The sequence below is a fragment of the Methylophaga frappieri genome, from assembly GCF_000260965.1.
GTDB classification, from domain to species: domain Bacteria; phylum Pseudomonadota; class Gammaproteobacteria; order Nitrosococcales; family Methylophagaceae; genus Methylophaga; species Methylophaga frappieri.
Genome location: NC_017858.1, coordinates 1 through 47,825 on the forward strand (window position 1 = coordinate 1; position 47,825 = coordinate 47,825).

At 54.6% G+C, this 47,825-nt stretch carries 53 protein-coding genes and 2 pseudogenes; 27 read left to right on the top strand and 28 right to left on the bottom strand.

The genetic code is table 11. From position 1 onward, the window contains the following. Nucleotides 1-57: 57 nt before the first annotated feature. The 7 genes from Q7C_RS12960 to Q7C_RS12990 form a co-directional block, all read right to left on the bottom strand. Nucleotides 58-312, bottom strand: a complete 255-nt coding sequence (locus Q7C_RS12960) for a helix-turn-helix domain-containing protein (RefSeq protein ID WP_008929992.1) — start codon at nucleotides 310-312, stop codon at nucleotides 58-60. Then, on the bottom strand, nucleotides 305-1,378 hold the full coding sequence (locus Q7C_RS12965; RefSeq protein WP_014708244.1) for a hypothetical protein: 1,074 nt from the start codon (nucleotides 1,376-1,378) through the stop codon (nucleotides 305-307). Before Q7C_RS12965 ends, Q7C_RS12960 begins: the two co-directional genes overlap by 8 nt. 40 nt (nucleotides 1,379-1,418) lie before the next feature. Beyond that, nucleotides 1,419-1,853 (bottom strand): antirestriction protein, encoded by a 435-nt coding sequence (locus tag Q7C_RS12970; RefSeq protein WP_008929947.1) that lies wholly within the window; start codon nucleotides 1,851-1,853, stop codon nucleotides 1,419-1,421. Nucleotides 1,854-1,974: 121 nt separating this feature from the next. Then, the gene (locus Q7C_RS12975; RefSeq protein WP_014708245.1) at nucleotides 1,975-2,271 is read right to left on the bottom strand and encodes a hypothetical protein; all 297 of its coding nucleotides are present in this window, start codon (nucleotides 2,269-2,271) and stop codon (nucleotides 1,975-1,977) included. Nucleotides 2,272-2,357: 86 nt separating this feature from the next. Next, nucleotides 2,358-2,663, bottom strand: coding sequence for a hypothetical protein (locus Q7C_RS13730; RefSeq protein WP_041367294.1), 306 nt, complete (start codon nucleotides 2,661-2,663; stop codon nucleotides 2,358-2,360). Nucleotides 2,664-4,020: 1,357 nt separating this feature from the next. Beyond that, nucleotides 4,021-5,151 (bottom strand): plasmid replication initiator TrfA, encoded by a 1,131-nt coding sequence (gene trfA, locus Q7C_RS12985; protein ID WP_008929949.1) that lies wholly within the window; start codon nucleotides 5,149-5,151, stop codon nucleotides 4,021-4,023. A 45-nt stretch (nucleotides 5,152-5,196) separates the two neighbouring features. Beyond that, the gene (locus Q7C_RS12990) at nucleotides 5,197-5,544 is read right to left on the bottom strand and encodes a single-stranded DNA-binding protein (protein ID WP_008929950.1); all 348 of its coding nucleotides are present in this window, start codon (nucleotides 5,542-5,544) and stop codon (nucleotides 5,197-5,199) included. Nucleotides 5,545-5,642: 98 nt separating this feature from the next. Here Q7C_RS12990 and Q7C_RS12995 point away from each other — a divergent pair, with 98 nt between their 5' ends. From Q7C_RS12995 to Q7C_RS13055, 13 genes are all read left to right on the top strand, one after another. After that, nucleotides 5,643-6,026: a transcriptional regulator gene (locus Q7C_RS12995; protein ID WP_008929951.1), complete on the top strand. Its 384-nt coding sequence runs from the start codon at nucleotides 5,643-5,645 to the stop codon at nucleotides 6,024-6,026. Between the two features lie 251 nt (nucleotides 6,027-6,277). After that, complete coding sequence (gene trbB / locus Q7C_RS13000) at nucleotides 6,278-7,237, top strand: P-type conjugative transfer ATPase TrbB (RefSeq protein ID WP_008929952.1); 960 nt, start codon at nucleotides 6,278-6,280, stop codon at nucleotides 7,235-7,237. A 26-nt stretch (nucleotides 7,238-7,263) separates the two neighbouring features. Then, the gene (gene trbC, locus Q7C_RS13005; RefSeq protein ID WP_014708247.1) at nucleotides 7,264-7,689 is read left to right on the top strand and encodes an IncP-type conjugal transfer pilin TrbC; all 426 of its coding nucleotides are present in this window, start codon (nucleotides 7,264-7,266) and stop codon (nucleotides 7,687-7,689) included. Nucleotides 7,690-7,691: 2 nt separating this feature from the next. Then, nucleotides 7,692-8,003: a conjugal transfer protein TrbD gene (locus Q7C_RS13010; protein ID WP_008929954.1), complete on the top strand. Its 312-nt coding sequence runs from the start codon at nucleotides 7,692-7,694 to the stop codon at nucleotides 8,001-8,003. Then, complete coding sequence (locus tag Q7C_RS13015) at nucleotides 8,003-10,540, top strand: VirB4 family type IV secretion/conjugal transfer ATPase (RefSeq protein ID WP_008929955.1); 2,538 nt, start codon at nucleotides 8,003-8,005, stop codon at nucleotides 10,538-10,540. The genes Q7C_RS13010 and Q7C_RS13015 overlap by 1 nt, the downstream gene beginning before the upstream one ends. Beyond that, entirely contained in the window at nucleotides 10,540-11,322 is a 783-nt protein-coding gene (locus Q7C_RS13020) for a conjugal transfer protein TrbF (RefSeq protein ID WP_014708250.1), read from the top strand. Before Q7C_RS13015 ends, Q7C_RS13020 begins: the two co-directional genes overlap by 1 nt. Nucleotides 11,323-11,339: 17 nt before the next feature. Continuing rightward, nucleotides 11,340-12,245 (top strand): P-type conjugative transfer protein TrbG, encoded by a 906-nt coding sequence (gene trbG, locus Q7C_RS13025; RefSeq protein WP_014708251.1) that lies wholly within the window; start codon nucleotides 11,340-11,342, stop codon nucleotides 12,243-12,245. 2 nt (nucleotides 12,246-12,247) lie between these two features. Continuing rightward, a complete protein-coding gene (locus Q7C_RS13030; RefSeq protein ID WP_008929958.1) occupies nucleotides 12,248-12,721 on the top strand; it encodes a conjugal transfer protein TrbH in 474 nt (157 codons plus the stop codon). A 3-nt stretch (nucleotides 12,722-12,724) separates the two neighbouring features. Then, nucleotides 12,725-14,152: a TrbI/VirB10 family protein gene (locus tag Q7C_RS13035; protein WP_008929959.1), complete on the top strand. Its 1,428-nt coding sequence runs from the start codon at nucleotides 12,725-12,727 to the stop codon at nucleotides 14,150-14,152. Between the two features lie 27 nt (nucleotides 14,153-14,179). Next, the gene (gene trbJ / locus Q7C_RS13040) at nucleotides 14,180-14,941 is read left to right on the top strand and encodes a P-type conjugative transfer protein TrbJ (RefSeq protein WP_014708253.1); all 762 of its coding nucleotides are present in this window, start codon (nucleotides 14,180-14,182) and stop codon (nucleotides 14,939-14,941) included. A gap of 9 nt (nucleotides 14,942-14,950) precedes the next feature. After that, a complete protein-coding gene (gene trbK, locus Q7C_RS13045; RefSeq protein ID WP_008929961.1) occupies nucleotides 14,951-15,178 on the top strand; it encodes an entry exclusion lipoprotein TrbK in 228 nt (75 codons plus the stop codon). An 11-nt stretch (nucleotides 15,179-15,189) separates the two neighbouring features. Next, nucleotides 15,190-15,945: a sulfate transporter CysZ gene (cysZ, locus tag Q7C_RS13050; protein ID WP_014708255.1), complete on the top strand. Its 756-nt coding sequence runs from the start codon at nucleotides 15,190-15,192 to the stop codon at nucleotides 15,943-15,945. 315 nt (nucleotides 15,946-16,260) lie between these two features. Continuing rightward, complete coding sequence (locus Q7C_RS13055) at nucleotides 16,261-18,309, top strand: TonB-dependent receptor family protein (RefSeq protein ID WP_014708256.1); 2,049 nt, start codon at nucleotides 16,261-16,263, stop codon at nucleotides 18,307-18,309. Nucleotides 18,310-18,370: 61 nt separating this feature from the next. On the opposite strand, the gene Q7C_RS13060 is transcribed toward Q7C_RS13055, so the two are convergent. Beyond that, nucleotides 18,371-18,574, bottom strand: coding sequence for a (2Fe-2S)-binding protein (locus tag Q7C_RS13060; RefSeq protein WP_014708257.1), 204 nt, complete (start codon nucleotides 18,572-18,574; stop codon nucleotides 18,371-18,373). 269 nt (nucleotides 18,575-18,843) lie between these two features. Between Q7C_RS13060 and Q7C_RS13065 the strand changes: the two are divergent. The 10 genes and pseudogenes from Q7C_RS13065 to Q7C_RS13110 all read left to right on the top strand — a co-directional run. Continuing rightward, nucleotides 18,844-20,172, top strand: a pseudogene (locus Q7C_RS13065) (type IV secretion system protein); the annotation flags it as partial. Between the two features lie 19 nt (nucleotides 20,173-20,191). Continuing rightward, entirely contained in the window at nucleotides 20,192-20,671 is a 480-nt protein-coding gene (locus Q7C_RS13070) for a hypothetical protein (RefSeq protein WP_041367297.1), read from the top strand. A gap of 10 nt (nucleotides 20,672-20,681) precedes the next feature. Continuing rightward, nucleotides 20,682-21,314: a lysozyme family protein gene (locus Q7C_RS13075; protein WP_008929963.1), complete on the top strand. Its 633-nt coding sequence runs from the start codon at nucleotides 20,682-20,684 to the stop codon at nucleotides 21,312-21,314. Then, complete coding sequence (locus tag Q7C_RS13080) at nucleotides 21,311-22,039, top strand: TraX family protein (RefSeq protein ID WP_014708261.1); 729 nt, start codon at nucleotides 21,311-21,313, stop codon at nucleotides 22,037-22,039. The genes Q7C_RS13075 and Q7C_RS13080 overlap by 4 nt, the downstream gene beginning before the upstream one ends. Before the next feature lie 13 nt (nucleotides 22,040-22,052). Beyond that, complete coding sequence (locus Q7C_RS13085; RefSeq protein WP_008929965.1) at nucleotides 22,053-22,478, top strand: OmpA family protein; 426 nt, start codon at nucleotides 22,053-22,055, stop codon at nucleotides 22,476-22,478. A gap of 18 nt (nucleotides 22,479-22,496) precedes the next feature. Beyond that, nucleotides 22,497-22,766, top strand: coding sequence for a hypothetical protein (locus tag Q7C_RS13090; RefSeq protein ID WP_014708264.1), 270 nt, complete (start codon nucleotides 22,497-22,499; stop codon nucleotides 22,764-22,766). Between the two features lie 79 nt (nucleotides 22,767-22,845). Next, the gene (locus Q7C_RS13735) at nucleotides 22,846-23,388 is read left to right on the top strand and encodes a hypothetical protein (RefSeq protein ID WP_187287388.1); all 543 of its coding nucleotides are present in this window, start codon (nucleotides 22,846-22,848) and stop codon (nucleotides 23,386-23,388) included. Then, the gene (locus Q7C_RS13100) at nucleotides 23,385-24,353 is read left to right on the top strand and encodes a hypothetical protein (protein ID WP_014708267.1); all 969 of its coding nucleotides are present in this window, start codon (nucleotides 23,385-23,387) and stop codon (nucleotides 24,351-24,353) included. The genes Q7C_RS13735 and Q7C_RS13100 overlap by 4 nt, the downstream gene beginning before the upstream one ends. Before the next feature lie 9 nt (nucleotides 24,354-24,362). Further along, the gene (locus Q7C_RS13105) at nucleotides 24,363-24,689 is read left to right on the top strand and encodes a hypothetical protein (RefSeq protein ID WP_014708268.1); all 327 of its coding nucleotides are present in this window, start codon (nucleotides 24,363-24,365) and stop codon (nucleotides 24,687-24,689) included. Between the two features lie 58 nt (nucleotides 24,690-24,747). After that, complete coding sequence (locus tag Q7C_RS13110) at nucleotides 24,748-26,049, top strand: IS1380-like element ISMaq4 family transposase (protein ID WP_014708269.1); 1,302 nt, start codon at nucleotides 24,748-24,750, stop codon at nucleotides 26,047-26,049. A gap of 279 nt (nucleotides 26,050-26,328) precedes the next feature. On the opposite strand, the gene Q7C_RS13115 is transcribed toward Q7C_RS13110, so the two are convergent. From Q7C_RS13115 to Q7C_RS13125, 3 genes are read right to left on the bottom strand one after another with little or no spacing between them, the layout of a single operon-like run. After that, nucleotides 26,329-26,952, bottom strand: a complete 624-nt coding sequence (locus Q7C_RS13115) for a recombinase family protein (RefSeq protein ID WP_041367301.1) — start codon at nucleotides 26,950-26,952, stop codon at nucleotides 26,329-26,331. Further along, nucleotides 26,949-27,224, bottom strand: coding sequence for a hypothetical protein (locus tag Q7C_RS13120; protein ID WP_004743239.1), 276 nt, complete (start codon nucleotides 27,222-27,224; stop codon nucleotides 26,949-26,951). Before Q7C_RS13120 ends, Q7C_RS13115 begins: the two co-directional genes overlap by 4 nt. Next, a complete protein-coding gene (locus tag Q7C_RS13125) occupies nucleotides 27,221-27,469 on the bottom strand; it encodes a hypothetical protein (protein WP_014708272.1) in 249 nt (82 codons plus the stop codon). The genes Q7C_RS13120 and Q7C_RS13125 overlap by 4 nt, the downstream gene beginning before the upstream one ends. A gap of 137 nt (nucleotides 27,470-27,606) precedes the next feature. Here Q7C_RS13125 and Q7C_RS13130 point away from each other — a divergent pair, with 137 nt between their 5' ends. Further along, nucleotides 27,607-28,470, top strand: coding sequence for a 3'-5' exonuclease (locus Q7C_RS13130; protein WP_014708273.1), 864 nt, complete (start codon nucleotides 27,607-27,609; stop codon nucleotides 28,468-28,470). 43 nt (nucleotides 28,471-28,513) lie between these two features. Here Q7C_RS13130 and Q7C_RS13135 read toward each other — a convergent pair whose 3' ends face one another. The 7 genes and pseudogenes from Q7C_RS13135 to traJ all read right to left on the bottom strand — a co-directional run bounded on the left by Q7C_RS13135 (nucleotide 28,514) and on the right by traJ (nucleotide 39,135). Beyond that, a complete protein-coding gene (locus Q7C_RS13135) occupies nucleotides 28,514-31,675 on the bottom strand; it encodes a zincin-like metallopeptidase domain-containing protein (RefSeq protein ID WP_014708274.1) in 3,162 nt (1,053 codons plus the stop codon). Between the two features lie 36 nt (nucleotides 31,676-31,711). After that, nucleotides 31,712-31,921, bottom strand: a pseudogene (locus Q7C_RS13140) (hypothetical protein); the annotation flags it as partial. Nucleotides 31,922-31,926: 5 nt separating this feature from the next. Then, complete coding sequence (locus tag Q7C_RS13145; protein ID WP_014708275.1) at nucleotides 31,927-33,987, bottom strand: DNA topoisomerase III; 2,061 nt, start codon at nucleotides 33,985-33,987, stop codon at nucleotides 31,927-31,929. A 19-nt stretch (nucleotides 33,988-34,006) separates the two neighbouring features. After that, nucleotides 34,007-34,543 (bottom strand): conjugative transfer signal peptidase TraF, encoded by a 537-nt coding sequence (gene traF / locus Q7C_RS13150; RefSeq protein WP_014708276.1) that lies wholly within the window; start codon nucleotides 34,541-34,543, stop codon nucleotides 34,007-34,009. Then, complete coding sequence (locus tag Q7C_RS13155) at nucleotides 34,540-36,447, bottom strand: type IV secretory system conjugative DNA transfer family protein (protein WP_014708277.1); 1,908 nt, start codon at nucleotides 36,445-36,447, stop codon at nucleotides 34,540-34,542. Before Q7C_RS13155 ends, traF begins: the two co-directional genes overlap by 4 nt. Then, entirely contained in the window at nucleotides 36,444-38,732 is a 2,289-nt protein-coding gene (gene traI, locus Q7C_RS13160; RefSeq protein WP_041367303.1) for a TraI/MobA(P) family conjugative relaxase, read from the bottom strand. Before traI ends, Q7C_RS13155 begins: the two co-directional genes overlap by 4 nt. Before the next feature lie 31 nt (nucleotides 38,733-38,763). After that, a complete protein-coding gene (gene traJ / locus Q7C_RS13165) occupies nucleotides 38,764-39,135 on the bottom strand; it encodes a conjugal transfer transcriptional regulator TraJ (protein WP_014708279.1) in 372 nt (123 codons plus the stop codon). 378 nt (nucleotides 39,136-39,513) lie between these two features. Between traJ and Q7C_RS13170 the strand changes: the two genes are divergently transcribed. The 3 genes from Q7C_RS13170 to Q7C_RS13180 are packed head-to-tail and all read left to right on the top strand — an operon-like array spanning nucleotide 39,514 to nucleotide 41,113. After that, nucleotides 39,514-39,951, top strand: coding sequence for a TraK family protein (locus tag Q7C_RS13170; protein ID WP_014708280.1), 438 nt, complete (start codon nucleotides 39,514-39,516; stop codon nucleotides 39,949-39,951). Continuing rightward, the gene (locus tag Q7C_RS13175; RefSeq protein ID WP_008929981.1) at nucleotides 39,951-40,676 is read left to right on the top strand and encodes a nucleotide-binding protein; all 726 of its coding nucleotides are present in this window, start codon (nucleotides 39,951-39,953) and stop codon (nucleotides 40,674-40,676) included. Before Q7C_RS13170 ends, Q7C_RS13175 begins: the two co-directional genes overlap by 1 nt. After that, complete coding sequence (locus Q7C_RS13180; RefSeq protein WP_014708281.1) at nucleotides 40,676-41,113, top strand: conjugal transfer protein TraM; 438 nt, start codon at nucleotides 40,676-40,678, stop codon at nucleotides 41,111-41,113. The genes Q7C_RS13175 and Q7C_RS13180 overlap by 1 nt, the downstream gene beginning before the upstream one ends. 53 nt (nucleotides 41,114-41,166) lie before the next feature. Here the strand turns inward: Q7C_RS13180 and Q7C_RS13185 are convergent, their stop codons facing one another. From Q7C_RS13185 to Q7C_RS13225, 10 genes are all read right to left on the bottom strand, one after another. After that, nucleotides 41,167-42,420, bottom strand: coding sequence for a phosphoribosyltransferase (locus Q7C_RS13185; protein ID WP_238532376.1), 1,254 nt, complete (start codon nucleotides 42,418-42,420; stop codon nucleotides 41,167-41,169). 96 nt (nucleotides 42,421-42,516) lie between these two features. Continuing rightward, a complete protein-coding gene (kfrB, locus tag Q7C_RS13190) occupies nucleotides 42,517-42,861 on the bottom strand; it encodes an IncP plasmid survival protein KfrB (RefSeq protein ID WP_041367305.1) in 345 nt (114 codons plus the stop codon). 160 nt (nucleotides 42,862-43,021) lie between these two features. After that, a complete protein-coding gene (locus tag Q7C_RS13195) occupies nucleotides 43,022-43,999 on the bottom strand; it encodes a DNA-binding protein (protein ID WP_014708284.1) in 978 nt (325 codons plus the stop codon). A gap of 143 nt (nucleotides 44,000-44,142) precedes the next feature. Beyond that, nucleotides 44,143-44,286 carry a hypothetical protein gene (locus tag Q7C_RS13740; RefSeq protein ID WP_008929986.1) on the bottom strand — a complete coding sequence of 48 codons (144 nt, stop codon included), beginning with the start codon at nucleotides 44,284-44,286 and terminating at the stop codon, nucleotides 44,143-44,145. An 80-nt stretch (nucleotides 44,287-44,366) separates the two neighbouring features. After that, on the bottom strand, nucleotides 44,367-45,389 hold the full coding sequence (locus Q7C_RS13200; protein ID WP_014708285.1) for a ParB/RepB/Spo0J family partition protein: 1,023 nt from the start codon (nucleotides 45,387-45,389) through the stop codon (nucleotides 44,367-44,369). Then, nucleotides 45,386-46,144 carry a ParA family protein gene (locus Q7C_RS13205; protein WP_014708286.1) on the bottom strand — a complete coding sequence of 253 codons (759 nt, stop codon included), beginning with the start codon at nucleotides 46,142-46,144 and terminating at the stop codon, nucleotides 45,386-45,388. Before Q7C_RS13205 ends, Q7C_RS13200 begins: the two co-directional genes overlap by 4 nt. Next, the gene (locus Q7C_RS13210) at nucleotides 46,144-46,440 is read right to left on the bottom strand and encodes a transcriptional regulator KorA (RefSeq protein WP_008929989.1); all 297 of its coding nucleotides are present in this window, start codon (nucleotides 46,438-46,440) and stop codon (nucleotides 46,144-46,146) included. Before Q7C_RS13210 ends, Q7C_RS13205 begins: the two co-directional genes overlap by 1 nt. A gap of 118 nt (nucleotides 46,441-46,558) precedes the next feature. After that, nucleotides 46,559-46,909 (bottom strand): KleE stable inheritance protein, encoded by a 351-nt coding sequence (gene kleE / locus Q7C_RS13215; RefSeq protein WP_008929990.1) that lies wholly within the window; start codon nucleotides 46,907-46,909, stop codon nucleotides 46,559-46,561. Nucleotides 46,910-47,042: 133 nt separating this feature from the next. Then, complete coding sequence (gene kleA, locus Q7C_RS13220; RefSeq protein ID WP_008929991.1) at nucleotides 47,043-47,279, bottom strand: stable inheritance protein KleA; 237 nt, start codon at nucleotides 47,277-47,279, stop codon at nucleotides 47,043-47,045. 150 nt (nucleotides 47,280-47,429) lie between these two features. Then, nucleotides 47,430-47,684 carry a helix-turn-helix domain-containing protein gene (locus tag Q7C_RS13225; protein ID WP_008929992.1) on the bottom strand — a complete coding sequence of 85 codons (255 nt, stop codon included), beginning with the start codon at nucleotides 47,682-47,684 and terminating at the stop codon, nucleotides 47,430-47,432. Nucleotides 47,685-47,825: the final 141 nt, after the last annotated feature.

Below are 47,825 nucleotides of genomic sequence, written 5' to 3' on the forward strand. Positions count from 1 at the left end.
TTTATCGAAACATTTTAGCGGCTAAAATCACAATTCCAAGCATTTCCTTCCTGGCGTTCAACCTTCTTCCCAAATCTTGCCAAGCCCGGCCATGTCGCAAAGCAACGCCCACGCGGCATAGGGAATATGTGTTTCTTCCCCGATCCAGCGGCGCACCGTTCTATCGCCCTTTTGCCCAAGCCCGACCTTTTTAGCAGCTCCGCCACCTGTAAGCCCGGCAAGCCGCAGCACTTCGCGGATTTCATCGCCTGTCGGGCGCTCCCACTTTTCAGCAGGGCGCAGGCATTCCAGCCTGATATTCGGATCACTCATTGTTTGTCTCTCCTGTGTCTATGACGGGGCGCAACTGATCAAAGCTGTAGATCGAATGCACCGATTTAGGGTTGTACTGGACCACGCGCCGCCCGTTACGATTGATACGGTACTTTATAGGCTCGTCGTCGTGTGCCCACACCTGGGAAGAGTTGGGGGACAGTTTCGTGATAATCACAAACTTGCCTATGTCCTTCTCAAATACAGGGTGATGGACGCTAATAATTTCGCACCGTTGGCCCGGCTCGAAACGCCTTGTTACCTCCCTGGCGTTCAGGTTTGCGGCCTTGGCCGCCGTTGGTTCGGGGGTTGTGGCCTCCTGTTCCACCTCCGGCAGCTCCTTTGCCGGTTTCTCTGCCTCAATCCTTGCTTGCGCTTCCTTGGCCCACTTGCGGGCAACAAACGCCTTCTGTGCGGGCAGCACAACGTCTACAAGGGCATAACCAGGGGGTATGTCCAGGGTCGCCGGCGAACGTCGCGCAGGCGGCTCCAGAGAAGCCATAGCGGCGGGCAAAGGGGAACGGGCAAGCCGGTCCCTGTAGCTCGTTTCAATTTCAGGCCGCTTATCCTTGAGGTAATCGGCCAGTATGTCTTTTGCCGCCTCTTCCACCGTCGAACCAAACCGCAGCCCGTCGAAATGGGACCGATAGCCTGTCTCTGATATAAACCAGGCGTCCAGGTCTACCGCGTGAAACGAAAAGAGCGCGGTTCCCTGGCTGCCAAGGCTGCCAAACTCGACCAGGACGCGCATACCATCGACAACAACAACGAACGCCCCTTTCTGGCCCCACTTAGGAACCATCCCGGCATCGGCCTGACAATGGCTTTCAACCACGTTACCAGGTGAATCAGAATCCGCGCTGCAACCAAAGAAGGTGCCGCCGTTCATCTTCCAAATAACCGCCTCATATCGAGCCATAGCACCGACAGCCCTTTCCTCGTCCTCTTCCAATACAGCACTGTGCAGGGCATCCACGACCTCGGCAGCCAGCTCCAGCAACGCGCCTTGCTCGTCGGGCATCGAGGCGGCCAGCTTGGCCGCTTGATCGTCTCTCTTATCCATCATCGTCACACGATGACCCCGGCTTGCGCCGGGGCCTCTCCTATCAGTCGATAGCGCCAAGGATCGCAGCGGCTTCCGCGTGATCAAGCGCGTACTCTCTCAGGAAGTGATAACGGTCAATCAGGGCGTCACCCTCGGCGGTTCCCTGGGCTTCGGCGGCCAGGTGCCCAAATGCGAACAACGTGGCTACGATCCCCGCCGCGTCAGCCGACATAGAGCCAGAAAACCAGTTACCGGCAACCTCCAGGTGCATGTCGGCGTCAATGGCCGGGGCCATGTAGTAACCGCCGTTCGACAGCGTGTAAAAGTGCCAGAAAGCGCCTTTGTAGTCCTGGCAAAGTTTGCCCATGTAACCCAGCACCAGGGCTTCGCCGCGCGTCATTCGGGCCTTACCAAACGCAGCAGGGTAAAACGTCATGCGGCGACCTTGCGGAACCAGGGAAGCGGTAACAGGGGTGTAATCGGTTGTATCAGTCATCGGAAAATCTCCGGTTATTGACCTGGGCAGTGTGCCCGGCCTTCGATGTATATAATAGGGCAATTTGCCCTAATCAGTCAATAGCCAAGCACAAAAAAACCCGGATAAACCGGGCTTTTTCTCAGTGGACACAAAGGGTTAGTGTCGGTTTCTTCGGCTCGGGGCGCTCCTGCTCCTGAATCCGTTTCGCAGCTTGCTCTAGGCGCTTGCGGGCTGCCTCCAGGCTCTTCCCGTGTTCTTCCAGGTCAGCAGGCTTAGCCCGTTTGCACTCCAGGGCCTCAACAAGCCCAATGACGCGCTCCACGCGCTCAACCCAATAGCGAAGCTCCTGGGCACCAACACAGGCGTGATAGTCCACGTTTGCCATGCGGTACAGGTGATCAACTGAATTGCGAAATTCTTTAACTGATACGTTCATCGGACAATCTCCGGTTATCGACCTGGGCAGTATGCCCGGCCTTCGGTTTACAAGGGTAGGGCAGGCTTGCGCCCGCCCCTCAAAGATCAATGAAAGTCAGGCTCTGCGCCGCACTCGCCACAACCGGCCTCGTAGGGATCGGCTCCGGCTTCGCCGCATTCGTTGCAAATCCAAGTTGACTCTTCTGGCTCGGTAGCAACGCGGCTGAATCGACCGCTCTTGGAGTCCTCCAACCATTCGCCCTCGCTCTCAAGCTGGAACGTGAAGGTGTGACCGGCATGGCAGGTGCCTTGCCACGGTGTTTCCGGGGTGTCGGTGTCTTGGGGGACAGCAGCGCCGCAGACAGGGCACAGGGGGCGGGTGAGATCAGGGGTGTAAGTGTAAATCGTCATCGGAAGCTCTCCGGTTGTTGACCTTGGCGACTTGCCCGGCCTTCTGTCTATAATAATAGGGCAAATTGCCCTCTATCCCTCACTTTCAAAGGGTTTCATTGAAACTTGAGGGGCTGAAAACTGGTGTGGCCTGGTAATAAAGTCGGTAACAAGGTAATAAAGTTGGTAACTTCCGGCTTCGCCGCAAACCTGAATTCATTAAGTCACAAGGTTTATCAACAACTTAACCGACCACCACCGCACCTTAGTTCGTTCTGAGAACGTGACTTTCCGCCTGAAAGTTACCAACTCTATTTTTTATTCAGGTTTTTTCAGTGCGGAAGAATGCGGACTATAGCGGCGTTTTGTTACCAACTTTTTTATGATCTGACAACTGGCTCCGATCTGGCCGCCTCCTTTCCTTGGCGTTCAAACAAACGAACTTCTAAGGTTGCACAATGGCTTAGGGTCGCTTTACACGCTCCAGGATGCGCGGTGTTTGACAATCGGGGAGTCCAGAGGGGCGGTAGCCCCTTTGGGCATAGCGCAGCGTAAGCGCACGTTCTAATGGGGTGAGGACGCGCAGCGGCCGAGGGGCTTGCCCCTGGGGGGGATGGGAGGACGCGCAGCGTCCGGGAGGGATCGAGAAGGGGGGTCTCCCCCCTTCGGGGGCCGGTTTTCGCTTTTCGGCTTTGCGTGCCAAGTGAGCATTTTTCGCCCAATTGGTTATAAGAATTTTGGTATATTTTTTGGTATATAAAGGGTTAAAAGAAGGTTAGGGGGCCTAAAAAATCCTCTCAAGACCTTGTTTTAAATGTATTTTTTGGTTATCCCCCGCCCCTCAAGTGTCAGCAAACCCGCCCCTCATGTGTCTATATTCTGCCCCTCAAGTGTCAGCAAACCCGCCCCTCATATGTCAGTAGGTGCGCCCCTCATATGTCAGCAGTGCATCGGGGTTACTCACAGGGTTATACCTATGAAATGTGGATAACTGTTCGCCAAGGGCTGGCTTTCGCCAGGTTTGGACACCAGGGAAGGGGGGATTTTCACGTTGGCCCCCCAAGTGTCAGCAGTGCGCCTAGGTCGCTGGCCCCTCATATGTCAATCACCGCCCCTCAAGTGTCAACCAACAAAATTTATCCCCACGGCCTACCCACAAGCTCCAGGGTCGAATCACCCTCCCTGTGGCGTTCAACCAGGTACAGCCTGGAAGGCTTCGCCATTAGTAATACGCACGGACCTGTCTCACCGCTGAAAACACTATATGTGGTGTCCGATCGCAGCTGATAAGGCACTAGATATAGTATTCTCTTCGCCCTGGCCCCTCATAGATCAATAAAAAAGGGGCCGCAGCCCCTTTGTCCTCGATGCGTGGCCATCAGCTCCGCCTGCACCCCAGGGAGTCAGCGGAAACCCAAGCATCGGCAACCAGACCGCTCTCTTTCAGCTCTTCACACGCTGCCCCGACCTGCTCCCGCCACTTCTTAGCTCTGGTCGATTCCGAGCCGCACATAAGCCGGAAGGTTTCCAGCTTCAACGGGAACGGCTCCTTGTGTGAAGCAAAGTAGTCGAACATGCGGCGGGCGGTAGGGGACAGCTTGCGGTACTTGTCCCAAATGAAGCGCGAATAGTAGTCACCGGCAAACAGCACAACCATTTCTTCATCAATCATGACCTGGCATCGAGAATTGCGCTTGCCTCGATCCAGGACGCGAAACCGGCTGATTAGTGATAGTGACTCAAGACGACCAATCCGCTTGGATTCAAACTGCATGGCCGATGCCTGCAATCGTGACAAACACTCTTCGGCTTTCTTGTAGTAACGGCCATTAATCGACCACCCCAAGTCCTTGCACAGCTCATAGAACGTGAAGCTGATAGGATCGCCAATAGGCGAACGCTTGGAATACTCCATAACCTGTTGCCATACTAGCTCGTCATCTTCTGCCCGAAGCTCTACGCCCGTATAGGTGATGTTCACATCGTTTCCGATGCTATAAATAGGCTCGCTCTGCAAAGCTGCGCGGGGCACTCGTTTGTTTCGCACAGTGAAAAGAGCCGACCGGGCGTAATCGTTCGGCAATGCCCGCATATGGTCGCCCCAGGGCGCAATATCAAACAATGATAGCTGGGCGTCCCTGATCTCCTGCTTGGTGTGTTTTAGCAGTGCCGCCTGGCGGGCTTCATCCACTTTTGAGGCCAGCGCATCCGTCGCGCCTTTCTTTCGCCCTGGCTTCTTGTCGCTCATGGCTTCCCCCTTGACAGCCGGGGCCGCGTCGTTGGCCTCCGTGGTGTTCTGGTTAGCGTTGGTTGTATCAGGAAGGGCAGGGGCTTCGGGTTCAGGAATGCCCGGCAGGGTGATCGCCTCGCCAATGGGGCGAAGCCCTGCCTTTGCTGACTTGGTTTGATGGTATGCTGTTCTGGACGCAATTTCTTTTGCTTTGTCTGGATCGACACCACCGACAATCAGCTTTTTTATATATTCTTGTTGGTTAAAGTCGTCTGCCATTTACTGCCCTCCTGATAACACCCCGGCTAGGCCGGGGCCGACGCCTTAGCCCTGTGGTTGTCCTTCCGGGGCTTTTGTATCTAGGTAATCAATCTTTTCCGCAATGAAGTCGGTGCCGAACTCGGTTTTGCCATCTTTCTCGAAGCGGGTATTTTCGATGCGCCCCTGGACAAACACCTTGGAACCTTTCCCCAGGTAGCGGGCAGCACTGTCAGCGGTCGCACCAAACGACTTGATGCGGAAAAAGTCCGTCCTTTCTTGCTTGTCAGCACCTTTCCCCCATGTGCGGTTAACAGCAACATCAAATATTGCGCGACTACTGCCGCCTTGGCTGTTATGTAGCTCTGTATCGCGGGTCAGATTTCCGATAAACTGGAACATGTTGTGGCTCATGGTAGAGTCTCCTTTCGTTATGACAAGGGGAGTATAGCTATACTTTTATGCCAAGTCAAAAACTTTAGCGGCTAAAATCGGCCTACAAGAGAGGCAAGGTGTATAACTTCATCTTTTTCACTAACGTGCTGCGCATCCTTGATGAACGGCACATGACCAAGAACGAACTGGCAGAACGCTCCGGCGTTTCCATTTCGTTTTTGTCGGACTTAACAACGGGTAAGGCTAACCCCTCACTGAAAGTGATGGAAGCCATAGCGGCAGCCCTCGAAACGCCGCTTCCCCTTCTCCTGGAGTCAACCGACTTGGATCGGACGGCGCTGGACGCCCTGGCAGGTGGAAAGATGCCGAATAGCTTGCCAGCAGGCTATGAGCGCGTTTGTGCTGTGCTTCCTGAGCATCGGGCCTTCCAGGTAAAGAAGTGGGGCGAAGAAACAAGAAAAAAATTGCGGGACATGGACGCCACACAAAAGGACTATTGACTTTTTTTGTAAGAAATCCCTCCCTGATGCCGTTGGATTTTAGCGGCTAAAAAAGGCTGCCGGGCCTTTTAAAACCGGAATCACCGAAAAGGACCGTTGCGCTAGAGGCGTGATATAGGCTCGCGGGTGTCACCCGTGAGCCTCGTGGACGAAATCATCTAAACTTTTTTGTTCGTTATGTTGCGCGGTCTTTGTTTTCGGTATATCGTATGTACTAGAAACGGATTAACCGAAAATATCGGGGCAACTGAATGCAACAGAAAGACGCAACCGGCTCCATTAAGGACCGGGCCAAAAGAAAGTTAGAGCGGGATATTGGGCCTGAGCTTCTACAGGCTCTGAACGACTCTAAGACGGTTGAGCTTATGCTCAACGCAGACGGTAAAGTTTGGATTGAGCGTCTAGGTGAGGCGATGCAGTGCATCGGGACGCTTAGACCGGCTCAAGCCCAAGCGATTATCGAGACGATTGCCGGTTATCACGGCAAGGAAGTCACCCGAAGCAAGCCCATCCTTGAGGGGGAGTTTCCCCTTGATGGTTCACGTTTCGCAGGCCAGCTACCTCCTGTAGTTCCGGCCCCTACCTTCGCCATTCGTAAGAAAGCCGTTGCGATCTTCACCCTGGATCAGTACGTGGAAAACGGCATTATGACCGCCGCCCAAAAACACGTCCTGGTTGAAGCCGTGGCAGCACACCGAAACATTCTCGTCATCGGCGGCACCGGCTCAGGCAAGACCACACTGGTTAACGCCATTATCAACGAAATGGTGATTACCGATCCCACCGAGCGGGTTTTCATCATTGAGGACACAGGCGAAATCCAGTGCGCCGCTGAAAACCACGTCCAGTACCACACAAGCCTTGACGTCTCCATGACGGCACTGCTGAAAACAACTTTGCGCATGAGGCCCGACCGCATCCTGGTCGGTGAAGTGCGCGGAGCGGAAGCCTTGGACCTTCTCGACGCCTGGAACACCGGGCATGAGGGCGGCGCTGCAACACTGCACGCCAACAACGCTAACGCTGGCCTGGCTCGCTTGCGGTCGCTGATTACTCGTAATCCAGCGGCTCCAGCCGAGATTGAACCGCTAATTGGCGAGGTGGTTCACATCGTTGTTCATATCGCCAGAACCCCGGAAGGCCGCCGCATCCAGGAAATCCTAGAGGTTTCCGGTTACAGCGATGGTCAGTACATCACCAAATCCCTTTAAACGCAGGAAAACTAGGAGTAACACCAATGCAACTCACTCTTCCATCCATCCACCTCAACCGTTCGGCCATGTTCTACCTTGGCCTGTTCGCGGCTCTGTTCCTGGTCATGGCTGTTCAACCGGCTATGGCTTCGGAAGGGACGGGCGGCTCACTCCCTTACGAAAGCTGGTTGACCAACCTTCGTAACTCAGTGACCGGCCCCGTGGCGTTCGCCCTGTCCATCATCGGCATTGTCGTCGCAGGCGGCATCCTGATCTTTGGCGGTGAACTTAACGGCTTCTTCCGCACGCTGATTTTCATCGTGTTGGTAATGGCTCTGCTGGTCGGTGCGCAAAACATGATGTCCACCTTCTTCGGTCGTGGTGCGGAAATCGCTGCACTGACTGACGGTGCAGTTAACCAGGTTAGCGGCGCGGCCATGCGCCTCGTTAACGGTATCCAGGCGGTGTAATTATGGCTCTGCGCACGATCCCCATTCGTAGAGCTGGCAACCGAGAAAACTTGTTCATGGGCGGGGATCGTGAGCTTGTGATGTTCTCGGGACTGCTGGCAGGGGCACTGATTTTCAGTGCTCAAGAGGTCAGGGCAACGGTATTTGGTATTGGCCTGTGGTTCGGTGCGCTTTTTGTGTGCCGACTCATGGCTAAGTCAGACCCGAAGCTGCGCCATGTCTATCTGCGGCACCGCCGCTACAAGGCATATTATCCGGCTCGCAGCACGCCCTACAGAGAAAACACAACAAGCCAAGGGAAGCAATACAAATGATGATTCAAGCTATTTCATTTGCCATTGCTGTCTGCGGTGCGGCGCTGTTGCTTATCCTTTTTGCCCGTATCCGTGCGGTCGATGCTGAATTGAAGTTGAAAAAGCATCGCTCCAAGGACGCGGGGCTGGCTGACTTGCTTAATTATGCCGCTGTTGTTGATGACGGTGTGATTGTCTGCAAGAACGGCGCTTTTATGGCGTCGTGGCTGTACAAAGGGGACGACAACGCCAGCAGTACCGACGAACAGCGGGAAATGGTGTCGTTTCGTATAAACCAGGCGCTTGCGGGCCTGGGTAATGGCTGGATGGTTCACGTTGATGCGGTGCGCCGTCCAGCTCCCAACTATTCAGAACGCAATGTTTCGGCTTTTCCCGATCCGGTTTCTGCCGCGATTGACGAGGAACGCCGTCAGCTCTTCGAGGGCTTGGGCGCGATGTATGAGGGGTACTTTGTTCTAACCCTGACATGGTTCCCGCCTCTGCTGGCTCAGCGCAAATTCGTTGAACTCATGTTTGACGATGACGCCGAAGTGGTTGGCAAAAAAGCCCGCACCAAAGGCTTGATCAACCAATTCAAGCGCGAGATTAGCGGCATTGAAAACCGTCTGACTACTGCCGTTAAGCTAACCCGCCTTCGCGGTCAGAAGATCGTGAACGAGGACGGCAGCAGGGTTACGCATGACGATTTTCTTAGCTGGCTGCAATTCTGCGTTACTGGTGTAAGCCATCCGGTTCAACTGCCCAACAACCCGATGTACATGGACGCTTATATTGGCGGTCAAGAAATGTGGGGCGGGGTAGTGCCGAAGGTTGGCCGCAAGTTTATTCAGGTCGTTTCTATCGAGGGTTTCCCCTTGGAGTCTCACCCTGGAATCTTGAGTGCCTTGGCAGAATTGCCGGTTGAGTATCGTTGGTCATCGCGCTTCATCTTCATGGATCAACACGAATCCGTTAAGCACCTGGACAAGTTCCGCAAGAAGTGGAAACAGAAAGTCCGGGGGTTCTTTGACCAGGTATTTAATACCAATAGCGGCAATGTGGATCAGGACGCCCTGACAATGGTTCAGGATGCAGAATCCGCAATTGCCGAAGTAAACAGCGGCTTGGTCGCCGTTGGGTATTACACCAGTGTCGTCGTCCTTATGGATGAAAGCCGGGACCGCCTGGAACAGTCTGCACGTCAGGTAGAGAAGTCAATAAACCGCCTGGGCTTCGCTGCACGAACTGAAACCATCAATACCCTGGACGCTTACCTGGGCAGCCTGCCGGGCCACGGTGTAGAAAACGTGCGCCGCCCGCTGATTAACACGATGAACCTGGCCGATCTGCTGCCGACAAGCACCATCTGGACCGGAACCGCCGAGGCTCCTTGTCCGATGTATCCGCCCCTGTCTCCGGCGCTCATGCACTGTGTCACCAGTGGGTCAACGCCGTTCCGTTTGAACCTGCACGTTCGTGACCTGGGGCATACCTTCATGTTCGGCCCAACGGGTGCCGGTAAATCGACACACTTGGCCCTGATTGCGGCTCAGCTCCGCCGTTACGCTGGCATGTCGATCTTTGCCTTCGACAAAGGCATGTCGATGTATCCGCTAACCAAGGCAGTCGGCGGCCTCCATTTCTCTGTCGGCGCTGACGATGACCGCCTGTCCTTCTGCCCTTTGCAGTACCTGGAAACCAAGAGTGATCGCGCTTGGGCAATGGAATGGATAGACACCATCCTGGCGTTGAACGGGGTTAACAGCACGCCCGCCCAGCGAAATGAAATCGCACATGCGATTGTGAGTATGCACGAAAGCGGGGCGCGTACCCTGTCTGAGTTCTCTCTGACGATCCAGGATGAAAGCATCCGTGAGGCTATCCGCCAATACACGGTTGACGGCTCTATGGGGCACCTCCTGGACGCTGACGAGGACGGTTTGTCTCTGACCGACTTCACCACGTTTGAAATCGAAGAGTTGATGAACCTGGGCGAGAAATTTGCCCTGCCGGTCCTGCTGTACCTGTTCCGCCGCATTGAGCGAAGCCTTAAAGGCCAGCCTGCCGTCATCATCCTGGATGAAGCCTGGTTGATGCTCGGGCATCCCGCATTCCGCGAAAAAATCCGGGAATGGCTCAAGGTGCTGCGTAAGGCGAACTGTCTGGTTCTCATGGCAACACAAAGTCTGTCCGATGCAGCTAACTCCGGCATCCTGGACGTTATTGTGGAGTCCACTGCGACCAAGATTTTCCTGCCGAACGTTTACGCCCGCGACGAGGACACATCTGCCCTGTACCGCAGAATGGGCCTTAATGCCCGTCAAATTGAAATCCTGGCAACGGCTGTTCCAAAACGACAGTACTACTACGTCTCTGAAAACGGTCGCCGCCTCTATGACCTCGCCCTGGGGCCTTTGGCTCTGTCGTTTGTCGGTGCATCCGACAAGGAATCCGTGGCAGCTATCAAGCAACTGGAAGCCAAGTTTGGCGAACAGTGGGTGCATGAATGGCTCGCAGGTCGTGGCCTGAAACTTGATAACTACCTGGAGGCAGCCTAATGAGCTTTTCCGAGAAACTTAAAGGGCTGATGTTCAAGAAGCCCGCTCCTGGTTATGACCAGGAAGAAACTGCCGAGATCGAGGCGCAGGACAAGAAATCGAAACGCCAAGGGGACGATGAAAACCCCTATCTGACTGCTCGCCGCACCTGGAATGAGCACGTTGGTTCGGTGGTGTCATCACGCCAGACCTGGCAAGTAGTGGGCATCCTGTCATTGATGATTGCGCTTGCCGGTGTCGGTGGCGTTATCCATATCGGCAGCCAGTCCAAATTCATCCCTTACGTGGTGGAAGTGGACAAGCTGGGTGCAGCTCAAGCGGCGGGGCCGGTTACTGGTTCTGATTCTGCCGACCCGCGTGTTTTGGGTGCCACTGTGTCGGAGTTCATCGAGAATGCCCGCATGGTGTCGCCTGACGTTGCTCTGCAACGCAAGGCGGTATTTAGCGTTTACGCGCACCTGGCCCCTAACGATCCCGCGACCACAAAGATGAACGAATGGCTGAACGGCAACGCCGATGCCAGCCCGTTCAAACGTGCCACCAAAGAAATGGTGAGCATCGACATTACGTCTGTTCTGCCGCAAACGCCGACCACATGGCAAGTGGACTGGACAGAAACCACGCGGGACCGCCAAGGGGTATTGAAGGGCCAACCGGCTCAAATGCGCGCCCTCATTACCGTTTATACCGCAGACACTTCAACGCAGACCACGGAAGAGCAAATGCGTAATAACCCGCTGGGTATTTACGTGCGTGATTACTCCTGGTCACGGCTGCAATGATTACGAGGCAATTAACCATGAAGAAACAATTTTCCGCTGTGATCCTGGGTGCTGCGCTGTTGGTGCCCTCTCTGGCTACGGTCGCGCACGCGAACGGGCTTGAGGACCAGTTCTTTACCAATGACAACCCGACGCTGACCGATCAAGAGCGCCAAGCCCTGGCGATTGCACAGCGCTGGCAGGCCGGGGGCGGCAACGGCGGCATTCGTCCTTTCACTGGCCGCAATGGAGCTATCCAGTTTGTATTTGGTGCGCAGTCTCCAAGCGTGGTGTGTGCAGTCCTCCAGGTTTGTGACATTGCGTTGCAGCCGGGCGAATACGTTAATTCAATCCAGTTGGGTGATACCGCCCGCTGGAACGTAGAACCAGCCATTTCCGGCACCGGGGCAGGGGAAACCCAACACCTGCTTATCAAGCCGATGGACGTGGGCCTGGAGACAAGCCTGGTCGTCGCTACCGACCGGCGCGTTTATCACATTCGCTTGCGTTCTCACCGCACCGAGTACATGCCGCAGGTAGCGTTCACCTACCCGGAAGATGCCCTTGCCAGGTGGGACACGATCCGCAGCCGTGAACGCCAGCACCGCGAGGACAACACCATCCCGGAAACCCGCGAGTACCTGGGCGACCTGTCGTTTGATTACGAGGTGTCTGGCTCTGCGTCGTGGAAGCCGGTGCGCGTTTTCAATGACGGTCACAAGACCATCATTCAGATGCCGCGAGCCATGCAGCAAACGGAAGCCCCGACGCTGCTGGTAGTTCGCAAAGATGGCGGCCTGTTCTCCGACCCTGAAACCGTCATGGTCAACTACCGCGTCCAAGGGGATCGCTACATCGTCGATACGATGTTCAACAAAGCAATCCTTATCTCTGGCGTTGGCAGCAACCAGGACAAAATCACAATCACTAAAGGGGACGATTAATCATGCGCAAACTTATCGTCGCAGTTCTGCTTTCGCTGGGCTTGGCCGGGTGTGCAACGCACGCCCCATACGGCAACTTTGTCGAGAATCCGACAGGGCTAAATCAGCATGAAGTCGCAAGCGATTCAGTCGAAAAAATCACCGAGCTGTACCCGCCTGCAAAAACTCGCTTCGAGCTGAAACAGCCTACCCCGGACGCCTTCGGCATGGCTTTGGTTCGCGGCCTCCGTGATCGCGGTTACGCCCTCCTGGAGTTCGACCCGGAAGCAGCCAAGGCGCAGCAACAAGCCTCAACGGCCACGGCGAACCCGACTCCGACCGGATCAGGCTTGCCGCTTCGTTATGTGTTCGACCAGTTCACCGGTACCAACATGTATCGAGTGACCATCATGGTCGGCAATGAGTCGCTGACCCGCCCCTATTCGCAAGAAAACGGCGGCATCGTTCCAGCGGGCTATTGGGTTCGCAAGGAGTAAGAAATGAGCGAAAACAACGATCAAATGTCCCCGGACGCCTCACCTGGTGAGGTGTCCAAAAAATCCGGGGTGCGTCGCGTCAACAATCGCCCGATGTACATTTTGTTTGGTGTCCTCGGCTTGTTTCTCCTGGTCATGATGATGGTTGCTGCCGACCGTGCAGCCCAGCAAAACGCACCAGGTGAGGGGCCGAAGGAGCAGGCAGGCAATACCTCCATGTTTGCCAATGAAATCGCTGGCACGCAGATAGACGGGTTTGTCCCGGCTGCCGAGCCTCCAAGCGTTCCGTCCCTGGACGAACCTGTTGCGCCTGAGCAAGAGGAACCGCAGGAAGAGAACCAGGCCGCAGCCCCTGTAACTGTGGCTCGCCCGGTAAATCCTGACCTGCCCCCGGCTCCGCCTCAGAACACCGGCTCACGATCCCAACTGGACGATGAAGCCCAACGCATTCGCATGGCGAAACTGCAAATGCTGGAAGAGGCCATTAAAGCCAGAACCGGCGTTCAAGCAGTTGCTCCGCGTAGCAGTAGCGACGGCGGTTCATCGCAGCCGGTCGGCAATCGCCCGGAATCGCGCCAGGACATGATTAACGAAATCGCCCGTGTCCGTCAGCAGATTGCGTCTAATCGTTCCGACGATCCAACCGCCGCTTATCAGCAGCGCTTGGCTCAGATTGAAGGGATGCGCAACGGCGGTTCAGTCGGTGGCAGTGGTGGCAGCAATAGCGCCCCGATGTTGCTGCAAACCTCCGCGAACGGCGACGGCAATGGTTATTCGCAGTTTGATAATAACGGCGGTGATCGTTGGCAGCTTGGCGAGCAAGTGCAGGCCCCGCGCAGCCCTTACGAGCTTCGCGCAGGCTTCGTCATTCCGGCCACGCTGATTTCGGGTATCAACTCTGACCTGCCAGGTCAGATTGTGGCTCAGGTATCACAGGACGTATCAGACACGGCAACGGGTAGTCACCTGTTGATTCCACAGGGTTCGCGCCTTGTCGGCTCTTACTCGAATGATGTGGCCTACGGCCAAGAACGGGTATTGATTGCCTGGCAGCGCATCATCTTCCCGGATGGCAAGGCGCTGGATATTGGTTCAATGCCAGGCGCGGACGCTGCCGGTTACTCCGGTTTCCATGACCAGGTTAACAACCATTATCTGCGCATTTTCGGCTCTGCGTTCCTTATGTCTGGTGTCACGGCGGGCGTAACGCTTAGCCAGGACAACGACAACAACGACGACAGCAATAACCAACGTGCCAGCGATGCACTTAGCGAGGCGCTAGGTCAGCAGCTCGGTCAAGTCATGGTCGAGATGATCCGCAAGAACATGAACATTGCGCCGACACTGGAAATTCGCCCCGGTTATCGCTTCAACGTGATTGTCACCAAAGACATGACTTTCTCGAAGCCTTACAGCTCATTTGATTATTAACGCCAAGTACAAAAAGGAGAAAACGCCATGAAGAAGAGATTTTTAGCCGCTAAAGTTGCTCTGGTCGTCGCCATGACGGCCAGCACTTTGCCGCCTGCTCAAGCCGGTATCCCTGTTATCGACGGCACCAACCTGACGCAAAACATCATGTCAGCCCTGGAGTCCGTTGCGCAGACTGCCAAGCAAATCCAGGAATACCAAACACAACTCCAGCAGTATGAAAACCAACTGCAAAACACGATGGCCCCGGCAGCCCATATTTGGGATCAAGCGCAGCGCACCATCAACGATCTGAACCAGGCGACCAACACGCTCGCCTATTACCAAAACCAGCTTGGCAGCCTCGATGCTTACCTGGGCAAGTTCCAGGACGTGGCCTATTACCGTGGCTCACCATGCTTCTCACCTGCGGGATGCAGCGATGCCGAATGGGCCGCAATGGATGAAAACCGCCGCCTAGCGTCCGAGTCTCAGAAAAGGGCCAACGACGCGGTTTTTAGGGGCTTGGAGCAGCAGCAAGACAACCTGGAAGCCGACGCCCGACAGCTTGTCCGCCTGCAATCTGCCGCCCAGGGCGCAGACGGCCAACTGGCCGCCATTGGCTATGCCAACCAGCTCGCCAGCAACCAGGCCAACCAGCTCTTGCAAATCCGCAGCCTGCTGATTGCCCAGCAAAACGCCGTAGCTACCCGGATGCAAGCTGACGCTGATAAAGAGGCGCAGCAACAGGCTGCCGCCGAACAAGTCCGAAAGGGCGACTTTGTACCTAGTCCAGATCGCTCTTGGTAAGGGGGACCAATGAAATCAATCAACACTATTCAATTACTCGGGGCCGCCACGATGGCGGTCCTTCTAACCGGATGTTTTGACGAAAAGATGCCGGAAGTAAACGACATCAATTGTCAGCACGAAAACGTCTTGAAGATCGAGGACAAGGCCATGCAGCAAGAATTTGCTTCTAAGTGCCTGCGTCGTGGCAACCCTCGGGCTGGTGAGTTCAAAGCCAGCCCTGAGAAAGAATGGTGAGGTGCTGAATTATGAAACTGCCAGCCAACCTTAAATCCGCCATGCCGTTAATCGTCTGGCTGGCGTTTTTTGTTGCGGCTCCCGCTCATGCCGCAATCGACAACTCCGGCGTACTGGATGACGTCCTGGCTCGCTATTCGGCAGCAGCGGCCTCCTGGGCCGGTGTTATCACCGACGCTGCAACCTGGTTACCTGAATGGTTATCCAATGCCTTGATGTGGATCCTCTGGCCATTATTTGCAGTGCTGATTGTGTTAATAGTGTTTTTCACCTTCTCCATTCTCGCCAATATCGTGGCGGCACCATTTAATGGACTATTGGCGGAAGCTGTGGAAAAACGTTTATCCAATCAGGCTCCACCAGAACAAACTCTCTGGCAATTAATTGCTGATACGCCAAGAATGATTTTTAATGAATTACGCAAATTGGCCTATTTGCTGAAATGGATGATTCCACTGTTTATCCTTTCTTGGATACCTGGACTGAATCTCATCGCCCCCCTGCTATGGTTGTTTTTTACCAGTTGGACTCTGGCACTTGATTATCATGACTATCCGATGGGAAATCATTTAATGGGATTTAAGCAGCAACGAGAACTACTCAGAACCAAACGATCGTTGGCGTTAGGCTTTGGGATGACAACTTTGGGGGCAACAATGATCCCGGTAATAAATTTTCTGATTATTCCAGTCGCCGTGGCTGGTGCAACGGCCTTGTATGTTGCTCGTTTGCAAAATATGACCAAAATACCAACAAAGGTAGTTTAGCGACTATATTTATCAGAATTAAATGTTGGGGGTACGGCTAGGCAACAGTTATTAGTCGTTTTATAGCACCCTATCTTCTTGAGCATCAGTTGATGCTAATACAAATGATGCAAGATTAAACTATAAGTGATCAATCTGTTCACCGTACTTACACGAAATAAACTTTCCCTTTAAAACCTTTTAAGTTGCAAAATTCGCACACTGTATGATTATTACCACAATTAACGATTGCGCTTCTAAATAAGAAGCATTATTATTACTAAATTCAACAGCAGCAACTAAAATTTCAAGTTAGTGAATTTACAAGGATTAGAGATGAGATTAAAACCACTGTATGTCATGCACGCATTAGCTATTGCAAGTTATTCAATGTCTGCAAGCGCTGAGACACAAACTGACACTCAATTTAAAATGCCTGCAATACAAGTCGTGGGTTCTGAAGCCGGTAACATTTCACGTCAAACCGGCGCAGTGGTGATAATAGACCGAGAAGAAATAGAACGTATTCAGCCGACATCAACCGAAGATGTTTTGCGTCGCGTCCCAGGTATTAACGTTAAAACTGAAGAAGAGTCGGCTGTAGTTAGTAATGTTGGAATTCGCGGTCTCTCAGCAAGTGAATCAAAATCTTTAATTTTGGAAGATGGGGTTCCTGTCGCTCCAGGTTTATTTATTGGTAACGAACGTTACTTCAATCCACGTATTCAGCGTATGGAGAGTATTGAAATTCTGAAAGGATCCTCTTCTTTGCGTTACGGGCCTTCCACTATCGGCGGTGTAATCAACTACCAGACGAAAACCCCTGATGATGGTGTGCATATTTCTACACGTTTTGGTTCTTTTAATACCCGTGAGGCAACTTTAGAAGCCGGTGGTCGTACAGAATCTGGCGATAGTTTTGCAGGCATAGTTGCCACAAGAGCTCTAAGCGATGGATTTATGGATAAAGATTACCGCATGAGTGACGTGATGATTAAAGCGGGTACAAAATTAAACGAAGATCATAGCCTTGGTGTGAAGTATTCATACTATCAAAATGAAGCTAATATCTCTTACCGTGGGATGTTCTTGGATGATTACAAAGCAGGTAGAACATACAACCCTGCACCAGATGATTATTTTTTAACTGATCGCAGAGCTGTTGATGTCAACCATGAATGGCATTTGAATAATAACGCTACATTGACAACATTGGCTTATTGGAGTGAAGTTTCTCGGGACTATTGGCGGTATAACGTCGATACCCCTGCTTCAAATAATGCTGGGCGTTGGATTTACACTGATAACCTGACGGGTAACAACCGTAGCTTTGAACGATATGGTGTAGAAACCCGTTTGGCACTTGATCACAACATGTTCGGTTTAAACAATGAAGCTGAGTTTGGCATACGTTGGATGACTGAAGAATCAGATGATAGACGTATCAGGGCCACGCGTGAGCAGGATCGTACGGGTATTAATGACAGGCATAGGGAAGATAGCGCTGATAGCTTAGCTGCGTACGTTACCAACCGTTTCGAAATTACAGAACGCTTTGCTGTGACGCCGGGCCTTCGCGTTGAATCATATACACAGAAACGCAAAGTTTTAACACAAAACAATGAATCAGAAAGCACTTCAAATACTGAAGTATTGCCAGGTATTGGTGCCACCTATCAATTGGTCCCTCAAGCACAGTTATATGGTGGTGTTTATCGCGCATTTTCACCTGCCTCAAATGGTGTAGCGCTCGACGGTCTGCAAGATCAAAATTTAGATGGCGAACGTTCAGTAAACTATGAATTAGGGGTACGAGGTGGCACCGGACCTATGACATATGAACTTACCGGTTTTTATATGGACTTTGATAATCAGGTTGTTACGGGAAACTCAGATCCTAACTTGTCGCAATCAAACGCTGGAGAGACAAAACATTACGGCTTGGAAGCTGCAATGGGTTATGAATTAGGTGGTGGTTTCAGTGTCGATGCAAATCTGACCTGGGTGCCATACTCTAGATTCGAAACGGGCGAAAATAGTGGAAATCGTTTGCCATATGCACCTAAATTCCTAGCAAACGTAGCTTTAAACTACACCCAAGGTAAATTCTCAAGTTCATTAACTGCTCACCACCGTGGTGAGCAATATGGTGATCCAACTAATTTAGAGGATATTCCAAGTGATGCTGCAGGTGGTATCTGGGGTGGTGAAATGCCGTCTTACACGGTATACGATCTTTTTGCGCAGTATCAAGTTAGTGAGCAATTTCGTGTACGCGGTGCTGTAAAAAACCTGTCTGATAAGCTTTACATCACCGGTTTACGCCAAGGTATTTATGTTGGCCCAGAACGTTCTTTCGAAGTTGGATTTGATTACAGTTTCTAATCCTAAAATAAATGGGGTGCAGCACACATTGCCGCACCCCAACTTTATATATCGGTTTCTTCTATTTAAGAACTAATTCATCAAGCAAGTTCTCAATATCATATTCACAGGAACCACAGCCTGAAATTGCGCCAGTTTTTCGTGAGATAGTATCGGTATCGACGATACCCTGCTCGACCAGGCTGATGATCTTCCCACGGGTTGTTCCGCTGCAATCACAGATCACTTCATCAGTTCTGTCTGAGGCGTTATTGTTGTTACTCATGCAAGTTAGCTACCTGACAATAATAATTTTCAAAACAATTTTTCAGTTTGGTTTAGCATATTAAATAACCTAGGGCTTGTTGATCTTTCATATCCACCACAGCTGGCGGCTATTTTTGTGTCCGACAAGGCGGAAAGCACGCAGTGTAGCCATCCTAGATAAGTAATTGACAACACAGGCGGTCGCAAAAATAGTCCCTGCCCTTCGGGTTGTGACTGAAAAAGCGCCACTTATGTCCACGGATGGACTGTATGCCGGCGCGCCAGGGAGGTGCGCGTCGGTCTGCGTTGCTCGTCGCTGGCTGGGTGCTCGCTTACGGCGGGGTTTTCTTCCTGGGGTTTGGCGGTTCGCGCTGGACCTCTGACATGGCAATCAACTACTACAAAACCGTGCTCGGGGTTGCTGCTCAACTCATGGCAATGGTGCTGTTGATTGGCATCGGTAAGACCTTCCTGGATGACTATTACAACCAAATGAGCGAGGGCATCAGCCTGAAAGAAATGGGCGTAATGCTCATTGTCGCGGTGATCCTTCTCGTTCTCGTGACCAAAGTTCCTCAGATGCTCGCGGGCGTCATTACCGGCGCTAGTGTGGGCGGTGCTGGCATTGGTTCTTTCGGTGCAGGCGCGGCGCTTGGCGCGGCAGGCATGGCAGCAGCAGCGGCAGCCACTGGCGGCGCAGCGATGGCAGCAGGCGCGTCCAACATGGCAGGCGGAGCACAAGCCCTAATGGCCGCATTCAGCAAAGCCAATGAGAACGTGGCAAACGGTAGCGACATTATGTCTGCGTTCACAGGCGGCGGTGGTGACGGCGGTGGCGGCGGTGGCGGTGGCGGTATGCCCGCCGAAGAAAGCACAGGTGATACCCCGTTCGCTCAAGCGGCTGGCTTTGGGGGCGGTGAATCTTCTGGCGGTGCCCAAGCCTCTAGTGGTGGCGAATCATCCAGCGGCGGCGAGTCCTCTAGCTCTAGCAGTAGTGACCAGGGAAGCACGGAAACAGCCAGTGCAGACACTGGATCAGCGGACAGCCAAAGCTCAAGCGAAGGGCAGGGCGATAGCTCTTCTGGTGCTCAGGCAGCAACAGCAGCAGCGGCAACCGGCGGCTTTATGGCCGGAGCCACGAAAGCGGGCAGGGTAGCAGCCGATACCGGCGCGAACCTGGCAAAAGGAACCGGGGCGGTTGCCAAGGCCAAGGCTGGACAAATGAAGGCCAAAGCCATGCAGCGCATCGGTGATACAACAGGCGGCAAAATTGCTGCCGCGATCAAAGGCCAAGGTCAAGGTCAAGGAGGTGGTGACACAGGAAATGCAGGTGATAGCGGCTCGTCAGAATCTGGAGCCTCTGACAGCTCCCCGTCGTTCGGCAGCGATAGCTTGAGCGGTGGCAACGGCGGCGGCTGGGTAAACCAAACAGGCGGCTTTGATGCTCTGTCCAGCGAGGACCAGGACAAGGCCCGCCAATCACACGCTGAGTGGCAAGCACGCGACCCGGAAAAGCACACCTTCGACGTTGGGGACTACGTTTCGTATGCCCAGGAACGCCAGCAGGAACGCAATGAAGAGGTTGCCAGCTTTGTCAATAAAGGCCGTTCGGCCTAACTAGATAGGAGTAATTGAAATGAAACCATTTTTCGTTGCCCTTAGCCTGTTTGCAGCCGCATTTGCGTTTACTGCACCGGCTCAAGCGGCCTCTCAAGATGAATGTGCAATTTGGATCTGCCTGCCAGGTGGTTTCCCTTCTGGCTGCGGTGCGGCCAAGTCAGCAATGCGTGACCGCATCAAAGACATGAAATCCCCGCTCCCCAGCTTCTCGTCCTGCGCGGTTAACCCGCCGAATGGTAGTGGCAGTCACATGACTTCCGATCATGGGTTTGCTGCGTTTATTCCTGCTCACCGGGTGTGTAGCCAGTACCGCTACCGCCGCGATGACCGGGAATGTGTCGCCTGGGAAACAGTGCCCGATCGTTACGTGAAGAACACTCGTTGTCGCACTGACCGCGACGGCAACCGCACGCCGCGCGGCTGCACCAGGACGTACCGTTGGGCGGAAGTGTTCGTTGAAGGGCAGCTTGCAGGCCCAACCTACTACTGGAACTAAGGGGGTCGTCATGCTGCCGTTCATTGCTGATATGCCACCCCTGGAACAAGAGCGCGTTGTGTGCTCGATCTCGGCTGCCGTGAAATATGAAGTGCCCGCCAATATTGTGCTGGCCGTAGCCGAGAAAGAAGGCGGTAGGCCGGGCCAGCGGGTGCGTAACTCGAACGGTACGCATGACGTTGGACCTATGCAGTTCAACACTGCATACCTGGGCGACCTGGAGAAATACGGCATTACTGCGGACGATGTGGCAGCCTCTGGTTGCTACTCGTTCGACCTCGCCGCCTGGAGACTGCGCGGGCATATCCTGCACGACTCCGGGGACATTTGGACCAGGGCCGCCAACTACCATTCCCGCACACCGAAATATAACGCGATCTACCGCACCGACTTGATGCAGAAAGCCGTCAAGTGGGCCGACTGGCTTGATGAACATTTTTCGACTGTCAACGTGACCGCCCAAGGTGGTGCCACTCCTGGCGATGGGACTGCTATGCAGCAAGTCATCCAGGAAGCGGCCAGAATCGAGGCTGACAGCTCTATTGAACAGTCTGGACGCCAAGGGCAGGGGAGTTACAGCCCAAGCCAGCAAAGCGGCTATGTGCCGCGCACGATCACGTTTAGTGCGGGGGCAGGGCAATGACCGATAGCGCTGCCTCTCTGAAATCCGTCTGGACCATGCCCCGCCTGGTCGTTGCCGATGGCACTGTGGAAGGCTTGAAGTGGCTGGGCCTGCTGCTCATGACCGGGGATCACGTCAACAAGTACCTTTTCAATGGCACATTGCCCTTTCTGTTTGAGGCTGGCCGCCTGGCAATGCCGATCTTCGTCTTTGTCCTGGCGTACAACCTGGCCCGCCCGGGCCAACTCGAAAGGGGAGTGTACCAACGGACAATGAAGCGACTCGCCGCTTTCGGCGCCTTAGCTTCAATCCCGTTCATTGCCCTGGGCGGTCTATACGCTGGATGGTGGCCGCTCAATATCCTTTTCACGCTCCTGGCCCTGACGGCCACGGCGTACCTGATCGAGCGGGGCAGCATCGTATGGGCCGCCCTGGTGCTCATGAGCGCCGGGGCAATGGTCGAATATTGGTGGTCTGCGCTCCTGTTCGGTTTGGCCGTGTGGTCATACGCCAGAAAGCCGACCTTGGCGGCGGCAGGGGTTGCAGTTATCGCCTGCGCTGCCCTGGGTTTCATCAACGGCAACATGTGGGCACTGGCAGTGCTTCCGGTGTTGCTTGCGGCAACCTGTTTTGATTTGAGAATGCCCCGGCTCCGCTGGGCATTCTACGCCTATTATCCGTTACACCTCGGCGCTCTGTGGCTTATTCGCATTCCAATGAGCCATGCCGGATACCTGTTTTTTTGATTTGGAGTCATTCATGCGTAAGTCACTTTGCACACTTCTAACTATTGGCTGTTTGGCCTTCACTGGCTCGGCGCTGGCCGCTTCTAACGACTACCGCGAACCAGTATCAAGCACTGTCTCAGTTTCCTTTTCTGACAGCAGCTCGACTTTCCGGCCAGGCCCAACTAATGCCGTTCTTCTGGAAGCGGCCAGGGACGCATCACTGGTCACTATCAATGGCCGCACAAGCACTACCCGCCCAAGCAAAAGGGATGAAAGGCTGGCTTTGGCTCGCGCTGTTTCTGCCCGTGATTACCTGGTTGCTCAAGGCGTTTCGCCGCTCAAGATAATGATCAACTACGTATCTGCGGCTGACTTCGTGGCCGACAATGGAACGCCAGAAGGGCGGTATTTAAACCAACGTGTAGATATTCAAATGATCTACGTTCCAATGTACTGAAAATAAGGATTGAACATCATGGCAGGACTTAATCAGACCAAAGAATTGCTTTCCATTGTTAGCAACCAAAAAAGCGGGGTTATTCCCGGCTGGATGGCAAAAGATGCTTCTAAAAAACTCGATGGCGACCAGCCTAATACTGAACGTGCCGAGGCCATTATTAAGAAGCTGAACGAAAGCGAAAACCACCCGGCTTTAGCCGCTAAAGTCCGGGAAGCTGAAAAAGAGCTTTCCCAACACAAGAAGCTGAACCAAGACAAACCGCAAAAACGCGGTATGCGAATGTAGAACACCAGGGAGTCAGGGAGTAGGGGCGGGAGTAGGGGCGGATATGAAGATACCCAAGCCAGCATTTAAGGAAAGAAAAATGACAGAAACGATAACATCGAATGTTCACCGGATTAAGTTCAATTCCAGGCAAGAGTTTGCTGAGTTTGCCACGAGGGATGAAACGCCGCGATACAGCGTTATTTGCTCTAGCTTTTACCGGAAGCATCACTTGGTACTTGGAATTGCGCCTGGTGAAGCTCTTTTCTCAAACAACCAGACGGCTCTAAATAAAGTGGCTATTGCCTGGGATCGCAACCAGGTGAAGGTTTCACTTGTACCAACCGACCGCGACCCTATTTATTGTGTTCCGTCCGATTGGCCAGATCATACTTGGCTTGTTACTGCCACCGCAGATTTTCCAGATGATCTTATTGAGCCAGTTTTTGCTATAGATGGGCCTTTATTGTCCGCATCGCAAGAGAAAGCGGAAGAAATGGCTCTTGAACAACTCTGCAACCAGGACGAACACCCGTTACTTTTTATAGACAAGCAGGACGATATCGACAAAGAATTTTTGTCCGAAATTCTGGACGATGATGCAGAAAAATCCCCTTGGGAGTTTAACGGACAAAGCGCATGAAAAAAGTAAGCAGCCTTAGCGGTATCTTTGACTTACTGCGCCCAATTAGCTGGATTGCATTGATTTCACTGCTCGCGCTCTCCAGCCGAGCAATCAGTTATGACTGGCTGTTACTGGCCGCGTTGTGGCTTGCCCTGGCAGTCTCAGCCGGTGTATGGGCTATTCAGCAACCCTGGATTAAGGAAGCCAAGCGGCCATTCGAGCGACACACCAGCATCGCGCTTTCCATCCTTCTGATACCGATCCTTGCCTATATTGTGGCTTTAGCGTCTGGAGTCATTCTGGAGCGCATTTCTGCCGCCCGCTACGACAAAGCCCGCATTGAGTTTATGACCGACCCGGATGGCTTCCCCTTCATCAAGAATTTCGCTCTAGAACACTACGGGGCGCATGTCGTCCTAACGTCTCCCGTGTCAGGATGGACAACCAGCTCTTTCCCGTTACCTCATGCAAGCGCCGCATTCATGGCTATTGGCCCTGGGTTCTGTGAGCTAACCTTGAATCAGGAGAACGTATTACGGGGGTTTAGTGGTGACGATCCCGGACTTTGGGTTAAAGGCGTAATGATCCATGAACTTGCGCATTGTCTCGACATATCCAGAGATATGCCCTCTTTCACCAACAATAAAATCGGTATTAAATCAATTGCTCCCACTGCTGCTGGAAATGTCGTCGATCTGGAAAGTCACATTGAAGCAGCTAATGGGCTTGCAACCAAACGTTGGCGAGAAGCTCTAGCTGACGTATTCGCTGTGGGCTACTGGAGAATGGTGGAGCCTTCCGCCAATAAGCTTGTAGCCGATCTGAAAGAGAAACGGCGCAATGGGGCCACTGCTCACACAACGAGCTGCTGGATACAATATGCAGCGAACGCCCCCTTACCAGACAATCTTAGTAGCCTACTTTCATGGGCTGATGAAATACGAACCACGGCGCATTGCGCACTGCAACATAAAAGAAGTTAAAAATTCAAGATGCCGATAACGAAGCGACGCCAATTCACTGACAGCGCGATTAAACAGGCTTATGAGGAAGCCGGTAGCCTTTCCGGTATGGCCGAACGTCTCAATATCACATATCCCACGGCTGCGACGTGGGCACATGAACTAGGGCTAACCCTGAAACACCAGGGGTATAACAAGCCAACACTGGAGATAACAGGCTTACAGTGCCGCCATGCGCGGGAATACCTTGGATTAACGCGGGATATGTTCTGTGCAAAATCCAAGGTGAGCAAAACGGCCATACGTGAGTTTGAGCTAGCCCGGATTTCTCATGACGGGATAAAAGAAAGCGGCTGAAAGTGCTATGATTTCAAGAGTCTAACCAATCCACCAAGCACCAACAGCCGCTTCCAAAATGGTACCTGAAAAACTGACCTTCTCGCCACTCTCTCGCCGTCAAATTGAAGCCGATTTCTCCGGTGGTCACATCACCTCCGATGCCGGACTGCTTTTGCTTCGGGAAGTCGACAATCAACACCAGCTCACTCAGCGCCTGGCTACGGTGCTGGACGATGCCCGTAATCCCGTGCTGGTTCGCCACAAGCTTCAAACCATGGTCCGGCAGCGGGTCTTTGGCGTGGCTGCCGGGTACGAAGACCTCAACGATCACGAGGCGCTACGCGCTGATCAGGCACTTCAGACCGCGATTGGCGAAGAGGCCATTCTGGCGGGAAAATCAACACTGTGCCGAATGGAGCAGCGCGTGGACCGGCAGTCCGTGGTCAAGGCCCACGAACTGCTGTGGCATCACTTCATTGAACAGCACGAGACTCCACCCAAGGAAATTGTGCTGGACTTCGATGGCACTGATATTCCAGTGCATGGCGACCAGCCCGGCAAGTTCTTTAACGCCTACTACGATCACCATTGTTTCTTCCCGCTGTACGTGTTCTGCGGCCGTCACCTGTTGGTGAGCTACCTGCGCACCAGCAATCGAAGCGACAGCCGCCACAGCTGGGCCATTCTGGCCCTGCTGGTGAAGTTCATCCGGCAGTACTGGCCGGATACCCGCATCGTGTTCCGGGGTGACAGCGGCTTCTATCGCCCCCGATTGCTGAGCTGGTGCGACCGGAATAACGTGGATTACCTTGTGGGCATCAGCAAAAACAGCCGGCTGCTCAAGGAGGTGGACGTACCCTCGATGCTGGTTCGCAGGGCTCACGGGGAGTTGGGAGAAAAAGTCTCTGCCACCTACCGGTTCCAGTACCAGGCCCGAACCTGGAAACACCCCCGCTGGGTGATCGCGCGTCTGGAGGAGGGCGAACTGGGTGCCAACCCCAGGTTCATTATCAGCTCCCGTTACGACGACGGCGTTAAACTCTACTACGAGCAATACTGTGCCCGGGGTGACATGGAAAACCGGATCAAGGATCAGCAGTTGTGTCTGTTCGCAGATCGCACCTCCAGCACGCGGTGGTGGACCAATCAGTGGCGGCTGCTTCTGTCGGGCTTTGCCTACACGTTGTTCGAGCGATTACGCGCTCACCTGAAGAAAACGCCCTTCGAGCGCATGAGCGCCAGTAACCTGCGGCTGAAGCTGATCAAGGTGGGCGCGGTCATCATTCGCAACACTCGGCGCATACGGGTGTTGATGAGCGATGCCTATCCTTACAAAGACGAACTCTCTGACCTGGTACGCCGTCTGGTTCCGGGATAGAAGCCCGGGCTCCCCCGGCCCGACTCAATGGGGGAAAGGGGGCCGTGTGTCCGGACAACAGAAATTGATCAGTTATTAATCAATCGCGGCCGCAAATGAGCGGTAATGGCGGTAACCTGCACAGTCTGCGAGACTTGCCGGGGACCTATGAGAAATCCGGGCTAGGAAACTCTACCTTGCGAAAAGGAAATATGGACAAAGTAATGAAGTTATTTAGGCATTACCGCGTCACATTCAATTCCGATGGCACATTTGAATAAAGCCCCAAGCGGGGCTTTTTTATTGGCCTTTTTCTTTTTGGTGCTTGGCCCAAACAAGTTTAACCTGACTTTCACTACAACCGGCCAGCCGTGCAGTTTCAGCAATCGTATGGTTAGGCCGCAGCTTAACGATAAGCTCATGTGTTTTGTGGTCAGCCTTTCGCCCCCGGTACTTGCCTTTTTTCTTCGCCTGACTGATACCCTGTCGCTGGCGTTCCCTACGGTCCTCGTAATCATCGCGGGCCATCTGCAAGGACAGCTTCAAAAGCAGCTCCTGGACGGCCTCCAGGACGATCCTGGACACACCTTCGGCCCCAGCAACAAGGTCGGTCAAATCGACAACGCCAGGCACGGCCAACATGGCCCCTTTACCCTGTATCGTAGCAATCAGGCGCTCCGCTTCCGGCAGCGGTAAGCGGCTGATACGGTCTATTTTCTCCGCAATCACCACGTCCCCAGGCTGCAAGTCCTCGATCATGCGCAGCAGCTCGGGGCGATCTGCTCGCGCTCCTGACGCCTTCTCTCGATACACTCCGGCCACGTAGTAACCGGCAGCCCTGGCGTCCAGAATAATTTCCTCCTGGCGTTCCAGGTCTTGCGAGTCGCTACTAACTCGCAAGTAAATCCGGGCATTCTGTGTCATTTTTCAGACTCTTCATTGTTCCTCCTGGTTTGCTTTGCTTTTTTCTGCTTCTGAAAAGCGAAGGGCACACAGCTTGCCGTAACCAAGAGAACACCAATACCCCCCAGTAATTGACTGAATGTGTATCTCACGCCGAAGAAGGTGACAGCAGTTGCACCCACTGCGAACAGAATCGTTGGAATGAGAAAAGCCAAACGGGAGGCGAAAGTATTTAGCGGGCCGTCAGTCAACAGCCCCTCTACCTGGTGCTTCTTCAAAAAGTAGTCGCTCATGGCTTATCACCTTCCTTATTGTCTGACCAGTTGTAATTTCCGTTATCGTCCAGAACATTCCTTATAGCTTCTTTCAGTTGCGACAAGTGCTCAATAGCTACCTGTAATTCGGCAATTGCCCGGTCGTCCAGGACCTCCCATCGCTCCCACATGATTTGCGCAGCCCGCGCAACTTCATATCGACCATCTATATAGTCAGTCCCTGACTCCAAGATTTTTTCAACACTAGGCACATAGTAATCCATTTCCCTCTCCCCTATAGTGGCCAATTTGGGTATACTCTATTTGACTATTATAAAAGAACCGGCCAAAATATCAACAAAGCAACTCTATTTAGCTAGTATTTTTTAGCCAAGTCAATTTAGCCACCAAAGGGGGCAGCGTGGAAGAAACGAACAAGAAAGAGGTTGAAGCGGCCCGCGCCGATGCCATCGAAAAGGATCAATGCTTTTCAAAAGGCCGCCTTCGGGATGAATTTAGGATGAAGCCTAAACCCGAAGCCGAACCTGTAGCGTTCTACAAGAACGGTTACGGCGGCAAATTCGGGGTTTACAAGATATCCGATTGTGTACCCATGAAAGCCCGTAGCACCAAGCCGCCGAGCGAGAAGCAAAAGCGTGCCAGGGCGATTTTGGCCGTCAAGGCGAAGCTGAAAAGCAATGAAGCGAAAACGTCCTGCAGGGCGGTCCAATGGCTTGATGAAAACCCGATTTTCCTAGACACCGAGACAACGGGCCTCGATGACAAAGCGCAGATTCTGGAGCTGGCTATCAGCGACGCCCAGGGGAGTATTTTGCTAAAAACGAGACTGCGGCCAACGGTGCCGATAGATCGAGAAGCCGAGGACATACACGGCATAACAGCCGAGTCTCTAGCGAACTCGCCAACCTGGCCGGAAGTGTCAGCCCAAGTGCGAAAAATCCTCTGTGGCCGCTCTCTGGTAATCTTCAATGCAGACTTTGATACCCGCATGTTACGCCAAACTTCGGCGGCGTTTGGTGAGCCGGTCGAATGGGTCAGCGAACTTAAAACGCATTGCGCGATGTACCTGGCTGCCGATGCGTTTGGCCCAACAAACCGGCACGGCTCGATCTCTTTGGCCGATGCGGTGCATTTTGCAGGGGTGACTTGGCGGGGGGTTGCTCATGGGGCTGTTGCGGACACCCTAGCCACTGTTGACCTGGTGCAAGCGATAGCCAGCATCAGGCGCAACCTGGAAACCGAGCTGGCCGATCTGGAAGAATGAAAAAGCCCCGCAAATGCGGGGCCTTTTGTCACGTTTACCTCTCTTAATATCCAATACGGGCCGACCGTTTTTGTTTGTGAACCTGTTGTTCTACCTGCTTCTGCTCGCGTTTGCGCTCCGCTTCCTGGACAGCTTTGCCAACCGTAGCCCTCACCTGGCGTTCAACCCCTTCACGGCCAAGGCTGCTCTTGGTAGCCAGGTCGTTGAAGTCGGTGTGCTTCTTCATGTGATCCAGGGCGGCCAACTGCTCCTTGCTGAGCAAGGCTTTCTGTAGGTCTGCCTTGCGCTCTTCGGGTGCCGTCTCCAGGGCCTTAGAGGCCCGCAAGTGTTCCCGGTAGCTTTGGGGAGTGATCGGGGCAACGCCAGCCGGATACTCTGCTTCTCCTGGAGCAAACACCGGGAAGGCAGCTTTGCCGCCGACTGCCTTGGCCGCTTCCTGTGCTTTGGTCTTGCCTGGATTCGTTCCTTGGGTCAACTCCTGGTGCCGATCATCGTCACCAAGGACCACAACGGGCTTATCAGGGAACTTGTCATGCAGGGCCTTCGCTACGTTGGGCAGGTTGCCGGAATCGAACGCGGCCACGGTGGCAAACCCCAACGCCTCGGCATTGGTCGCCGCGGTCGCATAACCTTCCTGGAGAACCAGGGCCGGGGCCGCCTCCAGGGCCTTCATGTCACCACCAACGATGTGAAAGCAACCTTCCTTGCGTGAATCCTTGGCGAAACGCTTGGTTCCGTCCTCCTGGATGTACTGCATGGTCCACTGCTTGCCATTCTCGTCATGCGCGGGAATGTAGGTCTTTTTGCCTTCGGCATCGGTTAGAACGCCAGGATGGGGCTGGATGCCCTTATTTTGCATGTACGGCGTCTGTTCGGTGGCAGGCACCAGGTTGGCCGTCTGCTTGCTGACGCGCTCCGCCGTGGCTTGTTGGGCCTGCTCCAGCTCTGCGGCTCGGGCTGCCAGCTTCTCGGCTGCTTCGGCTTGGAGCTTGGCTTTCTCTGCTGGATCGAGCGAATACCCCTTAGACTTCCATTTCATATCAACGCCGGTACGGTTGTTGGAAATGTAACCGGCAGGGTGGCCGTCGAGGTGGCCGACATAGAAGCCAGCTCGCTCGCCCTTTTTATCGCCTTCGACAGATACGCGGTGCTTTTTCCCGTCCATGATTGGATGCTCACCGCTGACAACGCAGCCCAAGGACTTCATGGCTTCCGCAAACTCTTCACGGGGGGACATGGCCGGGCCTTGCTGGCTCTTGACGTTATCGGGCATCCAGCGGCTTAGACGCTCCATGTCGCCTTGAGGTCCGACATACCAGGACTTGGCCGCCTTATCCCATTTCGCACCGGCAGCCTTCGCAGCGCCGCGCTCACCATACGGCACAGCCAGGTACTGCTTTTGCTGGCCTGCGGTTTGAGTTTGGCCTTGGTCCTGCTGCTGACGCTGTTGCCCCGGTGCCTCCTGTGCTGCCCCCTGGGACCATTTGGCAAAGGGTGCAGTGTCTACGCCAGGCGGAACAAACCAGGACTGTTGTTGACGATCCCAGCGCGCTCCAAGGCCCTTTGCTTCGTCCTTCTCTCGGTATGGGACATTGATATAGGTTCGTTCCTGCTTCTCTGGCTCTCCCTGGGCCTGCTGGCTGTCTTTTGTCTGCCGGGCCTGCTGCCGTTCGTGCTCGGCAATACGGCGCTGCATGTCGCTGTCATTGAGCGTGGCCGTTGCCTCTGCGGTCTTGCGGGCTTCTTTTGCCGCTGAAATGTCGTCGTCCGTGCTGTTCGGGTCCAGGCGCACGCGAACTTCGTTCACCCTGGACAGCTTGGCCGCCTGTTCGTGTTCGTTGGTTTCGGATAGTGCATCAACCAGCCCTAGCAGGTTCGCCAGCTCGTCGGCTTGGTTGTGGCTATTGAGATCCGCAACCCACTGGTGCATCCCGTTTTCATGCTGAGCGTAAACGCCCCAAAACTCCGGTTCACGGCCAACCGCGTGCGCGGGTTCAACGAACTGTTCCCCGCCGTCCTCGATGACTACGTTACCTTGAACCTGAACGGCTCCGTTCCAGTCTGCCGGTAAGTCAAAGCCGAGCACTTGCCGCGCCGTTTCTTCAAATGCCTGGGCGTCCATTTCTCCGGCAGCCAAGCGGCGGCGTTCGTTGGCAACTTGGACGATTGCCTGGGAATCTTCTTGTGATAGCGCGGAAAGCAATTGATCGCGCATCTGTTGGTTGTTGTTGGGTAATTGCATCCCGGCCTCCTGTGTTTGCTCCGGGGCGGCCTCCAGCTTCTGCGTTTGGGCCTGGTCTTGCTCCTGGACTAGCTTTTGTTCAAATGCCAGAACGTAGTTCGACATTTTCTCTGCATCGGACGTTGCCCGGAAAATCTCCAGTGGGTCATCCTGGAGCGCCTTAATCCAGGAACCCACATAAGCGGCGTGCTGCTCTGGATCGTGACCAATCCCCAGCTCGTCACCCATGATCAGGCTGAAACACTCAGCCTTTAGCTCTTCCTTGGCGTACCCTTCCGATCCGAAAGGATGGGCCATATCTCGGTCAAGCCGTGAGCTGTGGCCGGTCCAGTGCCCCAGCTCATGCAGTGCAGTCGCATAGTAGTTATCTGCGGTCGGGAACTGCTCTTTATCGGGCAGGTGAATGCTGTCGGTCGCAGGACGATAGAAAGCCCGGTCATGCTCGCCGTGGCGAATATCAGCACCGGACGCCTTCAAGATATGTTCCGCTCTCTCTACTGCATCCCAAGCCAGCGTTTTCTCTTTCTGCTCCAGCGGTGGCATTCCGTCGATTTGCTCGCCGTTGAAAACGGTGGCAAAGAACACGCGGGGGCGCTCCAGCATGACGGTTTCTTTTACCGGCTTGCCTTGTCCATCCAGGACAGGCTTGCCGTTGTCATCGAGCTTGTTCTGTTCCTCGGAAAACTTCCAATATTGAACCGGCGTCCCCTTCTCGCCTTTGCGAACCTGGGCACCGGCTGCCTTGGCCTGCTTGTAGGTCATCCAGCGATTATCACCGCGCCCCTGGGCCATAAGGTGAATGGCGTTGACGCCTTTGTAACGCTTGCCCGTTGTCGGGTTCATCGGCATGAAACCCTGGGAACCTGGTTCCCAAGGTTTTTGCCAAGGTGCGGTGCCTGCTTTTAGCTGTTCAATCAGGTTTTCCGCTACTGTTTCGTGAAACGGTTTTTTGTTGGCAGCCATCGGTTAGCCCTCCTTGTCATCCCCTGGCACTGTTGCATCCACAAGGTCCGCGTCACTTTCGGCGGCGTCCTCTTCTGACAGTGCATCTTCAACAAAAGCCCCTACGGTTTCCGCCTCGTCCGGGTCGAACTCGGTTTGATAGCCAGGGGTCATTGCGTCATCCAGCTTTTCGCGCAAGGCTTCGGCTGCGTTCGCCTGGTCGTCAAAGGTGCTTTGTTCCAGGTTGTCATTGGTTTGGGTAGTCATGGGTATTACTCCTTGTCGGTATTGTTGCGTCCCTTGCTGTAGTTGGGACGGCCTTTAACATCGGGATAGGTCTGCTTGCAGGTCGGGTAGTTGGAACAACCCCACCAAAAGTGACCTTTCTTCTTTGGAAGCGGTCGGCGTGACAGGCCAGCGCCGCACGACATGCACTTGAATACATCAGAAACCGGGGCGGCCTCTTTGCCCCCTGCAATAGAAACCGCGCCGTCATTGGCCTTGGCAACCTGGTCCCTGATAAACGCCTCTTGCTTGGTGATGAACGCGGCCAGCTCGGTCTTGCCGGACTCAACGCTTTGCAGCATTCGTTCATAAAGGGCAGTGAGAACGGGGCTTTTGACCACTTCCGGCAAGGCGTCAATCATGCTTCGCCCCAGGGTGGTACTGATAATTTGCTTGCCCTTAGTCTCCAGATACTCACGGCGCTTCAATTCGGAAATGATCGAGGCCCGCGTTGCTTCGGTGCCGATCCCGTCACCTTCGCGCAGCATCTTCTTGTGCTGTGGATCAGTGACAAAGCGGTGAATGTTGACCATTGCTGTGATCAACGTACCTTCGGTAAACCGCGCCGGGGGCTTCGTCTTGGCGTCCCTTCTCGCGGCTTGGCCGCAGGTAATCGCGTCACCTTGGCCCATTTTGGGGAGTGACTGGCTTTCGTCGTCCTGGTCGCCCTCGTCCTCGTCTGAGTTGTCCAGGTACACGTCATGCCAGCCGCTTTTCGTGACCACTTTGCCTTTCGCGCTGAACGTCTCGCCTTCAACATCGACGGCAACGGTCGTGCTCATGAATTCATGGATCGGGTAGAACTGCGCCAGGTATGCCCGCACCACCAGGTCATAGATATTGCGCTCTTTGTCATTGAGCTTGTTCAAATCGCCCTTGTGCATCGTCGGGATAATCCCGTGGTGCGCCGACACCTTCTTATCGTTCCAGGTTCGGGACCGAATGCTGGTATCCGCACCGTCAACAATGGACGCCAGGGCGGGGTTCACCGCTTTAACCGCAGCCAGCACGTCCGGGGCATCGGCAAACTGAGATTCCGGCAGGTAGGCACAGTCGGTTCGCGGGTACGTGGTCAGCTTGTGCGTCTCGTACAACGACTGACAGGTTTTAAGCACGTCCTCGGCGCTGTAGCCGAAGCGCTTGGACGCCAGGGCGGTCATGTCGGAAAGGCTGAACGTCAGCGGGTGGTTTTGCTTCTTGGCTTCCTGCTTGTACTCGCTGATTGAGCCAGGCTTGCCGGTGAGTGATTCAACCAGTGCATTCGCAACAGCAGTGTCTACAAGCCTGCCCTCGGCATCGAGGCCCGCTTGATCTTCTTTGGCCTTCCAGCTCGCCCAAAATGCTCCGTTCGGGTGTTGGATTTCGGCGCGAATAGTGTGGAACGGCACCGCCTTGAATGACTCAATTTCGCGGTCCCTGGTGACAACCAGGGCAAGCGTAGGGGTTTGCACCCGGCCAACCGTCAACAACGCCCTGGAGCCACCCCGTTGCGCTCTCAGGGTGTACGCTCGGGACAGGTTCATGCCAATGAGCCAGTCAGCCTTACCGCGCCCTTCGGCAGCGTCTGCAAAGCCGTGGTACTCCTGGTTATCCTTCATGCTCGCCAGCGCCCGCTTGACGGATACCGAGTCAATGGCGTTCGACCAGTAACGAATCACCGGCTTTGTGTTGTTGAAGTGCTCCAGCAGTTCATCAACCAATAGCTGGCCCTCGCGGTCGGGGTCGCCAGCGTTCACAACTTGCGATGCGGACTTGAGCAAACCGCCTATAACGCGAACCTGCTTCTTGGCGTCATCTTTCGGCCTCAAAATCCATTCATCAGGGATGATTGGCAGTTCATCGACACGCCAGATTTTGCGGCCCTTATCATTGGTGGGCACATCATCAGGGGTGTATTCGTCCGGGCCTGCTTGTTCCAGCATGTGGCCGAAACACCAGGTCACTTTGTCACTGCCGCACTCAATGTACCCGTCACCCTTTCCGGTAACGCCCAGCTCGGCAGCAATGGCTTTTGCGACCGAGGGTTTTTCTGCAATAAATAGTCTCATGGTGGTTCCCTCCCCTTCCCTACCAGGTAATAACCGGACGAATGACGCTCTTAACTTGCGAGCGACTGACTGGCCCGAAGTAACGACCATCAAATGAGGTATCGCTTACATCGGACATAAGCAGCAGCTCAGAGCTGCCGAGTGTGTATTGATCGGATTGATAGCGCGGCAACTCCCGGCCAGCCGAGTCGGCTTTGATCGGCTTGCTGTGAGGCAGTAATTGCCCGTCAACAGCAACACCGTTATTCGTTACCGTCACCGTGTCGCCTTTAGCGGCTAAAATTCTTTTCATCATGTAGCCGTAGTCACCAGGGCAGAAACCTCCAGCGATATAGTCACGCTCTCTGGCTGTGTCGAAAACGCTAACGTCAGGGGGGCAAAACAGGACATAGGCCCCCTTCTCAATTGGTGCGTCAGTCGTCCAGTAAAGCCCGACCGGAATGCTTTTGGTGGTGTTGATACGCGCCCCGGCTGCGTAGCTAATGGCTGCAAGGGACATTGCCGCGACACCGGCAATAGCAACTCCGGCATAGATGCGTTTCAGACTGATTTTCATATTGTCACCCCCTCGCCTTCCGGCTCCGCGACAATGCGCAGCTTGTCACTGAGTTTCGGGGCATCAACGCTTGCGCGGGCCTGGAAAACAGGGTCTTTGAAGTAGAGCGGTTGCTTGCCATAAACAGCGGGATAACCGGCGACGTAAATCACCATGTCCCCGGCTTTCTCAATGTCACCGGCTGCATTCTTTGTCGGTCCCGGCATACGCAGGCATTCATCAGGGGTCAGCAATGGGCGCTGTACTTCCTGAATGGTGCGAGATACCTGGCCGAGCATGGCCGACGTGCGGCGGCCACTGGTGGTGATCTGCTCTTTGACAACAGTGGTTTGCCCGGTCAGACGTGACAGGTGTTCCGCTGTTTCAATTCGGTTCGGTGGGTAGGCGTTCTGAACGTGGCAGTTCGACGTAATGGTTTCATCGGGACCATAGCCAGTTTCACGGCTTTTGAGCTGGTTCAAGTCCTGACAAATCAGGTAACACTTGATGCCATAGCCCGCGACAAATGCCAGCGACTCTTGCAGGATTTCCAGCTTACCCAGGCTTGGAAACTCGTCCAGCATTGCCAAAAGGCGGTGCTTGTAGTGCGCAACAGGCCGCCCCTTCTCGAACGACATTTCATCTGCCAGCAGGCGAATAATCATGTTAGTCAGCACGCGCACCAACGGGCGCAGACGGGCCTTGTCGTTCGGCTGAGTCACGATATAGAGACTCACAGGGTCATCGTGATTCATCAGGTCTTTGATACGGAACTCAGACTTGCTTACGTTCCGGGCAACCACGGGGTCACGGTACAAAGCCAAGTAAGACTTGGCGGTTGAAAGTACCGAGCCGCCTTCTTCTTCGGGGCGGTCCATCATGTCGCGGGCTGCGGAACCAACCGCTGGATGGTTCTGGCCGTCAACATGGCCGTAAGTCGCCATTTCCATCCAAAGCTCGCCAGTGTCGCGCTCTGGATCGGCCAGCATGGCATCAACAACCGGCAGGCTGGCCGGGGTGCCCTCGTTCTTCGCTTTGTAAAGCGCGTGAAGAATGACACCCACCAGAAGGGCGTAGGACGTTTTCTGCCAGTGCGAATCCATGCCCTTACCATCAGGATCAACGATAAGCGTTGCCAGGTTCTGAACGTCCCCAACTTCGTATTCAGTGCCAATACGGATTTCATCCAGGGGATTCCAGCAGACGCCCCCATTGCTCGATGCAGGCTCAAAACGCAGCACCTTATTCTTGGCGTGCTTTTGCCGCCATCCGGCGGTCAAAGCCCACAACTCGCCTTTCAGGTCGGTTATGACGGTGCTCTGAGGCCACGAAAGCAGTGTGGGAACAACCAGGCCGACACCTTTACCCGAACGGGTTGGGGCATACGTCAAAACGTGCTCAGGGCCGTTGTGTCGCAGGTAATAGAACTTGCCGTCTTTATCTTCCCAACCGCCGACATAAACGCCGGTTGAAGTCGGGGCGTCTTTGCCCGTCACAACCTCCAAAGCTGTGCGCTCACGCGGCAGCAAGCCCGCTGCCTGAATATCCTTCTTCTCTGCCCAGCGGGCCGAACCGTGCAGATATTCGCTGGCTTTGGAGCTGTTCGACGTGACTACCTTGGCAATGGCAACACCGAGCAAACCAACAGTCGTAACAACCATGCCGATACTGCCAGACCGCATGAACTCGTCGGGGTAGATGCTGTACCAATCACTGGCCCAGCTCAGAATTGACCAGGGCGCATAGACGTGATTGATATGACCGCCAAGGTTGTCCTGGTAGTTGAATGTATATGCGAAGAACTGCGTTGCGGCTTGCAAGCCACCGAGGACGGACACCGCGCCCAGGGCTGGCAATAGCCGTTGCTTCTTCGGTTTTCGGTCGCGCACCTGCGGGCCGACCGCGTTGTTTATTTTTGGCTTCATCTGCTCCTTCCTCTTGATCTCTTGAGCGAACCTTGCGGAGTGACTGTCACGGCTTCACCGATCCGAACGCGCTTCATGCGCTGTGCCGTGGCCTTGTCGATTGGCAACACCAGGACTTCATCCCCACGATTTAACAGGGCCAATGATTGCCCCTGAACATTCCGAGTGCCGCCATAAGTAACCGCACCATCCTGATTAGTATATCGTGAATGCTTCGGTATATCGAAACCTTTTAGGCGCTTCGCCTCCCGCTCGGCAATGTATTTATCTGCTGCACTGGCCTTATCAGCCGCTATTCCTCCTGACCCAGAAACTCCCCATCGCAGTTGGTTATCTGGTTTGGCTCCTTGGTGCTCCAGCTCACCAGGAACATTACCCGGCAATAACACTTCACCTCCTCGGGCGAAGCGAACCACACCGAGTGAGGACAGCGCTCGCAGACGGTTTTTTGCGAAGGACGGCGGCTCTCCTCCAATGCCTGTAACGTGGGGCTTGTTGAGGACATGGCGGCCTCCATTTCCGGCGTCATTTCGACGGCCTGCGGCGGCGCTGCCGGTGCCTGCTGACGGTCCGCGTCCTCGCTGGCCGCCTCCGGTTCGGCTTGCGGCTGCGGCTCGGCTGTCGGCGGCTCCGCGTCCTCTTCCGGCGTCGTCGGCAGCTCCCCGTCCAGGGCGGCCAGTGCCGCGTCTATCAGCTCGTCCTCGCTCATTTCCTCTTCTGGCTTGTTCGTTTCGTCGGTCATGACTGTTCTCCTGTTGCAATAGCTGCTGTCTGCGGCGCTCCAGGCCCGCATCAGCAAAAGTGATTGGTAAGTTTGAGGTGGCGGCAGCGTGGATTACCTGCGCCTTGAATTGAGGCGAACCATTAACGGTGATCCGGTTTCCATAGCGTTCCATCGCCATGCGCAAGGCTTCGGTCACTGCGTCACCAGTGGCAGCTTTGGAAACCTGCAACTTGTCGCCATCGTCACGGACGGCACTGCTGGCCGTGCGAAAAATGATGGTGCCTTTTTTGGTGATATTGTCCGTAACAGGAGCATGTCCCGGCTTCGCCCCACCTTCCCCCTTGATGGTGTCGCCCTGGAGTCCTTTGGCTTGCTCTCGCGCCCGCAACGCCTCCAGCGCCTTCTTGTCGCCGTCGAGCGCCTGTTGTTTCAGCCAATCCGCCCAAGCTCGCCGCTTGTACTGTTCGTACAGCTCCTGACGCTCTCGCTTGTGCTCCTTGTTGATCGACTGAATTTCATCTTTCAGCGCCTTATGGGCTTGCGCGTACAGTAGTTTTTTGGAAAGGCGATCCCCGCCCATTAGCTTTATGGCTGAACGGCGTAGACGATTGGACCGCTTCGCGGCCTCTATCCGCCGATCCTTCCTCCCCCTGGCGTTATCCCATTCAACCTTACGCGCAGCGGTCAGGTTCTTTTGTTCTTCCTGATACCTGGCGTACAACTCGGTTGTGTTGACCTTGAAGCGTGTAGGGCGCTTGTCATATCGGCGCTTTGCTTTCCTCTCGGCTTGCGCCTCTGTTTCCTCAAAGGCACCAAGCCGGGCTTCCAACTTCGGCTTGGACAAGTCGCGGGCGACGGTGCTGGCCTTAACCTGCGTCCCGTCCTCCGATTCGATGACAAAGCCATTGGCCCGCTGGCGAATCTCTAAACCGTTATCACCCATAACCTGGTGCAGCTCTTCCCAAGTCTTGGCCGTTCGGATTTCCTCCAGGCACTCCCGCTTGATCCAGCTCACCAGGCTTTCAATGCCTGCGTGCCGCTCCATGTCCGACGCCCGCCCTTGGGAAACACTTTTGCGCCCCTGGTGGTTATCCTTCTGCAAGCCATATTCATCTTCGAGCGCGTCACACAATCCGCCAAGCGTCCTATAAGCCTGATACGGCTCGTGCATCGTGTTCCTGGTCGGATGAATTTTGTTGATTGCGATGTGAATGTGGACGTTATCAGTGTCGTGATGAACAGCACTGACCCGTTGATGGTCCGCATAACCAAGCCCAGCACAAATGCGCTCTTCTACCGCTTTCAGAACGCCATCTTCTGGCTTTTCTCCAGCCGGGAAGCTGACTATCAGGTGGTATGTTTTGTCGCCCTTAGCGCGGGTATTGGCCTGCTGCGTGGCAAGCACTTCACCAATCACGGCCTGCATGGTGTCGGCCTCGCAATTAGTCGCGTTCACCAGGCCAAGACGTTCGGTTTTGCTTTGCTCGTCGGTGATGTACTTCACCAACCCAGCAAAGTCGGATTTTTTCAACGAGCGCATAGGGACGTGCTTTGCAATCAAAAGCCACCCCCTGGAGTTTTAGCCGCTAAAATCATGGCTCCGACCTCGGCATGACAACCTTGGTCATGACCTTGCCCATTTCCTCCTGCGTCGCCTCAATCTTGCTGAGCACAGCAAGGATTGTTGACTGACCGAACTGAGCCGTTCGCACGTCATCCGTTAGCCATAATTTCAAGAGGCCGCCCAAGCGGCCAAGATCGCCGTTTATCCGGGCTAACTCCCGTACCTGCTCATAATCGACCACTCCCTTGATTTGGTAGCCCTGACCGACCTCGCGCAGATAACGGGCAACACTCATGCCCGCCCGAGCCGCTTGCGCTTCGATTGCATCTTTCTCGTCGTCAAAGACTGGCACCCGCAAATGATGTGAACGCTTTTTGCCAGACTTCTTTTCCTCACTCATTTATATGCACCTCTCTATCAACCGGCGGTAGCCGGTAGCCTCGCAGAGCAGGATTCCCCGTTGAGCGCCCCCGGCGCGAATAAGGGGAAGTGAAGTTAGGTAATCGGCTCCGCCGATTAGCTAACTTCACCTATCCTGCCCGCCTTACGGCGTTCATAACACCAAGGTAAGTGTACATCAACAATTTCGATTTAACCGCTATTTTTGCGCAAATCTAGCGCTATCGCACAAACGATATAGTGAAATTTGCAGAAAACGGCCTATAATGGCAGCTAGAAGCGCTCTAGTAGCGATAAAACAGCGCACTTATAGCGATGTAATGAATAGCGCCGCAGTGGTAAATTGGCACTCAGGCAGGTAACAGATGGATACAAAGGCATGGCAAAAGCGAGAAGCTACACCGATGAACTGGCAGAGTGGGTGAAGAAACGAGACAAAACACGCACACGGCAAGATAAGAACGTAGTGGCTTTTCTTGCCGTTCGAGATGATGTGAAAGAAGCGATAGCAGCAGGCTATGCGATTAAAACGATATGGGAGCACATGCACGAACAAGGGAAGATTGCCTATCGCTACGAAACCTTCCTAAAGCATGTGAAGCGGCATATCAAAGAGGCCAAGACTGACAAGCAGCCAGTTTTAGCCGCTAAAAACGAGGCCGACGCCAGTGCCACCAATAAGCAGCCCGACAACAAACCGGTAACTGCTGCACCAAAGGCAAAAGGCAGCGAGTCCAAAGAAAATGAAAAACCGCAATTACCAGGTACTGGCGGTTTCAACTATCAAGCAAAACCCAACAAAGAGGATTTAATCTAATGGCAAAAGTGCATCTTGTACTGCAAGGAAAAGGCGGCGTCGGCAAATCCATGATTTCCGCTGTTATCGCCCAATACAAGGCAAGCAAAGGTCAATCACCTTTGTGCATCGACACCGATCCGGTGAACGCGAGCTTTGAAAGCTACAAATCCCTGAACGTCAAACACCTTAATATCCTGCAAGACGACGAAATCAATAGCAGGACATTTGATACCCTCATTGAAATGATTGCAGCCAGCAAAGATGACGTGATCATTGATAACGGGGCCAGCTCGTTCGTCCCCTTGACACACTACCTGATCTCGAACGAGGTTCCGGCGCTCTTGCGGGATATGGGGCATGAAGTCGTCCTTCACACCGTGATCGCAGGTAGCTCGTCGCTACTGGATACGGTCAACGGGTTTTCGCAGCTTGCAAGCCAGTTCCCGGTTGAATCGCTTTTTGTTGTGTGGCTAAACCCGTTTCTCGGCCCCATCGAACTCCAGGGCAAGAGGTTTGAGCAGATGAAAGCCTACACAAACAACAAAGAGCGAGTTACGGCCATTATCGACCTTCCGCGACTCAAGGAAGAGACCTATGGCCGCGACTTCTCGGAAATGCTCGAAAACCGCAAGACGTTTGCCGAAGCCCTGGAAGATGAATCGCTCACCATCATGACCAGGCAGCGCCTAAAGATCGTTCGCGGCCAAGTGTTCGGCCTGCTGGATAATGCGGCGGTGCTGTAATGTCCGATAAGATCGAGGAAACCATTAAGGAAATCGCGGCCAAACACGGCATAGCCGTTGGCCGTGATGATCCTATCTTGATCCTGCAAACAATCAACGACCGGCTAATGCAGGAAAGCACTGCCGCCCAGCAAGCCAACCTGGACGCCTTCAAGAGCGAGCTGGAAGAAATTGCGCATCGGTGGGGGGATGACGCAAAAAACAAGGCTGAAAGGACGCTGAACGCAGCCCTGGCGGCCAGCAAAGAGGCAATGGCGGCCACCATCAAAGAAAACGCCAAGGCCACGGCAGCAGCAGCCAGACAACAAGTGGAAGAGGCGATTGCCCAGGAACTCAAGCCGTCGATCCGTGAGGCTCGCCGGGTGTCTTACATGAACCTGGTTGCGGCTGGAATGGTCGTTTTCGCGGCGGGCCTTGCGTTATGGGCGTCATGGTAGTGGTAGGGGTGATGCGGCAAGACAAAAAGCCCGGCTATGCCGGGCTTTGCTGTTTACTGGGGTGGGCGATTCAACCCAAGGGATAGCCCTCTGCTCTTCTCCTGGGTTTGCTTTCGCTCCTGCTCCTGCTTCTTCATTAGCGCCTGATGCTGTCGCTCGGCCTGCTTCATCGAATCCCAATCCGCAGCCAGCTCGGGGTTTTCTGCCCGCATCTTCCTGGTTGCCAGCTCTTCAACACGCGGCGAATGCAGCCCCATTCCCTCCTTGATCTCCCTGACCGTCTCCAAGCGAGCGTGAAGCGTCTGGAGCCTGCCTTGCTGTTGCGCCTGTGACGCCTGCCAGGCTTTACGGGTTCCGGGCATAGACAGGAAACCAGGGCGATTTGACTGCGTTTGCTGCAACCGGGCTTGCTGCCGGTTGATCAGGTTTTCTAGGCGATCCTCGATGCTTTCAACCTGGTCATGCTTGGCCTGGACATACATGGCCAGGGTTTCCTGATAGCCCTGCTCAACGGACGCCCCTTCAATCATGACCTGCTGCTCGACCTCCAGGCCCTCAGCCGCCGAAACAAGGCTTTCTCCGGTTAGACCCGAACGCCCTGCGCTTTTTGAGCGCGGCGGCGCTTCAACTCGATTCGCGCCCAAGCGCTCGATTCCTTCATGTCGCGCCGCAGCGATTCTTTCTCGGATTGCGTCAACGCTCTTGGCTGATTTGAGGTGTCCAGCTTCACCTTGTGTGAGTTTGTCGGTTCCATAACCAAACGTCTCCTGCCAAAATTGATTCATACTCGGGCCATGCTTGTTTTCAATGGCTGACAGCATAGAAGGCTTAACCGGTAGGTTAAGCGCCCCTTCATGCGCAGTCATCACAGAAGCGGCGACCACCTTGCCGCCCCGATTCTCCACATAGCCCCGCAAAGAGGCGACCGTTCCCCCCATTGCCAAAGTGTCGTCCACAACCAGGTACTTTTGACCCGACTTAACGTCACCCTCAAACGTAGGATTGAACGCCAGGCGATGGTCAGCGCCGGTATCAGTTCGACCTACCCTGTCACTCTGGATAATGCCCAGCTCAACGTCCAGTCCCAACCTCTCCGCAAGCGCCTCGGCCATTGCCAACGGAATTTTGTTGTTGCCAGCCGCCTCAACGGCCAAAACCGGCAACACCAGGGGCTTGCTGTCCCCTATTTGCTCCTTGATCTTCCCCACCGTTTCATCGGTGAGAAGCCTATCTACTAACTCGATGGCGGCAGGCATGTCGCCAGACTTGGCCGCCTGGTACTCGGGTTCGTTCTTCAACGCGCCCAAGCCCCCGTTTCGTATCACCTGGGGAAAGTCGCCCCAAGGGGCACGCTCCCCAATCCCTAGCTTACTCAAAGGCACCTCCCGTTTTAGCCGCTAAAACTATCGGGAGCGTCCTCTACTGAGCTTGACGGCCTGGGCGACTATCGCCTTGCCCTGAGCGTCGTAGCTAATACTTTTTGCACTCCCAATATCAGGTACTATATCGAAATCTGACTTAGAGTGCATGACAAAGTTTTTGCCTATCTGGTGGTAAATTTTGTTGTTATCGGCATGAACAATCACGCCATCATGGCGCTGCGACTTATCGGCTTCCTTAGCCATGTAAAGGTTGTATATTCCGGGTTTTAACGCTCCCGCCTTATCAACCTTCTGATTAGCCCATGCGCCACCCTGGTCGGTCTGAACGATCCTTTGACCGTTCATAACCAAAAGGCGTTGCTTCATTTGCGGCGCTCCTTTGTGTTTTCTCTACTGCTACAGGTTGCAAATCCCCCGCCCACAAAAAAGCCGACCTCGGCAACCAAACGAGGCCGGCTTGCGTTCGGGCCGGGAAAATCTGTCAAGGATGCCTTTAATAATACGGTAAAAAACCCGATTTATCAGTTTATTTCTGCGAACCGGCGTCTTTCTCCCCGCGCGAAAGCGCAATTTCCAGCCCCTCAACACGCCCGCGCAGCGCCGCCGCTTGCTCCCTGGCCGTGCCAGCCGCCTCCAGGGCAGAATCACGCTCCTTGGCCGCCTGCTCGACCTCACCGGCCAGCACAGCAAGTTTTTCCTCGGCTTGCGCCAGTTTGTACTCCAGGGAAGAGGTTGCAGCAGTCAAACGCTCGACCTCGGACTGAGCGGCTGCCTTGGCCTCCTGAGCATTCTCCAGCGCCTTGCTGTGCTGCGCCCGCAGGGCCTCGACTTCCTTTTGGTGCTCCTTGGCCGCCTGCTTCGCTTCGCCCTGAGCCTGTGCCAGCTCGGCCTTGTGGTCCTTGGCCGCCTTCTCGGCGGCGTCCTGGACTCGATCCAGCGCCTGCCGGTTCTTGTCTGCCTCTCGGTGTGCTCGATCCAGCTCGGAACGCAAGTCGCTGGCTCGCAACTCCATTTCACTACTACGCGCCTCGGCGGTAGTGGCTCGTTCACTGGCCGTAGTCAGCTTGGCTTTCAGGTCGTCAACTTCCGCCCGCAACTCCTGGGCCACACCCTCCAGGCTCGCAACCTGGTTGCGCGAATCGTCCAGCTCTGCCGAAAGCTGGTCTGCCAGCTCGACAGCCTCCAACCGGGACGCCTCCATTTCCAACCGTGCGGCCTCCAAGCCTTCGCGCTCACTGGCAAGGCGACCGTTCGCCAGCTCCAGGGCGACGCCCCAAATCTCGGCCCCAACCTCTGACAACTTGTCCATGACGCCAGGCGGGGGCGGCTCCTGGATCGGCGTAGCATCAGCGGCCTTGGCCGCCCTCCATTCCTTCATTGCCTCGCTGATCGTGGTGTAACTGCCGCCGTCCAGCGCCTTGCGTACCGCTGCAAGGGTAGGGTTCTGACCGGCAGCGTCCAGCTCGTCGGCCACCTCGAAAATCTGCTCTTTACTGATTGCCATAATGCTTGCCCTCTGTAGTATGTTGTATTGTGTATTATACTACAACATACTACAAATCTAAGCAAGGCCATATTTCAACCAGGCAAAAAAAAGCCCCGCAAAGGCGGGGCAGGGTGGGTGTGGTTCGTGGCCGTATCGCGCTGTCACGCGGCAGCTTCGGCCCTTTGCAAGTGATCGAGGACGTGGGCCAGGTCGGCCATTGTCATCAAGGGAAGGGTGAATGATTTCTTCTGCTCCAGGGCGGCGCGAATCCGCCCTGCAATCATGATACAATCGCTGCTACTCATCGCTAGTCACCTCTCAACTGGTTAGCGTGGGTTCCGCCCTGGATACGGTGGCCGCCGTGCCCAGGGCTTTCTTTTTGGCGTTAAGCCCCGTCCATCACAGCCATCAGCTCGACCGTGCCCAGGTCCGCTTCAAACTCGTGCCCGTCGTCCTCGTATTTGATCCAGGCCCAGCCATCAGCAGAAGGGCGGCGGTTTAGCATCAAGCGGCCCATACGTTCGTCGTGCTTGACCATGACAATCGCCTTTTTCAGCTTGTCCGGGTCTTGTTCCTTCGGCTCCTTCTTCGGCGGGGTGTCGGCCCCTTCCTCTTCCTGGTCGTTGTCGTCTTCGGCATCGGTTTGGCCGGTGAAAGCATCAACCGTGTTCGGGTCGCGTTCCTCGTCCTCATGCTTGCGCTTGTCGTCCAGGTACTCGCGCAGCAGCTTCACCGATCCGCGTGTTAGCTCCTGGTCGTCATCGCTCAACCAAGCAACAACCTCGTCCGGGTTCTTCTTGTGCGCCTTCACCAGCTCGTTAATCACGGTCACGTCATTGACGCGGCCAGAATTGAAAGCTTCGGCAAGCGGCTCCGGCAGGTCCAGCAAGGTGACGTGCTGACTCACAAATGCAGCGGATTTGCCGATAGCTGACGCAATTTCACCCTTCTTGACGCCCTTTGCCAGCTCGCGGCCAATGTAATCGGCTATCTCGCGGGCGGTCAGCTCATTGCGTTGCAGGTTCTCAATAACCTGGTCCGCTTCGTTGTAGTCGTTGTCGATAAACGCCGGGATAGTCTCTTTCTCAGCGATTCGACTGCCACGGTAGCGACGGGCACCGTGGTTGATGATGAAGCGCCCCGGCTCGTCCTGGTTCTCACGCACCGAAATCGGCGTTTTAACGCCTCGATGCCGGATGGTGGCGGCCAGCTCTTCCAGGCTCGCTTTTGAAAAGCCCGGATTGTCCTCTGTGCGCGGCTGGTTTGGATCTTCATCTATCAGGTCCAGGGCCAGCTCCAAGGGGCCAGCGCCACCCTTGGTGCCTTCGGGGGCGTTTAGAAGGCCAGACAGGTCGCCAATGCCCTCCAGTCCCAGCCCCTCCATTTTCTGTTCTTTTTGCGCGCTCATGCGGTGATCTCCATTTTTGTAAACACAAGGTCAGCCAGGGCACGAACTTCTTTCGCGGCTTTTCTGGCAGCCGTTTTTTTGATTCTCCAGACCGGCACCCCGGAAGCGAGTGCGTCCGCAATGCTGCTACGCAGGCCGATTGAAGCCGGAATGATAAGCTGCGGATATGCCTTCTGGAGTTGTTCCAGGTGGCGACCGTGCCGGGGGTTTCGTCCGTCTACCTTGCTCGGCACCATGCCCAAGAATTGCAGCTTAGGGTTAGCCTTACGCACGTTCGTAATGGCCGCGTTCATCTTCTTGATGCCCTGAATTGAGTAGGCTTCCAGCTCGATAGGGGACAGGACATAATCCGCCGCTATCAATGCGGCGGCCATACTGACGCCAAGGGAAGGGGCCGTGTCGATCAGGCACACGTCAAAGCCTTGCTCTGCCAGGCTGGCAATACCTGCCCTGAAATGCTCACCCGCACGGCTCAGGGACATGGTTTCCATGTTTGCCAGGGCGGCGTCAGACTCGATAAGAGCCATGCCAGGCGCGTCCTCTCCGTTCACAACATCGAACGGGCCGCCATTGAAAAAATTGCTTGCTACAACACCTGTGCGGAACTCTTGGAGCGTATAAGAGGCGTTGCCCTGGGTATCCAGGTCGATCACGGCAACCTTTTTGCCGCGTTCGTAGAAGTCAAACGCCAGATGCACCAAGGTTGATGTTTTGCCGACGCCGCCTTTTTGGTTTGCCGTGACCAGTGTTTTCATTACGTGTCCCTTTTCTTCTTGGCGTCCTCCGCCCATTTCTTGACGATAAACGCTTGATGTTCCGGCAGTATTGCCGTGACTCGCTCGAACCCCTCCGGCGTCAGCGCCTTGTGAGCGTCCCAAACTCTCTTGACGGCCTGATTGACCGCCCCTTTTGTCACTCCCAATAACGCCACAAACTCGGCTTGAGTTTTCCCCTCCACCAATACGCCATGCGCTATTTCGAGCGTTTGTTGCCCGACTCCCAAGCCCTTGATTGCAGCTTGAAATTGAGACTCCGTTAGTTGTTTCTTCATGGATTGCACCCATACCAACCCCACACCCTAGTTGTTGATTGAATGGCGGTGACAGCCGCCGAACACAACAAAAGTATAGCTATACTTTCAGTACGGGTCAACACTTTAGCGGCTAAAATTAAACGCCTTTGGGTTTGTAGACAGAAACAAAGTAAGTGAGCAGGGTCAGCACGGCGAAATGGGCCAGGAAGGTCCAGCCTGCATGTACCGCTGGATCATTCCAGTAGTACACGGCACGGATACCCTGAAAGAAAACGTCGATAGAGATAACCCACTTCAGCAGCGGCCACACCAGGACAACCGCAATCCATACCCAACGCAGAATAGCCGCCAGAACACCCCCGCCTTTCGTCGGATCGCTCTGCGGCTTACGCGGCTGCTGGCTGGCCTGCGCTTTCGGTTGCGGGTCCGGTGGCCCTGAATCAGTAGGGCCAGCTTTCGGAAACTTGATAATGTTTGACTTTGACATATTCTTGACCCTCCACGCCTTCCGTGCTCCAATTATCTATTGCTCTTCAAATAGGGCCACACCCTAGAGAGCATTGGTTTCGGTGTGACAGCGCCGGGCCAAGCGCCCCGGTCAAGGCCGGGGCGTATCCTTCCTAAAAGTCAGCCCGGTTTTTTGCCTGTTCTACGGCCTCGATTGACCATTTCCCCTTGGCGTCACCTTCCAGTTTAAGACTGGCAAAATAAGCCTCTTCACGCAGCTTGGCCGCCCGTTGCTCCAGTTCCTGAGCTTCTGCCATCTTGTCCGCGATAGTGTCACGGCGAGTGGTGAAGTCGGTCGCGGCCACGTTCGGCAGGGCATCGACCCAAGACATGATTTTGCTGGTAGTCATCGGTTTTCCTCGGTTATTGACCTGGGCGGTGTGCCCGGCCTTCACTTAATATATTAGGGCAAAATGCCCTAAGCTGTCAAGCGCAAAATCCGATTTATCGAAACATTTTAGCGGCTAAAATCACAATTCCAAGCATTTCCTTCCTGGCGTTCAACCTTCTTCCCAAATCTTGCCAAGCCCGGCCATGTCGCAAAGCAACGCCCACGCGGCATAGGGAATATGTGTTTCTTCCCCGATCCAGCGGCGCACCGTTCTATCGCCCTTTTGCCCAAGCCCGACCTTTTTAGCAGCTCCGCCACCTGTAAGCCCGGCAAGCCGCAGCACTTCGCGGATTTCATCGCCTGTCGGGCGCTCCCACTTTTCAGCAGGGCGCAGGCATTCCAGCCTGATATTCGGATCACTCATTGTTTGTCTCTCCTGTGTCTATGACGGGGCGCAACTGATCAAAGCTGTAGATCGAATGCACCGATTTAGGGTTGTACTGGACCACGCGCCGCCCGTTACGATTGATACGGTACTTTATAGGCTCGTCGTCGTGTGCCCACA

Excerpts from the sequence above, each read along its gene's own strand:
- Q7C_RS12960 (WP_008929992.1), bottom strand. The coding sequence starts at position 312 with ATGAGTGATCCGAATATCAGGCTGGAATGCCTGCGCCCTGCTGAAAAG.
- Q7C_RS12965 (WP_014708244.1), bottom strand. The coding sequence starts at position 1,378 with ATGATGGATAAGAGAGACGATCAAGCGGCCAAGCTGGCCGCCTCGATG.
- Q7C_RS12970 (WP_008929947.1), bottom strand. The coding sequence starts at position 1,853 with ATGACTGATACAACCGATTACACCCCTGTTACCGCTTCCCTGGTTCCG.
- Q7C_RS12975 (WP_014708245.1), bottom strand. The coding sequence starts at position 2,271 with ATGAACGTATCAGTTAAAGAATTTCGCAATTCAGTTGATCACCTGTAC.
- Q7C_RS13730 (WP_041367294.1), bottom strand. The coding sequence starts at position 2,663 with ATGACGATTTACACTTACACCCCTGATCTCACCCGCCCCCTGTGCCCT.
- trfA (WP_008929949.1), bottom strand. The coding sequence starts at position 5,151 with ATGGCAGACGACTTTAACCAACAAGAATATATAAAAAAGCTGATTGTC.
- Q7C_RS12990 (WP_008929950.1), bottom strand. The coding sequence starts at position 5,544 with ATGAGCCACAACATGTTCCAGTTTATCGGAAATCTGACCCGCGATACA.
- trbB (WP_008929952.1), top strand. The coding sequence starts at position 6,278 with ATGCAACAGAAAGACGCAACCGGCTCCATTAAGGACCGGGCCAAAAGA.
- trbC (WP_014708247.1), top strand. The coding sequence starts at position 7,264 with ATGCAACTCACTCTTCCATCCATCCACCTCAACCGTTCGGCCATGTTC.
- Q7C_RS13010 (WP_008929954.1), top strand. The coding sequence starts at position 7,692 with ATGGCTCTGCGCACGATCCCCATTCGTAGAGCTGGCAACCGAGAAAAC.
- Q7C_RS13015 (WP_008929955.1), top strand. The coding sequence starts at position 8,003 with ATGATTCAAGCTATTTCATTTGCCATTGCTGTCTGCGGTGCGGCGCTG.
- Q7C_RS13020 (WP_014708250.1), top strand. The coding sequence starts at position 10,540 with ATGAGCTTTTCCGAGAAACTTAAAGGGCTGATGTTCAAGAAGCCCGCT.
- trbG (WP_014708251.1), top strand. The coding sequence starts at position 11,340 with ATGAAGAAACAATTTTCCGCTGTGATCCTGGGTGCTGCGCTGTTGGTG.
- Q7C_RS13030 (WP_008929958.1), top strand. The coding sequence starts at position 12,248 with ATGCGCAAACTTATCGTCGCAGTTCTGCTTTCGCTGGGCTTGGCCGGG.
- Q7C_RS13035 (WP_008929959.1), top strand. The coding sequence starts at position 12,725 with ATGAGCGAAAACAACGATCAAATGTCCCCGGACGCCTCACCTGGTGAG.
- trbJ (WP_014708253.1), top strand. The coding sequence starts at position 14,180 with ATGAAGAAGAGATTTTTAGCCGCTAAAGTTGCTCTGGTCGTCGCCATG.
- trbK (WP_008929961.1), top strand. The coding sequence starts at position 14,951 with ATGAAATCAATCAACACTATTCAATTACTCGGGGCCGCCACGATGGCG.
- cysZ (WP_014708255.1), top strand. The coding sequence starts at position 15,190 with ATGAAACTGCCAGCCAACCTTAAATCCGCCATGCCGTTAATCGTCTGG.
- Q7C_RS13055 (WP_014708256.1), top strand. The coding sequence starts at position 16,261 with ATGAGATTAAAACCACTGTATGTCATGCACGCATTAGCTATTGCAAGT.
- Q7C_RS13060 (WP_014708257.1), bottom strand. The coding sequence starts at position 18,574 with ATGAGTAACAACAATAACGCCTCAGACAGAACTGATGAAGTGATCTGT.
- Q7C_RS13070 (WP_041367297.1), top strand. The coding sequence starts at position 20,192 with ATGAAACCATTTTTCGTTGCCCTTAGCCTGTTTGCAGCCGCATTTGCG.
- Q7C_RS13075 (WP_008929963.1), top strand. The coding sequence starts at position 20,682 with ATGCTGCCGTTCATTGCTGATATGCCACCCCTGGAACAAGAGCGCGTT.
- Q7C_RS13080 (WP_014708261.1), top strand. The coding sequence starts at position 21,311 with ATGACCGATAGCGCTGCCTCTCTGAAATCCGTCTGGACCATGCCCCGC.
- Q7C_RS13085 (WP_008929965.1), top strand. The coding sequence starts at position 22,053 with ATGCGTAAGTCACTTTGCACACTTCTAACTATTGGCTGTTTGGCCTTC.
- Q7C_RS13090 (WP_014708264.1), top strand. The coding sequence starts at position 22,497 with ATGGCAGGACTTAATCAGACCAAAGAATTGCTTTCCATTGTTAGCAAC.
- Q7C_RS13735 (WP_187287388.1), top strand. The coding sequence starts at position 22,846 with ATGACAGAAACGATAACATCGAATGTTCACCGGATTAAGTTCAATTCC.
- Q7C_RS13100 (WP_014708267.1), top strand. The coding sequence starts at position 23,385 with ATGAAAAAAGTAAGCAGCCTTAGCGGTATCTTTGACTTACTGCGCCCA.
- Q7C_RS13105 (WP_014708268.1), top strand. The coding sequence starts at position 24,363 with ATGCCGATAACGAAGCGACGCCAATTCACTGACAGCGCGATTAAACAG.
- Q7C_RS13110 (WP_014708269.1), top strand. The coding sequence starts at position 24,748 with ATGGTACCTGAAAAACTGACCTTCTCGCCACTCTCTCGCCGTCAAATT.
- Q7C_RS13115 (WP_041367301.1), bottom strand. The coding sequence starts at position 26,952 with ATGACACAGAATGCCCGGATTTACTTGCGAGTTAGTAGCGACTCGCAA.
- Q7C_RS13120 (WP_004743239.1), bottom strand. The coding sequence starts at position 27,224 with ATGAGCGACTACTTTTTGAAGAAGCACCAGGTAGAGGGGCTGTTGACT.
- Q7C_RS13125 (WP_014708272.1), bottom strand. The coding sequence starts at position 27,469 with ATGGATTACTATGTGCCTAGTGTTGAAAAAATCTTGGAGTCAGGGACT.
- Q7C_RS13135 (WP_014708274.1), bottom strand. The coding sequence starts at position 31,675 with ATGGCTGCCAACAAAAAACCGTTTCACGAAACAGTAGCGGAAAACCTG.
- Q7C_RS13145 (WP_014708275.1), bottom strand. The coding sequence starts at position 33,987 with ATGAGACTATTTATTGCAGAAAAACCCTCGGTCGCAAAAGCCATTGCT.
- traF (WP_014708276.1), bottom strand. The coding sequence starts at position 34,543 with ATGAAAATCAGTCTGAAACGCATCTATGCCGGAGTTGCTATTGCCGGT.
- Q7C_RS13155 (WP_014708277.1), bottom strand. The coding sequence starts at position 36,447 with ATGAAGCCAAAAATAAACAACGCGGTCGGCCCGCAGGTGCGCGACCGA.
- traJ (WP_014708279.1), bottom strand. The coding sequence starts at position 39,135 with ATGAGTGAGGAAAAGAAGTCTGGCAAAAAGCGTTCACATCATTTGCGG.
- Q7C_RS13170 (WP_014708280.1), top strand. The coding sequence starts at position 39,514 with ATGGCAAAAGCGAGAAGCTACACCGATGAACTGGCAGAGTGGGTGAAG.
- Q7C_RS13175 (WP_008929981.1), top strand. The coding sequence starts at position 39,951 with ATGGCAAAAGTGCATCTTGTACTGCAAGGAAAAGGCGGCGTCGGCAAA.
- Q7C_RS13180 (WP_014708281.1), top strand. The coding sequence starts at position 40,676 with ATGTCCGATAAGATCGAGGAAACCATTAAGGAAATCGCGGCCAAACAC.
- kfrB (WP_041367305.1), bottom strand. The coding sequence starts at position 42,861 with ATGAAGCAACGCCTTTTGGTTATGAACGGTCAAAGGATCGTTCAGACC.
- Q7C_RS13195 (WP_014708284.1), bottom strand. The coding sequence starts at position 43,999 with ATGGCAATCAGTAAAGAGCAGATTTTCGAGGTGGCCGACGAGCTGGAC.
- Q7C_RS13740 (WP_008929986.1), bottom strand. The coding sequence starts at position 44,286 with ATGAGTAGCAGCGATTGTATCATGATTGCAGGGCGGATTCGCGCCGCC.
- Q7C_RS13200 (WP_014708285.1), bottom strand. The coding sequence starts at position 45,389 with ATGAGCGCGCAAAAAGAACAGAAAATGGAGGGGCTGGGACTGGAGGGC.
- Q7C_RS13205 (WP_014708286.1), bottom strand. The coding sequence starts at position 46,144 with ATGAAAACACTGGTCACGGCAAACCAAAAAGGCGGCGTCGGCAAAACA.
- Q7C_RS13210 (WP_008929989.1), bottom strand. The coding sequence starts at position 46,440 with ATGAAGAAACAACTAACGGAGTCTCAATTTCAAGCTGCAATCAAGGGC.
- kleE (WP_008929990.1), bottom strand. The coding sequence starts at position 46,909 with ATGTCAAAGTCAAACATTATCAAGTTTCCGAAAGCTGGCCCTACTGAT.
- kleA (WP_008929991.1), bottom strand. The coding sequence starts at position 47,279 with ATGACTACCAGCAAAATCATGTCTTGGGTCGATGCCCTGCCGAACGTG.
- Q7C_RS13225 (WP_008929992.1), bottom strand. The coding sequence starts at position 47,684 with ATGAGTGATCCGAATATCAGGCTGGAATGCCTGCGCCCTGCTGAAAAG.